This window comes from Serratia sp. PL17, assembly GCF_017832355.1.
GTDB lineage: Bacteria > Pseudomonadota > Gammaproteobacteria > Enterobacterales > Enterobacteriaceae > Serratia.
Window position 1 is genome coordinate 1 of record NZ_JAFIBY010000011.1, and the last position, 57,671, is coordinate 57,671.

At 54.3% G+C, this 57,671-nt stretch carries 54 protein-coding genes and 1 riboswitch (1 of these 55 running past the window's edge); of the genes, 29 read left to right on the forward strand and 25 right to left on the reverse strand.

Annotated features, from left to right (window positions below; translation table 11 throughout):
* Positions 1–139 precede the first annotated feature (139 nt).
* Positions 140–1,003, reverse strand: coding sequence for a glutamate racemase (gene murI, locus JOE25_RS24375; protein ID WP_209639960.1), 864 nt, complete (start codon positions 1,001–1,003; stop codon positions 140–142).
* The gene (gene btuB, locus JOE25_RS24380; protein WP_209639963.1) at positions 948–2,819 is read right to left on the reverse strand and encodes a TonB-dependent vitamin B12 receptor BtuB; all 1,872 of its coding nucleotides are present in this window, start codon (positions 2,817–2,819) and stop codon (positions 948–950) included. Before btuB ends, murI begins: the two co-directional genes overlap by 56 nt.
* A gap of 67 nt (positions 2,820–2,886) precedes the next feature.
* Positions 2,887–3,100, reverse strand: a riboswitch (cobalamin riboswitch).
* Positions 3,101–3,220: 120 nt separating this feature from the next.
* Here btuB and trmA point away from each other — a divergent pair.
* Positions 3,221–4,324 carry a tRNA (uridine(54)-C5)-methyltransferase TrmA gene (gene trmA, locus JOE25_RS24385; RefSeq protein WP_209639966.1) on the forward strand — a complete coding sequence of 368 codons (1,104 nt, stop codon included), beginning with the start codon at positions 3,221–3,223 and terminating at the stop codon, positions 4,322–4,324.
* A 43-nt stretch (positions 4,325–4,367) separates the two neighbouring features.
* Here the strand turns inward: trmA and JOE25_RS24390 are convergent, their stop codons facing one another.
* On the reverse strand, positions 4,368–4,736 hold the full coding sequence (locus JOE25_RS24390; protein ID WP_209639969.1) for a YijD family membrane protein: 369 nt from the start codon (positions 4,734–4,736) through the stop codon (positions 4,368–4,370).
* 13 nt (positions 4,737–4,749) lie between these two features.
* Positions 4,750–5,382 carry an HTH-type transcriptional repressor FabR gene (fabR, locus tag JOE25_RS24395; RefSeq protein ID WP_020837514.1) on the reverse strand — a complete coding sequence of 211 codons (633 nt, stop codon included), beginning with the start codon at positions 5,380–5,382 and terminating at the stop codon, positions 4,750–4,752.
* Between the two features lie 216 nt (positions 5,383–5,598).
* On the opposite strand from fabR, the gene sthA reads away from it, so the two are divergent.
* Positions 5,599–6,996, forward strand: a complete 1,398-nt coding sequence (gene sthA / locus JOE25_RS24400; RefSeq protein WP_209639971.1) for a Si-specific NAD(P)(+) transhydrogenase — start codon at positions 5,599–5,601, stop codon at positions 6,994–6,996.
* On the opposite strand, the gene oxyR is transcribed toward sthA, so the two are convergent.
* A complete protein-coding gene (gene oxyR / locus JOE25_RS24405; protein ID WP_209639974.1) occupies positions 6,979–7,896 on the reverse strand; it encodes a DNA-binding transcriptional regulator OxyR in 918 nt (305 codons plus the stop codon). The genes sthA and oxyR overlap by 18 nt on opposite strands.
* Before the next feature lie 151 nt (positions 7,897–8,047).
* Between oxyR and JOE25_RS24410 the strand changes: the two genes are divergently transcribed.
* The 3 genes from JOE25_RS24410 to JOE25_RS24420 all read left to right on the forward strand — a co-directional run bounded on the left by JOE25_RS24410 (position 8,048) and on the right by JOE25_RS24420 (position 11,043).
* Entirely contained in the window at positions 8,048–8,779 is a 732-nt protein-coding gene (locus JOE25_RS24410; RefSeq protein WP_209639977.1) for a glutathione peroxidase, read from the forward strand.
* Positions 8,780–8,855: 76 nt separating this feature from the next.
* Positions 8,856–10,304, forward strand: a complete 1,449-nt coding sequence (locus JOE25_RS24415; RefSeq protein ID WP_209639980.1) for a dihydrolipoyl dehydrogenase — start codon at positions 8,856–8,858, stop codon at positions 10,302–10,304.
* A 412-nt stretch (positions 10,305–10,716) separates the two neighbouring features.
* The gene (locus tag JOE25_RS24420) at positions 10,717–11,043 is read left to right on the forward strand and encodes a toxin-antitoxin system HicB family antitoxin (RefSeq protein ID WP_209639983.1); all 327 of its coding nucleotides are present in this window, start codon (positions 10,717–10,719) and stop codon (positions 11,041–11,043) included.
* Between the two features lie 35 nt (positions 11,044–11,078).
* On the opposite strand, the gene argH is transcribed toward JOE25_RS24420, so the two are convergent.
* The 4 genes from argH to argC all read right to left on the reverse strand — a co-directional run bounded on the left by argH (position 11,079) and on the right by argC (position 15,699).
* Positions 11,079–12,452 carry an argininosuccinate lyase gene (gene argH / locus JOE25_RS24425; RefSeq protein ID WP_209639986.1) on the reverse strand — a complete coding sequence of 458 codons (1,374 nt, stop codon included), beginning with the start codon at positions 12,450–12,452 and terminating at the stop codon, positions 11,079–11,081.
* Positions 12,453–12,645: 193 nt separating this feature from the next.
* Complete coding sequence (locus JOE25_RS24430; RefSeq protein WP_209639989.1) at positions 12,646–13,866, reverse strand: argininosuccinate synthase; 1,221 nt, start codon at positions 13,864–13,866, stop codon at positions 12,646–12,648.
* A 25-nt stretch (positions 13,867–13,891) separates the two neighbouring features.
* Positions 13,892–14,665 carry an acetylglutamate kinase gene (argB, locus tag JOE25_RS24435; RefSeq protein WP_209639992.1) on the reverse strand — a complete coding sequence of 258 codons (774 nt, stop codon included), beginning with the start codon at positions 14,663–14,665 and terminating at the stop codon, positions 13,892–13,894.
* A gap of 29 nt (positions 14,666–14,694) precedes the next feature.
* The gene (argC, locus tag JOE25_RS24440) at positions 14,695–15,699 is read right to left on the reverse strand and encodes an N-acetyl-gamma-glutamyl-phosphate reductase (RefSeq protein ID WP_209640226.1); all 1,005 of its coding nucleotides are present in this window, start codon (positions 15,697–15,699) and stop codon (positions 14,695–14,697) included.
* A 216-nt stretch (positions 15,700–15,915) separates the two neighbouring features.
* Here argC and argE point away from each other — a divergent pair, with 216 nt between their 5' ends.
* Complete coding sequence (gene argE / locus JOE25_RS24445) at positions 15,916–17,061, forward strand: acetylornithine deacetylase (RefSeq protein WP_209639995.1); 1,146 nt, start codon at positions 15,916–15,918, stop codon at positions 17,059–17,061.
* 379 nt (positions 17,062–17,440) lie between these two features.
* Positions 17,441–20,077 carry a phosphoenolpyruvate carboxylase gene (gene ppc / locus JOE25_RS24450; protein WP_209639998.1) on the forward strand — a complete coding sequence of 879 codons (2,637 nt, stop codon included), beginning with the start codon at positions 17,441–17,443 and terminating at the stop codon, positions 20,075–20,077.
* A 101-nt stretch (positions 20,078–20,178) separates the two neighbouring features.
* On the opposite strand, the gene metF is transcribed toward ppc, so the two are convergent.
* From metF to metB, 3 genes are all read right to left on the reverse strand, one after another.
* On the reverse strand, positions 20,179–21,075 hold the full coding sequence (gene metF / locus JOE25_RS24455; protein WP_209640002.1) for a methylenetetrahydrofolate reductase: 897 nt from the start codon (positions 21,073–21,075) through the stop codon (positions 20,179–20,181).
* Positions 21,076–21,302: 227 nt separating this feature from the next.
* Positions 21,303–23,738, reverse strand: coding sequence for a bifunctional aspartate kinase/homoserine dehydrogenase II (locus JOE25_RS24460; protein ID WP_209640004.1), 2,436 nt, complete (start codon positions 23,736–23,738; stop codon positions 21,303–21,305).
* A 2-nt stretch (positions 23,739–23,740) separates the two neighbouring features.
* Positions 23,741–24,901: a cystathionine gamma-synthase gene (metB, locus tag JOE25_RS24465; RefSeq protein ID WP_209640007.1), complete on the reverse strand. Its 1,161-nt coding sequence runs from the start codon at positions 24,899–24,901 to the stop codon at positions 23,741–23,743.
* 317 nt (positions 24,902–25,218) lie between these two features.
* Between metB and metJ the strand changes: the two genes are divergently transcribed.
* Positions 25,219–25,536: a met regulon transcriptional regulator MetJ gene (gene metJ / locus JOE25_RS24470; RefSeq protein WP_012147461.1), complete on the forward strand. Its 318-nt coding sequence runs from the start codon at positions 25,219–25,221 to the stop codon at positions 25,534–25,536.
* Positions 25,537–25,613: 77 nt separating this feature from the next.
* Here metJ and rpmE read toward each other — a convergent pair whose 3' ends face one another.
* Positions 25,614–25,829, reverse strand: a complete 216-nt coding sequence (gene rpmE, locus JOE25_RS24475; RefSeq protein ID WP_209640010.1) for a 50S ribosomal protein L31 — start codon at positions 25,827–25,829, stop codon at positions 25,614–25,616.
* 197 nt (positions 25,830–26,026) lie between these two features.
* Here rpmE and priA point away from each other — a divergent pair, with 197 nt between their 5' ends.
* The 7 genes from priA to rraA all read left to right on the forward strand — a co-directional run bounded on the left by priA (position 26,027) and on the right by rraA (position 34,102).
* On the forward strand, positions 26,027–28,222 hold the full coding sequence (priA, locus tag JOE25_RS24480) for a primosomal protein N' (RefSeq protein ID WP_209640013.1): 2,196 nt from the start codon (positions 26,027–26,029) through the stop codon (positions 28,220–28,222).
* Positions 28,223–28,511: 289 nt separating this feature from the next.
* Positions 28,512–29,540 carry a DNA-binding transcriptional regulator CytR gene (gene cytR, locus JOE25_RS24485; RefSeq protein WP_209640016.1) on the forward strand — a complete coding sequence of 343 codons (1,029 nt, stop codon included), beginning with the start codon at positions 28,512–28,514 and terminating at the stop codon, positions 29,538–29,540.
* Between the two features lie 65 nt (positions 29,541–29,605).
* On the forward strand, positions 29,606–30,547 hold the full coding sequence (gene ftsN / locus JOE25_RS24490) for a cell division protein FtsN (RefSeq protein WP_209640020.1): 942 nt from the start codon (positions 29,606–29,608) through the stop codon (positions 30,545–30,547).
* A 102-nt stretch (positions 30,548–30,649) separates the two neighbouring features.
* Positions 30,650–31,180, forward strand: a complete 531-nt coding sequence (gene hslV / locus JOE25_RS24495; protein WP_004953184.1) for an ATP-dependent protease subunit HslV — start codon at positions 30,650–30,652, stop codon at positions 31,178–31,180.
* 12 nt (positions 31,181–31,192) lie between these two features.
* Positions 31,193–32,527, forward strand: coding sequence for an HslU--HslV peptidase ATPase subunit (hslU, locus tag JOE25_RS24500; protein WP_209640023.1), 1,335 nt, complete (start codon positions 31,193–31,195; stop codon positions 32,525–32,527).
* A gap of 91 nt (positions 32,528–32,618) precedes the next feature.
* Complete coding sequence (locus tag JOE25_RS24505) at positions 32,619–33,536, forward strand: 1,4-dihydroxy-2-naphthoate polyprenyltransferase (protein ID WP_209640026.1); 918 nt, start codon at positions 32,619–32,621, stop codon at positions 33,534–33,536.
* 80 nt (positions 33,537–33,616) lie between these two features.
* On the forward strand, positions 33,617–34,102 hold the full coding sequence (gene rraA / locus JOE25_RS24510; RefSeq protein WP_020837546.1) for a ribonuclease E activity regulator RraA: 486 nt from the start codon (positions 33,617–33,619) through the stop codon (positions 34,100–34,102).
* A gap of 56 nt (positions 34,103–34,158) precedes the next feature.
* Here rraA and zapB read toward each other — a convergent pair whose 3' ends face one another.
* Entirely contained in the window at positions 34,159–34,398 is a 240-nt protein-coding gene (gene zapB / locus JOE25_RS24515) for a septal ring assembly protein ZapB (protein WP_012147470.1), read from the reverse strand.
* A 539-nt stretch (positions 34,399–34,937) separates the two neighbouring features.
* Between zapB and JOE25_RS24520 the strand changes: the two genes are divergently transcribed.
* The 3 genes from JOE25_RS24520 (at position 34,938) to glpX (ending at position 38,475) form a co-directional block, all read left to right on the forward strand.
* The gene (locus JOE25_RS24520) at positions 34,938–35,783 is read left to right on the forward strand and encodes an MIP/aquaporin family protein (RefSeq protein ID WP_037425575.1); all 846 of its coding nucleotides are present in this window, start codon (positions 34,938–34,940) and stop codon (positions 35,781–35,783) included.
* A gap of 42 nt (positions 35,784–35,825) precedes the next feature.
* Complete coding sequence (glpK, locus tag JOE25_RS24525) at positions 35,826–37,334, forward strand: glycerol kinase GlpK (protein ID WP_209640029.1); 1,509 nt, start codon at positions 35,826–35,828, stop codon at positions 37,332–37,334.
* 130 nt (positions 37,335–37,464) lie between these two features.
* Positions 37,465–38,475 (forward strand): class II fructose-bisphosphatase, encoded by a 1,011-nt coding sequence (gene glpX / locus JOE25_RS24530; RefSeq protein WP_209640032.1) that lies wholly within the window; start codon positions 37,465–37,467, stop codon positions 38,473–38,475.
* A 32-nt stretch (positions 38,476–38,507) separates the two neighbouring features.
* Here the strand turns inward: glpX and emrD are convergent, their stop codons facing one another.
* On the reverse strand, positions 38,508–39,692 hold the full coding sequence (gene emrD / locus JOE25_RS24535) for a multidrug efflux MFS transporter EmrD (protein ID WP_209640034.1): 1,185 nt from the start codon (positions 39,690–39,692) through the stop codon (positions 38,508–38,510).
* A gap of 296 nt (positions 39,693–39,988) precedes the next feature.
* Between emrD and JOE25_RS24540 the strand changes: the two genes are divergently transcribed.
* Positions 39,989–40,612 carry an HTH domain-containing protein gene (locus JOE25_RS24540; RefSeq protein ID WP_209640036.1) on the forward strand — a complete coding sequence of 208 codons (624 nt, stop codon included), beginning with the start codon at positions 39,989–39,991 and terminating at the stop codon, positions 40,610–40,612.
* Positions 40,613–40,615: 3 nt separating this feature from the next.
* A complete protein-coding gene (fpr, locus tag JOE25_RS24545; protein ID WP_209640038.1) occupies positions 40,616–41,362 on the forward strand; it encodes a ferredoxin--NADP(+) reductase in 747 nt (248 codons plus the stop codon).
* Between the two features lie 9 nt (positions 41,363–41,371).
* Here the strand turns inward: fpr and JOE25_RS24550 are convergent, their stop codons facing one another.
* Positions 41,372–41,797, reverse strand: a complete 426-nt coding sequence (locus JOE25_RS24550; RefSeq protein WP_037425588.1) for a DUF805 domain-containing protein — start codon at positions 41,795–41,797, stop codon at positions 41,372–41,374.
* Between the two features lie 200 nt (positions 41,798–41,997).
* Here JOE25_RS24550 and JOE25_RS24555 point away from each other — a divergent pair, with 200 nt between their 5' ends.
* Positions 41,998–42,588 (forward strand): DUF1454 family protein, encoded by a 591-nt coding sequence (locus JOE25_RS24555; protein WP_209640040.1) that lies wholly within the window; start codon positions 41,998–42,000, stop codon positions 42,586–42,588.
* A gap of 127 nt (positions 42,589–42,715) precedes the next feature.
* On the forward strand, positions 42,716–43,483 hold the full coding sequence (gene tpiA, locus JOE25_RS24560) for a triose-phosphate isomerase (RefSeq protein WP_012147479.1): 768 nt from the start codon (positions 42,716–42,718) through the stop codon (positions 43,481–43,483).
* A 67-nt stretch (positions 43,484–43,550) separates the two neighbouring features.
* On the opposite strand, the gene JOE25_RS24565 is transcribed toward tpiA, so the two are convergent.
* From JOE25_RS24565 to cpxP, 4 genes are all read right to left on the reverse strand, one after another.
* Positions 43,551–44,540, reverse strand: coding sequence for a sulfate ABC transporter substrate-binding protein (locus JOE25_RS24565; RefSeq protein ID WP_209640043.1), 990 nt, complete (start codon positions 44,538–44,540; stop codon positions 43,551–43,553).
* Positions 44,541–44,725: 185 nt separating this feature from the next.
* The gene (gene pfkA, locus JOE25_RS24570; protein ID WP_209640046.1) at positions 44,726–45,688 is read right to left on the reverse strand and encodes a 6-phosphofructokinase; all 963 of its coding nucleotides are present in this window, start codon (positions 45,686–45,688) and stop codon (positions 44,726–44,728) included.
* Positions 45,689–45,919: 231 nt separating this feature from the next.
* Positions 45,920–46,822 (reverse strand): CDF family cation-efflux transporter FieF, encoded by a 903-nt coding sequence (gene fieF / locus JOE25_RS24575; RefSeq protein WP_209640049.1) that lies wholly within the window; start codon positions 46,820–46,822, stop codon positions 45,920–45,922.
* 117 nt (positions 46,823–46,939) lie between these two features.
* Entirely contained in the window at positions 46,940–47,434 is a 495-nt protein-coding gene (gene cpxP, locus JOE25_RS24580) for a cell-envelope stress modulator CpxP (RefSeq protein WP_037421671.1), read from the reverse strand.
* Positions 47,435–47,583: 149 nt separating this feature from the next.
* On the opposite strand from cpxP, the gene cpxR reads away from it, so the two are divergent.
* The 5 genes from cpxR to JOE25_RS24605 all read left to right on the forward strand — a co-directional run bounded on the left by cpxR (position 47,584) and on the right by JOE25_RS24605 (position 51,812).
* Positions 47,584–48,282, forward strand: coding sequence for an envelope stress response regulator transcription factor CpxR (gene cpxR, locus JOE25_RS24585; protein ID WP_004953234.1), 699 nt, complete (start codon positions 47,584–47,586; stop codon positions 48,280–48,282).
* A complete protein-coding gene (cpxA, locus tag JOE25_RS24590; RefSeq protein WP_209640053.1) occupies positions 48,279–49,652 on the forward strand; it encodes an envelope stress sensor histidine kinase CpxA in 1,374 nt (457 codons plus the stop codon). The genes cpxR and cpxA overlap by 4 nt, the downstream gene beginning before the upstream one ends.
* 63 nt (positions 49,653–49,715) lie before the next feature.
* The gene (gene trmL, locus JOE25_RS24595; protein ID WP_209640056.1) at positions 49,716–50,189 is read left to right on the forward strand and encodes a tRNA (uridine(34)/cytosine(34)/5-carboxymethylaminomethyluridine(34)-2'-O)-methyltransferase TrmL; all 474 of its coding nucleotides are present in this window, start codon (positions 49,716–49,718) and stop codon (positions 50,187–50,189) included.
* Between the two features lie 62 nt (positions 50,190–50,251).
* Positions 50,252–51,046 carry a CHAD domain-containing protein gene (locus JOE25_RS24600; protein ID WP_209640059.1) on the forward strand — a complete coding sequence of 265 codons (795 nt, stop codon included), beginning with the start codon at positions 50,252–50,254 and terminating at the stop codon, positions 51,044–51,046.
* A 94-nt stretch (positions 51,047–51,140) separates the two neighbouring features.
* Positions 51,141–51,812 (forward strand): DUF3313 domain-containing protein, encoded by a 672-nt coding sequence (locus JOE25_RS24605; protein ID WP_209640062.1) that lies wholly within the window; start codon positions 51,141–51,143, stop codon positions 51,810–51,812.
* A gap of 69 nt (positions 51,813–51,881) precedes the next feature.
* Here the strand turns inward: JOE25_RS24605 and cysE are convergent, their stop codons facing one another.
* The 5 genes from cysE to JOE25_RS24630 all read right to left on the reverse strand — a co-directional run bounded on the left by cysE (position 51,882) and on the right by JOE25_RS24630 (position 55,098).
* Entirely contained in the window at positions 51,882–52,703 is an 822-nt protein-coding gene (gene cysE / locus JOE25_RS24610) for a serine O-acetyltransferase (RefSeq protein WP_209640065.1), read from the reverse strand.
* A 134-nt stretch (positions 52,704–52,837) separates the two neighbouring features.
* A complete protein-coding gene (gene gpsA, locus JOE25_RS24615) occupies positions 52,838–53,857 on the reverse strand; it encodes an NAD(P)H-dependent glycerol-3-phosphate dehydrogenase (RefSeq protein WP_209640068.1) in 1,020 nt (339 codons plus the stop codon).
* On the reverse strand, positions 53,857–54,327 hold the full coding sequence (secB, locus tag JOE25_RS24620; protein WP_004953255.1) for a protein-export chaperone SecB: 471 nt from the start codon (positions 54,325–54,327) through the stop codon (positions 53,857–53,859). Before secB ends, gpsA begins: the two co-directional genes overlap by 1 nt.
* Before the next feature lie 59 nt (positions 54,328–54,386).
* A complete protein-coding gene (gene grxC, locus JOE25_RS24625; protein ID WP_037421687.1) occupies positions 54,387–54,635 on the reverse strand; it encodes a glutaredoxin 3 in 249 nt (82 codons plus the stop codon).
* Between the two features lie 28 nt (positions 54,636–54,663).
* Positions 54,664–55,098 (reverse strand): rhodanese-like domain-containing protein, encoded by a 435-nt coding sequence (locus JOE25_RS24630; protein WP_209640071.1) that lies wholly within the window; start codon positions 55,096–55,098, stop codon positions 54,664–54,666.
* A gap of 300 nt (positions 55,099–55,398) precedes the next feature.
* On the opposite strand from JOE25_RS24630, the gene gpmM reads away from it, so the two are divergent.
* Together gpmM and envC are read left to right on the forward strand one after the other, a co-directional pair.
* On the forward strand, positions 55,399–56,943 hold the full coding sequence (gene gpmM / locus JOE25_RS24635) for a 2,3-bisphosphoglycerate-independent phosphoglycerate mutase (protein WP_209640074.1): 1,545 nt from the start codon (positions 55,399–55,401) through the stop codon (positions 56,941–56,943).
* 9 nt (positions 56,944–56,952) lie between these two features.
* Positions 56,953–57,671, forward strand: the 5' portion of a protein-coding gene (envC, locus tag JOE25_RS24640) for a murein hydrolase activator EnvC (protein ID WP_209640077.1). It continues 616 nt past the right edge of the window; 719 of the gene's 1,335 nt are visible here — the first part of the coding sequence; its start codon is at positions 56,953–56,955; its stop codon lies beyond the right edge, outside the window.

Consider the following 57,671-nt stretch of genomic DNA (forward strand, 5'->3'; position numbering starts at 1 on the left):
TTCCTGGCTGGGCGACTGGTTCTCGTTAGAGGAGTCGTTGTTCCCGGTCAGTGGAGGCGCATTATAGGGAGTTCTCAGAAGGCCGCAACCCCTAATTTCAATATTTTTTCCGACCGTTGAACATTTAACCAAAACGACCTTAAACAGGCAGTTTTTTCAACAATTTAAAGCCATAACCCTGCAGAACGGGCAATAAAGCGTCAGTGTCTTCATTTAACGCCATGCAATACGCCAGGTTCTCTTCTTGCGTCGACACCAAATTTTCCTGCGTCGAAATCAGCCAAGCGGTACGACGGGCAATAGCTGCACCGGAATCAATCAGCCGCGTTCCTTCTGGTAGCACCTGCATTAACTCTTCCGCTAATAGAGGGAAGTGGGTACAACCGAGCACGACAGTATCTGGTGGCTCACGCATACTCAGCCATGGATGAAGAATCTTCTTCAACGTCGGCAGCGGTACAGCTTCGCCATGCAGTTTGGCTTCCGCCAGTTCCACCAGTTCTGATGACCCTAATAGCTCTATCTTGCAATCAGTCGCGAAGCGGGCAATCAACTCATGGGTATAAGTGCGCTGCACGGTGCCGCGGGTAGCCAGCAGGCCAACCACGCCATTGGCGGTTAAGCGAGCAGCGGGTTTGATGGCAGGCACTACGCCGACGACAGGGAAGGTAAAGCGTTCACGCAAGGCTGGCAAAGATACGGTACTGGCAGTGTTGCACGCGATGATGACAATCGCCAGAGGATGCCGTTGCTGCACCGCGCTGACAATTTCCAGCACGCGCTCAACAATAAACTCTTCGGATTTCTCGCCGTAGGGGAATGCCACATTATCGAAGGCATATATATAGTGGAGGTCCGGCAGCAGTTGCCGAACCTCTTGATACACCGATAACCCGCCGACACCGGAATCAAATACCAGCACCGTCGGACGGGCCTTCGCGGTGGTGTTAGAAGGTATAGCTTCCAGTGAGGTAGTATTCTCTTCCTGGAGTAGCGTAGCCATAAGCCGTCTCATAATCTTTATCAAACAGGTTGGCAATTCTACCACGAACTGTCAGATGAGATGTGACCGGATACGAAACTGCGAGATCCCACAGGCTGACACCGCCAAGTTTAACGCTTTGCTCTGGGTAGGTGCTGTAGTCTTTGTCATAACGCTCACCCAAGTATTGATAGGTGACAGCCCAGTCAAAATCATAGACCTGCCAGTCCAACTCATATTTCACCTGCTGTTTGGCGCGGCGCAGCAGCACTTCATTGGTTTTGGCGTTGCGCGGATCGACATAGTCGTAACCAATATGATGGCTTAACGGACCCGTATCGAATGAGGCTGTCGCTTCAATACCTTTAATCGTAGCCTTACCGACATTGTAATAAACGTAATTGGTCTCTCCGGTGGAATCAATCAGGTTATCAATGTCGTTACGGTAGCCGGACACACGCCAGGTCACCGGGCCAGTCAAACCTTCAAAGCCGCCTTCCCACTGTTTACTTTCTTCCGGCTTCAGATTGGTATTATTACCAAAGTTACCGTACAGCTGGCTCATATTAGGGGCTTTGAATGCCGTCCCATAGGAAGCGATAAAACGGTATCCTTCAACAAATTCCCAGGCCGCGCTGGTTTGCCAGGTACCATGCCAACCGAATTCGGAATGATCGTCGCCGCGCACTGCCCCTTCCAGAGTTACCGGGCCAACCAACTGCTGTGCAGTAAGGTAGATACCGGTATTGCGTTGAGTCTTCTCACCGTTAACCGTGGTGGAGTCAGGTTTGATTTGCTGGTGTTGCCAGTCAATCCCCGAACTGACCGTCCCCTGGCCCACCTGGAGAGTATTTCCCCACTGCAGGTTGTACTGCTCGGAGTCCACCAAACTGGCCGAACTGTCATGCATACCCAGACGTGGATCGTAATCATAATCCTTGCTGTGGCTATAACTACCAATCAGCTGTGTCGCGTAAACGCCTTCCTTATAGCGCAGCCCAGTATCCCAGGTTTGGCTATACAGCTTGCGGGTATCGATAAGCGGGCTGGTTGGTGAGGAATAATAAGCGTCGTAAGCCGTACGGTTGTCATAACCAAAACCACGAACAAAACCGCTGATGGCCTCGTTGAACTGATGGTCAACGGCACCGTACAGTGATTTGCTCATAAAGCCATCGCGGTCTTGCTGGCTTTGCATACCCGTACTGCCATAGGCCACGACATCATAACCTTTGGTATAAGTGTAGTTACCGGCGAGGGTTGCAACCGTGCTGTCACCCAGTTGCTGCTGGGTGGACGCGTCATAGGCCTGATAACCGTTTGAACCCATGCCGGCGGAAAGCGTGCTGCCGTTCTTTTCGCGGGTAGTAATAATGTTAACCACACCACCGATGGCATCTGAGCCATAGACTGCTGAGCGTGGGCCACGGATATATTCAACTTTTTGCACCAGAGAGATCGGGATCTGGCTAAGGTCGGAAGAGCCACTGACGCCGGCTTGATTAAGACGGATGCCGTCAATCAGCACCAGAACGTGACTGGAGTTGGTCCCACGGATAAACAGCGAGCTTTTTTGTCCCAGGCCACCATTCTGCCCCACATCGACCCCTGGCAAGCGGCGCATTACGTCGGTCAGGCTTTTTGCCTGCCAACGGTCGATTTCATCGCGGGTGACGACGGAAGTGGGTGCCAACACTGAAGAGACGGGCTGTGGGAAGCGGTTAGCGGAAACCACCAGGTTCTCGCTGTTATTAGCTGTAATGCTGTCTTGCGCCCATCCAGAAAAAGCCGTAACGGAGGAAACCACCGCCAGCAGTGTATTTTTTGTAATTGTCATGAAAAAGCATCCAAACTTAATTGGCGGATGCCGCAGGATCATGGCCGGTATTTCGCGACGACCACGGGCATTGCGACGTAACACCGGCAGGTCTTCGGGCTTGGGAGTTGCAGGTGGCGCTTGAGCTACCTACACCGGGCGATGACTTCCCATCCTGCAATGGACAGTGTCTGCGTAAAACGCTATCGCCGTGACTTCCCCTTACCGCTGCGCGTCAGCTCCGGATTCACACCGGATTCCCTTTTCACTCGCTGCTTGAGGCCGGACGACAATGCTACGATCAATGTAAATAGATGTCTAGACTGCTACCAATGTTACAAATAATAAACACGACAAAACTGGACTTCACGGGCTGATTCCCTACAATCCCCGCTGATCAAATTTGCCTGACGAGAAGAAACATGACGCCCGAGAATTTGCCTATTGAACGTTACGATGACCAACTGGCGGAGAAAACTGCCCGGCTGAAGACGCTGATGTCACCGTTCACGGCACCCGAGCCGGAAGTGTTCCGCTCGCCAGTGAGCCACTACCGTATGCGCGCCGAATTCCGCATCTGGCATGATGAAGACGAGATGTACCACATCATGTTTGACCAGCAGACCAAGCAGCGTATTCGCGTCGAGCAGTTCCCTGCTGCCAGCGAATTAATTAACCGTCTGATGACCGCGCTGATTGCCGCCATCAAACCGGACCCTATTCTGCGCCGCAAACTGTTCCAGATTGACTACCTGTCGACCCGCAGCGGCAAAATCATTGCCTCATTGCTGTATCACCGTAAATTGGACGATGACTGGCAACAGCAAGCGGAAAAGCTGCGTGACAGTCTTCGCGCCCAGGGTTTTGACCTGCAACTGATTGGCCGTGCGTCAAAAATGAAAATCATGCTGGATCAGGATTACGTAGACGAAGTTCTGCCTGTTGCCGGCCGCGACATGATTTACCGCCAGGTGGAAAACAGCTTCACCCAGCCGAATGCTGCGATGAACATACAGATGCTGGAATGGGCGCTGGACGTGACCGCCGGTTCTAAAGGCGATCTGCTGGAGCTGTATTGCGGCAACGGTAACTTCTCATTGGCACTGGCGCGGAACTTTGAACGGGTGCTGGCGACCGAAATTGCCAAACCTTCGGTCGCGGCGGCGCAATACAACATTGCAGCCAATCATATCGATAACGTGCAGATTATCCGCATGGCGGCGGAAGACTTTACCCAAGCCATGAACGGAATTCGCGAATTTAATCGGTTGAAAGGCATCGATTTGAGCAGCTATAACTGCGAAACCATTTTTGTCGATCCACCGCGTAGCGGGCTGGATGACGAAACGGTGAAAATGGTGCAGGCTTATCCGCGTATTTTGTATATCTCATGCAACCCGGAAACGCTGTGCGCTAATCTGGAGACGCTGCAGGAAACGCATAAGGTCAGCCGCCTTGCGCTGTTCGATCAGTTCCCGTACACCCATCATATGGAATGCGGCGTACTGTTGGAAAAACGCGTTTAATCAGACAGGGGCGCCGTGCTTGCTGCGCCCCTGCTTACGCCCATTAAACCGGGGTGTTTTCATCCAGCGTCTTGCGCGCCTTCAGCTTCATACCAATCCAGAACACCAGCGCCACAGAAACAATCGCCGGCAGGAAGTTAGAACCTATCTGCGGGTATTCGGCCCGGACTATCGCACTGTACAACAGCACCCCCAGCAAGAAGGTGGCGGCGGCCAGCTTCGGCATACCGTCCGGCATCGCACGATGCAGATAACGTTGATGCAGGCAATACACCGCCAATACCAAAGCAATGATGGGGAAAATCGAAAACGGCACCACCGAACTGAACAGCGCGGCGAACGAACCGTTAATTGAAAGGCCGGCAATCAACGCCAGCAGTAAGGTGCCATTCTCACGGCCTGGTTTTTCCATCGCTTTCTACCTTTTATACGTGGGATACAGAAGTTTTTTCTTGTTCGCGGCGATACCAATAATAAGCACCTTTGGAAATCATCCGCAGTTGCAACACTAAACGCTCTTCAAGCCGACGACGTTGATCAATGTCGATATCCAGCGCTTCAGCACCGGCGCTAAATACGATGGTCACCATAGCCTCTGCCTGCGCTTCGGTAAAACTCCGCGGCATATGGTTTTCCAACTCGAGGTAATCCGCCAGTTCGGCGATAAAATGTTGGATCTCACGCGCCACTGCCGCACGGAAAGCCGCCGATGTACCGGAGCGCTCACGCAGCAACAAACGGAAGGCGTTGGGGTTATTGCCGATAAACTCCATAAAGGTCGAAACAGAGGTGCGGATCACACTGCCGCCCTTGGCAATACGCTGACGGGCCTGTCGCATCAGTTGACGCAGCATCAACCCGCTCTCATCAACCATGGTTAGCCCAAGCTCATCCACGTCACGAAAGTGGCGGTAGAATGACGTTGGTGCGATACCGGCTTCACGCGAGACTTCACGCAGGCTCAGGCTGGCAAAGCTGCGTTCGGCGCTTAGCTGGCTGAAGGCCGCCTCGATGAGGGAACGACGAGTCCGTTCTTTTTGTTGTGCTCTGACGCCCATATGCATATCCAGATAAGATCCATTTTCTCAGTCTAACGCCGTAGACTCGGCAATATAGCAAATTTTATTGCAACAGCATTTATACAAACGCGCCCTGTCACAGTTTCAGCCTGCACCATTTGTGCTTTGCCTCAAAAAGCCTAATGGTGATTGGGCACTCAGCGCTATGATGTTAAGATACCGTTGTAATTTTGTATAAGAACAGGTCTCTCCCCTATGCAACAGCACTATCAATTTGATGCCATAGTCATTGGCTCGGGCCCAGGTGGTGAAGGTGCCGCTATGGGGTTGGTGAAGCAGGGCGCCCGCGTGGCCGTGATAGAACGGTACAATAACGTAGGCGGTGGATGTACTCATTGGGGTACTATCCCGTCCAAAGCTCTCCGCCACGCCGTTAGCCGCATTATCGAATTCAACCAGAACCCGCTTTACAACAATTCACGCACACTCAGCGCGACATTCCCTGATATTTTACGCCACGCAGATAACGTCATTAACCAGCAAACCCGGATGCGCCAAGGTTTCTATGAGCGTAACCAATGCAAGTTGTTTGCCGGCGATGCGCGTTTTATCGACGCCAATACCGTCAGCGTTAGCTATATGGATGGCACTCAAGACACCATCCGCGCCGATCATATTGTCATCGCCTGCGGTTCACGTCCGTACAACCCGTCGAGCGTGGATTTTAATCATCCACGTATCTATAACAGCGACTCTATTCTCGAACTGAATCACGAACCGCGCCACGTCATCATTTACGGTGCCGGGGTGATCGGTTGTGAGTACGCGTCGATCTTCCGCGGTCTGAACGTGAAGGTAGATCTGATCAACACCCGCGATCGCCTGCTGGCGTTCCTCGATCAGGAAATGTCAGACTCACTGTCCTACCACTTCTGGAACAACGGCGTCGTGATCCGTCACAACGAGGAGTTCGAGAAGATCGAAGGCACTGATGACGGCGTCATTGTTCACCTGAAGTCCGGCAAAAAAGTGAAAGCAGATTGCCTGCTGTACGCCAACGGCCGCACGGGTAATACCGATTCACTGGGCCTGGAAAACGTGGGCCTGGAATCGGACAGCCGTGGCCTGTTGAAAGTAAACAGCATGTACCAAACCGCGTTGCCGCACATTTATGCCGTGGGTGACGTGATTGGCTATCCGAGCCTGGCATCCGCCGCTTACGATCAGGGGCGTATTGCCGCGCAGGCAATTTCTTCCGGTGAAGCCAGCGGGCATCTGATCGAAGATATTCCGACGGGTATCTACACCATTCCGGAAATCAGCTCTGTCGGTAAAACCGAACAGGAACTGACGGCGATGAAAGTGCCGTATGAAGTGGGCCGTGCACAGTTCAAGCACCTGGCACGTGCGCAGATTGCCGGGATGAATGTCGGCAGCCTGAAGATCTTGTTCCATCGCGACACCCTGCAGATCCTCGGGATCCACTGCTTCGGTGAACGTGCGGCAGAGATCATCCACATCGGTCAGGCGATCATGGAACAGAAAGGTGAAGGCAATACTATCGAATATTTCGTTAATACGACCTTCAACTATCCGACCATGGCTGAAGCCTACCGTGTCGCAGCACTGAACGGCTTAAACCGCCTGTTTTAGCGTAGCGCCCAGGTAGTTTTGCATGTGTTCACGGATCGCCTCGGCCAATTGCTCATAACGACTGCGCAATGGGGAGCCGGGGCGGTACACCAATGCAATGGTGCGCTTCGGCTCCGGTTTATAGCAGTCGAGATAGCAAACACCGTCACGCTCACGCTGTGGCGGTACTGCCAGTGAAGGCAACAAGGTAATGCCGCTGCCGGCCGCCACCATATTGCGCAGCGTTTCCAAGCTGGTCGCTCGGAAGTGGGTATCCTCGTCCGCCCCTGCCTGGAAGCAAAAACCCATTGCCTGATCGCGTAAGCAATGGCCATCTTCCAGCATCAATAGCTTTTCCCCCGCCAGATCTGGCATCGCCACACGATCGCGCTGTGACCATGGGTGATCGGAGTAGACTGCCAGCTTCATCGGTTCATCAAACAGCGGCACTTCAATAAAGGCTTCTGTTTCCTTCACCAACGCCAGAATGGCACAGTCCAGTTTACCGCTGTCGAGTTGCGCCAGCAGCTGTTGGGTTTGCGCTTCATGCAGATACATTTCCAGTTTGGGAAAGGTTTTGTGCAGCGTAGGTATAATTTGCGGCAGCAGATAAGGCCCGACGGTCGGGATCAAACCAATGTGTAGCGGCCCGGACATAGCTTCGCCCTGTTGGCTGGCCATCTCTTTCAGAACTTTGACTTCGCGCAGCACGGTACGCGCCTGCTCCACCAGCAACAAGCCCGCTTGGGTGAATAACACCTTACGGCTGGTGCGTTCAAGCAGCATCACACCCAGTTCGTCTTCCAACTTGCGGATCTGCCCACTGAGTGTGGGTTGGCTTACATGGCATGAATCGGCGGCACGGCGGAAATGCCGGTGCTCGGCCAAGGCGACCAGGTACTCTAAATCACGAATATTCATTGTTTCCCTCCAGACCACGATAGCTCATGGCGATAGATAAGATAGCAATGAGCGATTAGATCTATCAAGCCCCGACGTCAATAATGTCACCCAACGAAGCGATACCACGCTAATAGCTAAAAATTATTTTTCCTAATTAAGGGGTTAATTCATGTTTACCAGTCAAGAAGGCAAAAAAGTTCCTCAGGTTACCTTCCATACCCGTCAGGGCGACCAATGGATTGACGTCACCACCGATGACCTGTTCAAAGATAAAACTGTCATCGTCTTTTCGCTGCCGGGTGCATTCACCCCAACCTGCTCTTCCAGCCACTTGCCGCGCTACAACGAGCTGTCCAGCGTATTCAAACAACACGGCGTTGACAGCATCCTGTGCGTCTCGGTAAACGACACCTTTGTGATGAATGCCTGGAAAGCCGATCAACATGCTGAAAACATCACCTTCGTGCCAGACGGCAACGGTGAGTTCACCAAAGGCATGAACATGCTGGTCGAGAAAGCCGATTTGGGCTTTGGCCCACGCTCATGGCGTTATTCGATGCTGGTGCGCAATGGCGTAGTAGAAAAAATGTTCGTCGAACCTAACAAGCCGGGCGACCCGTTTGAAGTGTCCGATGCCGACACCATGCTGAAATATTTGGCACCGGAATTCAAAGTACAAGAGTCGGTCTCCCTGTTTACCAAACCGGGCTGCCCATTCTGCGCCAAGGCCAAACAAATGCTGCAAGAACGTGGCATCCAGTATGAAGAGATCGTACTGGGTCAGGACGCCACCACGGTGAGCCTGCGCGCCGTCACCGGTCGTGCCACCGTACCGCAGGTGTTTATCGGCGGTCGCCATATTGGCGGCAGCGATGACCTGGAAACTTTCCTGTCAGCCTGATTTATAAGTAATAACAAAGCCAACGTGAACTTTGGCGGGCTCCGGCCCGCCCTTTTTTTAGCTTTCAGGAGCGGATATGAAACAGTTGAATGTTGACGTCGCGGTCATCGGCGGCGGTACCGCCGGTCTGGGCGCCTATCGCGCCGCCAAGCTTGCCACCCCAAGCGTGGTGATGATCGAGGGCGGAACTTATGGCACCACCTGCGCACGCGTTGGCTGCATGCCATCCAAATTACTGATTGCTGCCGCTGAGGCAGTGCATCAAATCGAACGTGCTCCGGGCTTTGGCGTTTATCCTGCCGGTAAACCCACCGTTAACGGCCGCGAGGTCATGGACCGCGTTAAACGCGAGCGCGATCGCTTCGTCGGCTTTGTACTGGAGGGTGTAGACGAGATCCCGGCCGTCGACAAAATTCAGGGTTACGCCCGCTTTATCGACGATAACACTCTGCAGGTGGATGAACACACTCGCATCGTAGCCCAACGCATCGTTATCGCCACCGGTTCCCGCCCAAGCTGGCCAGCAGCCTGGAATGATCTGGGTGAGAAGCTGATCGTCAATGACGACGTCTTCAATTGGGATGACCTGCCACAATCTGTGGCCGTGTTCGGGCCAGGCGTAATTGGTTTGGAACTGGGCCAGGCGCTGCATCGGCTCGGAGTAGAAACCAAGGTATTTGGCGTTGGTGGCGCCGTCGGTCCGTTAACTGACAGCACAGTACGCAATTACGCCGCCAACGCCTTGGGTGAAGAGTTCTATCTCGATGCCGACGTGAAAGTGGAGATAATGCAACGCGAAGGCGACAAGGTATTTATCCGCTATCGTGATCTGCAGGGTAACCCGCAGGATATCATGGTGGATTACGTCCTGGCCGCCACCGGTCGCCGACCGAACGTCGATAATCTGGGCCTGGAAAACACTCGCCTGCTACTCGATAGCCGGGGAGTGCCACAGGCCGACCGTCTGACGATGCAAACCAACGTGCCGCATATCTTTATCGCGGGTGACGCCAGCAACCAACTGCCGCTGCTGCACGAAGCCAGCGATCAGGCACGCATTGCCGGAAGCAATTCCGGTAGCTTCCCGGAAGTCACTCCAGGCCTGCGCCGCAGCGCGATCTCGGTGGTATTTTCCGATCCGCAGATCGCCATGGTGGGCTCCACCTTCCGCGAACTTAACGAGAAATTCAGCACCTGCGGCTGTTTTGAAATCGGTGAAGTCTCGTTCGAAAACCAAGGACGTTCACGGGTGATGCTGCGTAACAAGGGCATTCTGCACGTCTACGGCGAACAAGGCACAGGGCGTTTCCTCGGCGCAGAAATGATGGGGCCAGACGTTGAGCATATCGCTCACCTGCTGGCTTGGGCGCACCAACAGCAAATGACCATTAACCAGATGCTGGACATGCCGTTCTATCACCCAGTGATAGAAGAAGGGCTGCGCACCGCACTGCGCGATCTGCAGGCAAAACTCAAGCTGGGCGAGGCCGAGGTGGAGCGCTGCCAACGCTGCCCGGGCGAGTAATCTTTTCCTTCCCCATCAATACCCGCCGGGCCATCGCGCCCGGTTTTATTGTGCACCCTATTCCATTCTATTCCCCACCTACTTGCGACTCCGCACCCGCCCGGTCATTTTTTATACTTAAACATTGAAGTGATATCAATAACAGTACTAAAATGAGATGCAAACATGAAAGGAATCAGGTGTGTCATTGTCGATCTACAACGACGACAAAGCAGCATCAGGTTTACCGAGTTAGTGAAAATATGTACGCACTGGTTTGGTGAACCGCGCTTGGGGAGTGGTAGTCACCGAGTTTACCGCATGCCCTGGCCGGGAGATCCCCGGATCAATATACAACGCGGAAACAGCGGCATGGCAAAGGTGTATCAGGTTAAACAGGTTATTGCCGCATTGACCAGAATGGAGGAAGAGCATGGAAAAGTATGAGCATTACACTTATCGCATCACCTGGTCGGTGGCGGACAACGAGTATGTCGGGCTCTGTACCGAATTTCCGTCCCTGTCATGGCTAGCCACAACCCGCACCGCAGCGCTGGATGGCATTGAGAAGCTGGTTCGCGAGGTGATCAACGACATGCTCACGCAGGGGGAAATACCGCCTCAGCCACTGGCAGAAAAAAACTTCAGCGGCAAGCTGGTACTGCGTATGACATCGGAACAACATCGCCGTCTGGCGATTAGCGCTATAGAAGAAGGCGTCAGCCTGAACCGCTATCTGTGTGCTCGGTTGGCGGAATAATCGATAAGGGCAGCGCTGGGCTGCCCTTTCGCTACTTAAGCCAAACGCTGTTTCGCTGCGGCGATCGCACTGGCGACCTGCTGAGGAGAAACGCCCCCCTTAGCCGAACGTTTGTCCAGACAAGACTGCAGTGCCAGAATCGGGTACACGTCGTCACCAATCACCGCGCTGAATTTCTGCAAATCGGTCAACGGCAGGGCTTCCAGCGCCTTACCCTGACGGATGGCTTCCACTACCGCTTCGCCGACAATATGGTGCGCCTCACGGAACGGCACGCCTTTCGCGACCAGATAATCCGCCAGTTCGGTCGAGTTGGCATAACCCTGTTCCGCCGCTTCTTTACAACGCGGACGCTTCACTTGAATGCCATCCAGCACCAGTGCCGCCATTTGCAGGCAATCCATCCAGGTATCCAACGCGTCGAACAGCCCTTCCTTGTCTTCCTGCATGTCTTTGTTGTACGCCAGTGGCAGGCCTTTCAACGTCATCATCATGCCGGTCAATGCGCCCTGTACACGGCCACATTTACCGCGGATCAGCTCCAGCGCATCCGGGTTTTTCTTTTGCGGCATCAGCGAGGAGCCCGACGTCACACGATCAGACAGATCGACAAAGGCCGCTTCACCACTGTTGAAGAAGATCAGGTCTTCGGCAAAGCGCGACAGGTGCACCATGCTAATGGAGGCATTGGATAACAGTTCCAGCACGTGGTCGCGGTCGGAAACGCTGTCCAGGCTGTTACGGGTTGCCGAGGCAAAACCCAGCCAGCCGGCCAGTTGCTCGCGGTCAATCGGGTAGGCGGTGCCTGCTAATGCGCCACTGCCCAACGGGCTGACGTCCAGACGCTTCAACGTATCCTGCAAGCGGCTTTCGTCACGCGCCAGCATTTCCACATAGGCCAAACACCAATGGGCAAAGGTCACCGGCTGAGCACGCTGCAGGTGGGTATAGCCCGGCATCACGGCATCCTGGTTGGCTTCGGCCGTTTCCACCAGCGCCTGTTGCAACTGCACGATGGCCTGATGCAAATCGCCAATCTGCTCTTTACACCACAGCTTCAGATCGGTCGCGACCTGATCGTTACGGCTACGCCCGGTGTGCAATTTCTTGCCCAGATCGCCGACTTTGTCGATCAGCTTCTGCTCCACCCAGCTGTGAATATCTTCAGCATCGCTGCTGACAATCGCCTGCGGATCGGCCTGCACTTCTGCCAACAGTCCGTTCAATGCCTGCTCAAGCTGTTGCTGCTCGGTTGCCGTCAATACGTTGACGGTAACCAGCGCTTTCGACCAGGCCACGGAGCCCACAATATCCTGTTCCGCCAAGCGATAATCAAAGCGCAGAGAATCGTTTAATTGTTTGAACCGCTGATCTGCCGCCTGAGTGAACCGTCCGCCCCAAAGTGCCATACCTTTACTCCTCTACCCGTCATACTTCGAGCTACAGATGTGTTGGCTGCGCGCGCTCGCCCGAATCACTTACCGATATAAGCTCATCGGGACTCACGCTCTTGTCGCCTTCCTGCAACTCGAATTATTTGGGGTATAAATTTTATACGAAAGGGCGCAGCATGCTGCGCCCTTGCAGAGTCACGCCAATCGATTATTTATTCTTTTTCTCGTTCAGCGCACGAATACGTGAAGAGAGTGAGAACAGACGGATAAAGCCGCCCGCGTGGCTGTGATCGTAAACTTCGTCTTCACCGAAGGTGGCAAACTCTTCCGAGTACAGGCTGTTGGCAGATTTTTTCTGAATCGCCGTCACCTGGCCTTTGTACAGCTGCAGCACAACTTCGCCGTTAACTTCTTCGGCCAGTGCCTCGGCAGAAGCCTGCAGTGAGCGACGCAGTGGGGCAAACCAACGCCCATCGTAAACCACGTAGGACATTTCCAGGCCCAGTTGCTCACGCCATTTGAAGCTATCGCGATCCAGAACCAGTTGCTCGACACCACGCAGTGCAGCAACCATGATGGTGCCGCCCGGGGTTTCGTAGCAGCCACGGGATTTGATACCCACCAGACGGTTCTCTACGATATCGATACGGCCCACGCCATGCTTGGCGCCCAACACGTTCAGGGTTTCCAGACATTTATACGGACTCAATGCTTCGCCATTCACCGCCACCACACAGCCTTTCTCTACGGTGATGGTCACGTGTTCAGGCTGATCCGGCGCTTCCTGCGGGTCTACGGTCCAGACCCAGCAGTCTTTGTTCGGTGCATTCCATGGGCTTTCCAGCACGCCGCCTTCCGTCGAGATATGCCAGGCGTTTTCATCACGGCTGTAAATTTTCTCCAGCGACGCAGTCGTCGGAATATTACGTTCTTTCAGGTAGTCCAACAGCGCTTCACGGGAACGCAGGTTCCACTCACGCCAAGGTGCGACGACTTTCAGGTGTGGCGCCAGCGCGGTGTAAGTCGTTTCGAAACGGACCTGGTCGTTACCTTTGCCGGTTGCACCGTGACACAACGCGTCAGCACCGACTTTCAGCGCCAGCTCAACCTGCGCTTTAGCAATAATCGGGCGTGCCATTGAAGTACCTAGCAGGTAGCTGCCTTCATACAAGGCACCGGTTTGCAGCACAGGGTAAACATAATCACGAATGAATTCTTCACGCAGGTCAACCACGTGACACTCAGAGGCACCGGATTGCAGGGCTTTTTGCTCCACACCTTCCAGATCGCCGCGCTCCTGACCGATATCTGCTACGAACGCGACGACTTCGCAACCGCCGTAGTTCTCTTTCAGCCATGGAATGATGGCTGAAGTATCCAGACCGCCAGAGTACGCCAGAACGATTTTTTTGATGCCTTTGTTTTGCATGGTCTTTTCCTTTTTAATTCTAAATTTAAGCGAGGATCCGGGTGCCAATTGACACGCCGTTAAACAGTGCAGGAAGCTGATCGGCATGGCGCCAACTGGCGATATCTACCGGGCGACCGAGGGTGCGGGCCGCATCGAGCGCCGCATTCACCTTCACCACCATACCATCAGTGATGATGCCCTGGGCAATCAGTTGTTCCGCTTTTTGCGCCGTCATTTCTGCGATGCGTTGCCCTTTACCGTCGAGGATGCCACTGACATCCGACAGCAGGATCAAATCCGCACCCAGCGTCGCGGCTAAAGCCGTCGCCGCCTGATCGGCGTTTACATTCATTAACTGCCCATCGGCAGTAATACCGATGGAGCTGATCACCGGCAAATAACCGGCGCCCAGCAGGGTATTGAGCAGCGCCGGGGAGCCCGGTTGCGCGTTACCAACGTGTCCCAGCGCCGGATCAAGCGGGGTCACGGTGACGCTGCCGCCATCTGCCAGGCTCAGGCCCACGGCATTAATCTGGTGCTTGACCGCCCATGCCAGCAAGGTTTTGTTGGCAGTGCCCGCCAGCGCGCCAGTGATAATGCCGATTTGATCGGCCGGGGTCACACGCAGGCCATTTTTTTTCACCACCGGTAAAGAAAGCTGTTTCATCAGCTCATCCACCACGCAACCGCCGCCGTGGACGATCACCAGCGGGCGCTGATGCTGCTGGCGGTAGCTGTCCAACGCAGTAAACAAACGCTCCAGCGCCTCTTCACTGTCTAATAACACGCCACCTAACTTGATAATTAACGGATTCATCGCTGTTTACATCCCACGCTGGTGATTCATTAAAGTAATGACTGGGTTTCCGGGAACCCAAAACGGATATTCAAGCATTGCACCGCCTGAGCGGCAGCGCCTTTCAACAGGTTGTCTTCCGCCGCCACAGCAATCAGATGCTCGCCTTGCACGGCAAAGCCGATATCACAGAATGGCAGCCCGACCACCGACTTCAGCGCCGGCACGCCCTGGTCGTACAACCGCACCAGCGGTTTATCGTCGTAAGCAGCGTGATACACGGCGGCCACGTCCTGCGCGGTCACACCGGCGTTAAGGCGGCAAGTGATGGTTTCGAGAATACCACGCGGGAAATTACCCAAATGTGGCGTAAAGATGACCGGCACGCCCAAGTGCGCGACGATTTCTGGATGATGACGGTGGTTGAAAATACCGTAGGGCTGCAGGCTCACTTCACAGAAGCTGGTCGTGACGCTGGCCTTTCTGCCGGCACCGCTGACGCCACTGGTCGCGTTGATCACTGGCCACTGCTCAAGGTTCAGCAAACCTTGATCGATCAGCGGCTTCAACGCCAATTGCGCCGCCGTCGGGTAGCAACCCGGTACGGCAATCAGCTGTGCCTGTTTGATTTTTTCGCTCTGCCACTCAGCCAAGCCATAGACAGCCTGGTCCAGCAAATCAGCGTGCTGATGTTCAAAACCGTAATATTGGCTGTAGAACGCGGCATCTTTCACACGGAATGCACCCGACAGATCGAACACCACGCAACCTGCGGCCAGTAAAGCTGGCGCAATATCGTGACTCACCTCGTGTGCCGTGGCCAAAAACACCACGTCGATACATTCAGCGGCTTTGGCAACGTCAACCAGCGGCTGTAATGGCAGATCGACAATCCCTTTTAACTGGGGGTGCAAATCGGAAAGCAATTTTCCTGCATCTGCACTTTGCGCTGAAACCGCTAAAGCGGTTATGTTCATGTGTGGGTGACGATTGAGGTACGCCGTGAGCTCTGCTCCGGCATAACCGCTGGCACCGACAATCAGCGTATTCAACATGGGGCCTTTCACCTTCTTGACGTGCGTAGGGTCGTATTCGACCCAGGTTTCCAGGCTCACCAGCGTTGTTTCGCCGTTCACCCACGAGGTCGAGCGTTGATGTTTTTATAATCATCCGGGAATCGGGTTCCCTTACGCTCCAGCTTACTGTATTTTTATTCACAATAAATGCATGAATATTGATACCAACCTAACCAAAGGCTGTCAACAGTGAAGATGAAATTACCTCCATTTATTGAGCTGTACCGGGCGTTGATCGCCACTCCGTCGATCAGCGCCACTGATGGCGCCCTCGATCAGAGTAATGAAGCATTAATCAACTTGCTGGCCGGATGGTTTGCCGATTTAGGCTTCCGTGTCGACGTGCAGCCAGTGCCGGATAGCCGCAAAAAATTCAATCTGCTGGCGAGCATTGGTGAAGGCAGCGGCGGCCTGCTGCTCGCGGGTCATACCGATACCGTGCCTTACGACGAAGGCCGCTGGACGCGCGATCCCTTCACGTTGACCGAGCATGACAATAAGCTTTACGGGCTGGGCACCGCCGACATGAAAGGCTTCTTTGCCTTTATTCTGGATGCGGTACGTGACATCGACGCCAGCCAGCTGACCAAGCCGTTATACATTCTAGCCACCGCAGATGAAGAAACGACGATGGCCGGAGCACGTTATTTCGCGGCCTCAACCAGCATCCGTCCAGATTTCGCTATTATCGGTGAACCGACCTCGCTGCAACCGGTGCGCGCGCATAAAGGCCATATGGCCAATGCTATCCGTATCGTCGGCCAGTCTGGCCACTCAAGCGATCCCGCACGCGGCGTGAATGCCATCGATCTGATGCATGACACTATTGGCCGCCTGATGGAACTGCGTAAAACACTGCAGGAGCGCTACAACAACCCAGCCTTCGCCGTACCTTATCCAACCATGAACTTCGGTCATATCAGCGGCGGTGACGCAGCCAACCGCATTTGCGCCTGCTGTGAACTGCATCTGGACATCCGCCCATTGCCAGGTATGACGCTCGACAACATCAATGAATTGATGCATCAGACACTGGAGCCGGTGAGCCAGCGTTGGCCGGGGCGCCTAAGCATTGAAGAGCTCCATGCGTCGGTACCGGGTTACGAGTGCCCAACCGACCATCATATGGTGGCGGTGATCGAGAAACTGCTGGGTACCCGCACGCAAGTGGTCAACTATTGCACCGAGGCACCCTTCGTCCAACAGGTCTGCCCGACGCTGGTGCTGGGCCCCGGCTCTATCGACCAAGCGCATCAGCCAGATGAATACATTGATACCGGCTTTATCGAACCCACGCGCAAGCTGCTGGGTCAGCTGGTTGATCACTTCTGCCGCCAATAAACCTTACACAGGCTAGGGTTGATGATTTATCATCGCCCTACCACTTAAGAAGTAGAAAAATAATGAAATAAGCCAGACTGATAACCGGTGCGCCGTAATTAAATTTCAGAAAATGCGCCGATTTTGATGTTTTTTTGCTAAAAATAGTGTCAATTGACGATTGGACAGGAACGTGGCGAGATGAAACAGGCGCTCTTCGCCTGGCACGTGAAATTTACTTACAAGATAAAAATCATCTACCCAATAGATTTCAGGACACAGTCACGCGGCTAACACGTAAATCCCCTGGAGCAACCCAGTGACAGAGATGGGAGCGTGAAGCCAACGCTGCTGCGGCTTGAAAGATGAAGGGTAAATACAGAACTGGGTCAGGGGTTATATGAACGAACAATATTCGGCAATGCGAAGTAATGTCAGTATGCTCGGCAAATTGCTCGGCGATACCATCAAAGAAGCGCTGGGCGAGCATATTCTCGATCGCGTTGAAACTATCCGTAAGCTTTCCAAATCTTCACGTGCAGGTAACGAAGCGCATCGCCAAGAGCTGCTTTCTACCTTACAAAACCTGTCCAACGACGAGTTGCTGCCCGTTGCGCGTGCATTCAGTCAGTTTCTCAATCTGACGAACGTCGCCGAGCAGTACCACAGCATTTCGCCCAATGGCGAGGCGGCCAGCAACCCAGAGGCGTTGGCCCAGTTATTCACTCGTCTGAAAGACAAAAAGCTCAGCACCAAAGAGCTGCAAAATGCGGTATCTCAGCTTTCCATCGAGCTGGTGCTGACCGCGCACCCGACGGAAATTACCCGCCGCACCCTGATCCACAAGCTGGTTGAAGTTAACACTTGCCTCAGCCAACTGGACCATAACGATCTGGCCGATTACGAGCGCAACAAGATCATGCGCCGCCTGCGTCAATTGGTCGCCCAGTCATGGCATACCGACGAGATCCGTAAGCATCGCCCATCACCTATCGATGAAGCGAAATGGGGCTTTGCGGTAGTCGAAAACAGCCTGTGGGAAGGTGTGCCTGCCTTCCTGCGTGAATTCAACGAACAGTTGGAAAACTCCATCGATTACAGCCTGCCGGCAGAAGCCGTACCGGTACGCTTCACCTCCTGGATGGGCGGTGACCGCGATGGCAACCCCAATGTCACTGCCGAAATTACCCGACACGTGCTGCTGCTGAGCCGCTGGAAGGCCTGCGACTTGTTCACCCGCGATATTCAGGTGCTGGTATCTGAGCTGTCGATGACCGAATGTACGCCGGAACTGCGTGCACGTGCCGGTGGTGACGAAGTGCAGGAACCGTACCGCGAGATCATGAAGCAATTGCGCAGCCAGCTGATGAGTTCTCAGGCTTATCTGGAAGGCCGCCTTAAAGGCGAGCGTGTACTGAAACCGCATGACCTGCTGGTCAATAACGAGCAACTGTGGGAACCGCTGTTTGCCTGTTACCAGTCACTGCAGGCTTGTGGTATGAGCATCATCGCCAATGGCCAGCTGCTCGATACCTTACGCCGCGTACGCTGCTTTGGTGTCCCCCTGGTGCGTATCGATGTTCGCCAGGAAAGCACACGCCACACTGAAGCTATCGCCGAACTGACGCGCTATCTCGGCCTGGGTGATTACGAAAGCTGGTCGGAAGCCGATAAACAGGCATTCCTGATCCGCGAACTGAACTCCAAACGCCCGCTGGTACCGCTGAAGTGGGAACCGAGCGCCGACACCCAGGAAGTGCTGGAAACCTGTCGGGTGATCGCCGAAGCCCCCCAAGGATCAATCGCCGCCTACGTGATTTCCATGGCTCGCACCCCCTCTGACGTGCTGGCGGTGCATCTGTTGCTGAAAGAAGCCGGCTGCCCATTCGCGCTGCCAGTCGCACCGCTGTTCGAAACCCTCGACGACCTGAATAACGCCGACGACGTAATGACCCAGTTGCTGAATATTGACTGGTACCGCGGCTTTATCCAGGGCAAACAGATGGTGATGATTGGCTATTCTGATTCGGCGAAAGACGCCGGGGTAATGGCAGCATCGTGGGCGCAGTACCGCGCGCAAGATGCGCTGATCAAAACCTGTGAGAAGGCTGGCGTGGCACTGACGCTGTTCCACGGCCGCGGTGGTTCAATTGGCCGTGGCGGTGCACCGGCGCATGCGGCATTGCTGTCGCAACCGCCGGGCAGCCTGAAAGGCGGCCTGCGCGTCACCGAACAGGGTGAAATGATCCGCTTCAAATTTGGTCTGCCGGAGGTCACCATCAGCAGCCTGGCGCTTTACACTGGCGCAATTTTGGAGGCCAACCTGTTGCCGCCGCCAGAACCGAAGAAAGAGTGGCGCACGTTGATGGATGAGTTGTCAGACACCTCATGCAACATGTACCGCGGCTACGTACGCGAGAATCCGGAGTTTGTGCCATATTTCCGCGCTGCAACGCCGGAATTGGAGTTGGGCAAACTGCCTCTGGGCTCACGTCCGGCCAAGCGCAAGCCAAACGGCGGCGTAGAGAGCCTACGCGCTATCCCGTGGATCTTCGCCTGGACTCAGAACCGGCTGATGCTGCCCGCCTGGCTGGGTGCCGGTGCCGGCTTGCAAGAAGCGGTAAAAGCCGGCAAGCAGGATCAATTGGAAGCGATGTGCCGCGACTGGCCGTTCTTCTCTACCCGCATCGCGATGCTGGAAATGGTTTTCGCCAAAGCAGACCTGTGGTTAGCGGAATACTACGATCAACGTCTGGTCGATAAGTCACTGTGGCCACTTGGCAAACAGTTACGCGACCAATTGGCGAGCGACATCAAAGTGGTGCTGACAATCGCCAATGATGCACACCTGATGGAGGATCTGCCGTGGATCGCCGAATCCATCGCGCTGCGTAACGTGTATACCGATCCGCTGAACGTACTGCAGGCTGAACTGTTACACCGTTCACGCCAGCAAGAACAGCCAGATGCCCGCGTTGAGCAAGCGCTAATGGTCACCATTGCCGGCGTTGCCGCCGGGATGCGTAATACCGGCTAGGTTAAGCGACAAAGTACGGCCCCTGCTTCCAGAGGCCGTTTTTTTCCAATAAAAAGGGCGCTGTCATTGCACAGCGCCCTTTTCTTCATTCATCAATAAAATTAGGCAAGAGCCGCCGGACGCACACCCAGCGTGTGGCAAATGGCATAACTCATCTCGGCGCGGTTCAGCGTATAGAAATGGAAGTCTTTCACCCCTTCGCGGCTGAGGATCTTCACCATGTCCATCGCGATATTGGCACCGACCATTTTGCGGGTTTCGGCATCGTCATCCAGCCCTTCAAACATGCTGGTCATCCAGCTCGGCACCCGCACGTTGGTCATGGTGGCAAAACGCTGTAATTGCTTGAAGTTGGACACCGGCAGAATGCCCGGCACAATTTCCACGTCAATGCCGGTCGCAACGCAACGGTCACGAAACCGCAGGTAGCTTTCCACATCGAAAAAGAACTGGGTAATCGCACGGTTCGCACCAGCATCGATTTTACGCTTCAGGTTAATCAGGTCCGCCTGCGGGCTTTTGGCTTCTGGATGCACTTCAGGATAAGCCGCAACCGAAATGTCGAAATCGCCGACATCTTTAAGCAAAGCCACCAAATCGGTAGCGTACATGTCGGGCTTTCCGCCGCCCGGTGGCAAGTCACCACGCAGCGCCACAATATGGCGAATACCGCTGTTCCAATAGTCGGTCGCAATCTCACGCAGCTGATCTGGGCTGGCGTCGATACAGGTCAGGTGCGGGGCCGCATCCAGGCCAGTACGATCCTTAATCCCTTTGATAATGCTATGGGTACGATCACGCTCACCGGAGTTTGCGCCATAAGTCACAGAGACAAATTTAGGTTTCAGGCTGCTCAGACGATCGATGGACTGCCACAGGGTGTCTTCCATCTCGCTGGTGCGCGGCGGGAAGAACTCGAATGATACGTTAATCTGACCGTTTAACTCCGCCAGACTCTGATTCAGCGCTTCCCGCTGGTTTGCGTGAAAAAAACTCATACCCTGTCCGCCTCTTATCAATCACTGTTCTGCTTTATTTTAATAAGCGTCTATACGTTTAGACGTCTAGATAGAAAATGCCGTATGTTGGCTAAAGAGTCAACAGGAAAATGAGGGAAATAAGGTGATTAATCCTCACCCGTTAAGAGAAAGAATTTCATATTCAAAACAAGGATAATTATGGCAGGAAAAACGAGGGGTGCGGAGGATCCGCACCCACAAGGAAATTAAAGCAGTTGCGCCAAACGGTTAAGGTCTGACTGGATCGCACCGGCGGTGACATCACGACCCGCACCCGGACCGCGGATCACCAGTGGATTGTCTCGGTACCAACGGCTTTCGATGGCAAACACGTTATCACACGGCAACAGCGACGCCAGCGGGTGCTCAGGACGCACTGCTTCCACGCCGACACGAGCCTTGCCATTGGCATCGAAGCGCGCCACGTGTCGCAGCACCAGCCCCATTTCATTGGCGGCCTCAAAACGTTGCAGCATTTGCTGATTCAGCGCATCGCCGTTTTCGAAGAACTGATCGACAGAGCCCTGTTCAGCCCCTGCAGGCACCAGCGATTCGACGCGGACCTGGTTCGGTTCAATATCGTAACCCGCCTCACGCGCCAGGATCACCAACTTACGCATCACGTCCTGACCAGAGAGGTCAACCCGTGGATCCGGTTCTGTCAGCCCCTGCTGCCACGCCTGATCCACCAGCTCGGTGAACGGCACCGTGCCGTCGAACTGCAGGAACAACCAGGAAAGCGTACCCGAGAAGATGCCGCTTATCGCCAGAATGCTGTCACCGCTGTCGCGCAGGTCTCGTACCGTATGATTGACAGGCAGGCCCGCACCAACCGTGGCGTTATACAACCAATGGCGGCCCGTTTTGGCGAAGGCATCGCGAATTTGGCGATAGTTGTCGCTACAGGATGCCCCCGCAAGCTTATTGGCACTGATCACATGGAAACCATAGCTGGCGAAATCCAGATACTGCTCAGCCAGACTTTCACTGGCGGTGACATCAAGCACCACCAAATCGTCAAACGGGTGCGCACGCATCCACAGGAACAGTGACTCTTCGTCCAGTTCTTGCGCTTCGTCTTCAAAGAATGCCAATGCGCGGCTGGCGTCCAGGCCATCGTAGTTCAGCAAGCTGCGGCGACTGTCCACCACGCCAGCCAGGCTGAACTCAAACCCGCTGCGGGCGGAAATATTTTTCTGCTCGCGGGCAAACAGCTCCAGCCAACGTGCACCGATATTGCCTTTGCCGAACAGCACCAGACCAATACGTTTCTCGGCACGGAACAGGCTTTGGTGCAGGCCCTGAATCAGTAACCCGGTAGGCCCCTTGCGCAGCACCGCCACCATACTGATGCCATCTTCGGACTGCCAAATAAACTCTACCGGTTGGTCTTTCAGCTGTTGATAAAAACGATGACTGTGCAGCGGGTTCTTACACACACCGGCCCCCACCAGCGCCACCAGCGCCAACCCTTCACGCAGCTGCAGTTCACCCGGCAGCGCCGTATCCTGCAACGTACGCAGTACGCTGTTCACCACTTCCGAGGTGTAGCATAGCTGTATCAAGTTACGGTCCGGATGAATACCTACCGCCAGCGGTTTGATCTGCGCACGCTTGAGCACCAGATCCAGTTCTTTCTGTGCCAGCTTAAAATCATGTTGGCTGGCAACATTCAGCTCAATCAGGCACACATCATCATGACTGGTGACAATCTTCGCCCCCGTGCCAGAGGCGAGTACACGTTCGATACGCGTTGAGCCTTGTTCCGGCTGATAACTGCAACGCAGTTGAAGATCGATATCGCTACCGGATACCGGCTGCAGGGTGCGGGTGTGCAGCACAGGTGCCGCCAAACGCGCCAGTTCACTGGCTTCGTCCAAACGCAGCAGTGGCAGCAGGCAAGCGTCTTTTACCTTGCGCGGGTCGGCGCTGTAAACCCCTGCCACGTCACTCCAAATGGTCACGCGTTCCGCCCCGGCCAGCGCACCGACCTGGGTTGCAGAATAGTCACTGCCGTTACGCCCCAACAGCACGGTTTCACCGGCGTCGTTGCGTGAAATAAAGCCGGTCACCACCAAACGTTTACCCGGGTGTTGGGCCAACAACTGTTGCAACAACGGATAAGAACGGCCTTCGTCAACTTGCGGCTGAGCGGCGCGTTCCGCACGCAGGAAATCGCGCGCATCCAGCCAGGCCGCCTGCATGTCCAGCTTGTTCAGTACCGCTGCCATCAAGCGTGCAGACCAGATCTCGCCATGGCCAACCACCTCAGCGTAGATGACGTCGTCGAGCTTATCGTCCAGCAAGACTGCCAGACGCTCCAGATCCTGAATAAATTCGGCGATCAATGGCTCAGCGGTTTCCGGCGGTAACAGACCGCTTATTAATTCGCTGTGATAACGGCGTAACGTCTGCTGAACCTGATGTGCAGAAAGGCGATCGCTCTGGCTGAGCTTCAGCCAGCTGATCAGTTGGTTGGTGGTACTGCCGGCCGCCGACACCACCATCATGTCGCCTGGCTGGCTGTATTCGGCCATGATCCCGGCCACCCGCAGATAACACTTCACATCCGCCAGGCTACTGCCGCCAAACTTGTGCAGTTGACGCCCGCTCACCGGCCCTGCTACCGCAATTGCATTCATGCTTACCTCGTTGCCGCCGCCTGGAAGGCTCGTTCCAGATCGGCAATCAAATCTTCACTGTCTTCAATACCCACGGAGATACGCAGCAGGCTTTCGGAAATACCGGCCGCCGCACGGGCTTCCGCCGCCATACCTGCATGGGTCATGGTCGCTGCATGCGAGATCAGGCTTTCTACGCCGCCCAACGATTCTGCCAGAGTAAACAACTCAAGGGCAGACAGAAAACGGCGCAATAGCGCTTCGTCACCGTCCAGTTCAAAGCTGAGCATCGCGCCAAAGCCGCGTTGCTGACGACGTGCAATCTCGTGCCCAGGGTTCTGTGGCAGAGAAGGATGATACAGCTTTTTCACTAAGGGTTGCTGCTGTAAATAACTGACAATCGCTTCGGCGTTTTGTTGCGCTGCCTTAATGCGTGGTGACAGCGTACGCATGCCACGCAGCAGTAAATAGCTGTCGAACGCACCACCCGTCACGCCGATATTATTGGCCCACCAGGCCAGCTCAACCGCCAGATCTTTATCTTTGGCGATGACCGCTCCGGCCACAACGTCAGAATGACCATTGAGATACTTGGTGCAGGAGTGCACCACCAAATCCGCCCCCAGGCTGATAGGCTGCTGCAATGCCGGGCTGAGGAAGGTATTGTCCACCACCGTCAGCGCACCTGCTGCATGGGCAGCGTCACAAATAGCGGCGATATCCACCACCCGCAATAGCGGATTACTTGGGCTTTCAATCAGTACCAACTTGGGCTTTTGCGCCAACGCCTGCTGTAATGCCGTTTCATTCCCCTGATCGACAAACAGCACGCGGTAAGCACCACGCTTACTCAGGCTGTCGAACAGACGATAGCTACCGCCATAACAGTCATGCGGAGCCACCAGAAGATCGCCGGGTTGCAGGAACACGGTCGTCACCAGATGGATCGCCGACATCCCGCTACTGGTCATCACGGCCCCAGCCCCCCCTTCCAACTCGGCCAGTGCACGCTGCACCACATCGCGTGTCGGGTTACCGCGGCGTGAATAGTCATGAGCACGAGGCTGATTGAAGTCAGTAAAATTATAGGTACTGGATAGGTGGATCGGCGGAACAACGCAACCGTACTGTTCGTCATCGTTCAGGCCGCTACGTACGGCAATCGTGGCAGGTTTACGCGTCATAGGGTCTCTCGGCTCTCGGGATTCGGATGAATGAGGCCTAAAGATTAATCGCAGCAACGATAGACGTCAATACATCTGGACATCTAAACTTCTTTGCGTATAGATTGAGCAAAGCCATAATACCCGCTAAAATTATGCCAGTTTGATATGACGATACGATGTTAACCCGGAATGCATAGGCGACACCTATTGATCGTCAGCATTCAGTGACCCTGGTCGCGTAAAATTGACATTTATTTAGTGAGAACAGTGAAGATCGGGCATAATTGGCCGGTTTTTAGAATTTTGTAATTTTTCTGACAAATTTAAGGTGTCCCATGGCTGAGTGGAACGGCGAGTATGTCAGCCCTTACGCTGAACACGGTAAAAAAAGCGAGCAAGTAAAAAAAATCACGGTATCCATTCCGCTGAAGGTTCTGAAAATCCTCACCGATGAACGGACGCGTCGCCAGGTCAATAACCTGCGCCATGCCACCAACAGCGAATTGCTGTGCGAAGCATTTCTGCACGCCTTTACCGGCCAGCCGCTGCCGAACGACGAAGACCTGCGCAAAGAACGCAGCGATGAAATCCCGGAAGCCGCGAAACTGCTGATGCGTGAATTGGGTGTGGATCCCGATACCTGGGAATATTAAGTGCCGGTCTGCGAATGCAGAGGGTAGAAACGAAAAAAGGCGCCGAAGGCGCCTTTTTCATCTGACGATAAGAAATCTTATTTCTTAGCGCCTGGTACGCTGAAACGCTTGTTGAAGCGGTCAACGCGGCCACCGGTAGCAACGTCACGCTGCTTGCCAGTGTAGAACGGGTGGCATTCGCCACAAACGTCCAGGTTCAGATCGTGACCCACGGTAGAGCGGATTTTGATCACGTTACCGCAAGAGCAGTTAGCAGTAACTAATTCGTATTTTGGGTGGATACCTTGTTTCATGGGAAACCTCAGTTAAGGCCGTGTCGCTATCCAGCCCTGTTTCGCCAGACACCACACGTGGTTGATAATAAATTTGGTATCGAATTATACCAAAGGCGGCAAATTATACAGAATTAAAAGTGCCGCGCAATCGGATCCGTACATTTGCCGATGCGCCGTGTAAACTGATGGACTGTTTTTTTACTCTGGATGACCTCATGCCTGTTGTTCACGTTGCTTTGCCGGTACCCCTCGCCCGCACTTTCGACTATCTGCTGCCGCAAGATCTGCAGCCGGTAGTTGGCGCACGCGTGGGCGTTCCCTGGGGCAAACAACGGGCAATAGGTATCGTCACTGGCTGTAGCGAGACCAGCGAATTACCGCTAGATAAACTCAAGCCGATCGACAGCGTGATCGACAATGCGTCCCTGTTCTCAACCAGCCTGTGGCGCATTCTATGCTGGGCCAGTGACTATTATCATTACCCCATCGGCGAAGTGCTGTTTCACGCACTGCCGATCCTGCTGCGCCAGGGAAAGCCCGCCGAAACCGCGCCATTATGGCAGTGGTTTGCCACCGAGCAGGGCCGTGCCACCCTACCGGAAAGCCTCAAACGTGCGCCTAAACAGCAACAGGCCCTCGCCGCGCTGCTGCAGCGTCCTGTCTATCGTCATCAGGTCAGTGAGCTGGAGTTAACCGAAAGCGCGTTGCAAGCGTTACGCGCTAAGGGATTAGTCGACTTACGCGCCCAGACAGTCGCAACTCAGGACTGGCGGCCAGGCTTTGAAGTACTGGGTGAACGGCTGCGGCTCAACACCGAACAGGCCACGGCCGTAGGCGCCATCCGCAGCGAAGACGATCGGTTCGCCACCTGGTTGTTGGCCGGGGTCACGGGTTCCGGCAAGACTGAAGTCTATCTCAGCGTGCTGGAAAACATTCTGGCCAAGGGTAAGCAAGCGCTGGTACTGGTGCCGGAAATCGGCCTGACGCCGCAGACCATTGCCCGCTTTCGCGAGCGCTTTAACGCCCCGGTGGAGGTACTGCACTCCGGCCTCAACGACAGCGAGCGACTGGCGGTATGGCTGCGCGCCCGCAGTGGCGAGGCAGCGATTGTCATCGGCACCCGTTCGGCGCTGTTTACCCCGTTTTCAAACCTGGGCGTGATCATCATCGACGAAGAACACGACAGTTCTTATAAACAGCAGGAAGGGTGGCGTTATCACGCTCGCGACCTGGCGGTATTCCGTGCCCGTGAGGAAAACATCCCCATGGTGATGGGCACCGCCACGCCGGCGCTGGAAACCTTGCACAATGTGCAACTGGGCAAATATCGCCAGCTTAAACTCACCCAGCGCGCCGGAAACGCCAAACCCGCGACGCAGCACCTGATCGATCTGAAAGGGCTACCTCTAAAAGTGGGTCTGTCGCAGCCGTTGCTGAAAAGCATGCAACACCATTTGAAAGCCGGCAATCAGGTGATGCTGTTCCTTAATCGACGCGGCTACGCACCGGCGCTGTTGTGCCATGAATGCGGCTGGATCGCCGAATGCCAACGTTGCGATCATTACTACACCTTTCACCAGAACCAGCGGCAACTGCGCTGCCACCACTGTGACAGCCAACGCCCCGTGCCCCATCAGTGCCCACAGTGCGGATCAACGCATCTGGTGTCAGTCGGTGTCGGCACCGAGCAGTTGGAAAATGAGCTGGCGCCACTGTTCCCAGAAACGCCAATCACCCGTATCGATCGCGATACCACCAGCCGTAAAGGCTCGCTCGAACAGCACCTGGCAGATATCCACCGTGGCGGTTCACGCATTTTGATCGGCACTCAAATGTTGGCAAAAGGCCACCATTTCCCAGATGTAACGTTAGTGGCACTTCTGGACGTTGACGGTGCACTGTTCTCTGCTGACTTCCGGTCCGCCGAGCGCTTTGCCCAGTTGTATACCCAGGTTTCAGGCCGAGCAGGCCGTGCGGGAAAAGCGGGTGAGGTGTTGTTGCAAACACACCACCCGGAACACCCGTTACTGCAAATACTGCTTCAACAGGGCTACGATGCCTTTGCCAAACAGACACTGGCTGAACGCAATAGTGTGTTCCTTCCGCCGTATACCAGTCATATCATCGTGCGCTCGGAAGATCACGATAACCAGCAGGCGCCGCAATTCCTGCAGCAACTGCGTAATCTGTTGGAAGCCAGCCCACTAAAAGATGATTCGCTCTGGGTGATGGGGCCAGTTCCTGCACTGCAATCGAAACGCGGTGGGCGCTTCCGCTGGCAGCTCTTGCTGCAACACCCTTCACGGCGGGTGTTACAACAGTTGATGAAGAGTTCCTTGCCACTGGTCGGCACTCTGCCACAGGCACGTAAGGTGAAATGGACGCTAGACATCGATCCGATAGACAGCTGAACCCAGAAAAGTCTGATTCAGTTCATGCAATGCAAACGTTTACCCTTGAAATTGCGAGCGAACGCTAAAAAACCTTCCTGGGTCACACTTTTTATGCAAATTAGGTAACAAAGGCAGGACATATTCTGTTTAGAATGTCTGTGAAGGCAATTTTGTCACCGATTGCAGCACCGTGACCGAATGTTTAAGCGCGGATGGCGCTAAATCATAACAACACCACCGCACGCCAGAATTTGTGAGCAAACTGAAGCAGTCGCGTTGGCATGGGGCTAACGCAAGGAGAAAGGCGTTGGAACACAAGAAAGAATTATCCATGGCAACCATGAAAGACGTTGCCGAAATGGCGGGCGTTTCAACGGCAACCGTATCGCGTGCGTTGATGAATCCGGAAAAGGTGTCAACGCCGACGCGTCAGAAAGTGGAACAGGCCGTGCTGGCCGTTGGCTATTCTCCCCACGCCCTCTCCCGTAATATCAAACGCAACGAATCCCGCACCATCCTGGTGATCGTCCCCGACATTTGCGATCCGTTTTTTGCCGACGTGATCCAGGGGATCGAGCAAACAGCGGCACAACAGGGCTATCTGGTGCTCATTGGCGACTGTGCGCAGCAAAATCAGCAGGAACGCACCTTTGTTAATCTGATTATTACCAAACAAATCGACGGCATGCTGCTGCTCGGCTCAAACTTACCCTTCGATGCCAGTAAAGAAGAACAACGTAATCTGCCACCGATGGTGATGGCCAACGAGTTTGCTCCGGAACTGGAACTGCCGACGGTACACATCGATAATCTGACGGCCGCCTTCGAAGCCGTACATTATTTACATCAGCTCGGACACAAACAAATCGCCTGTGTCGCCGGGCCTGAACAGATGCCGCTCAGCCATTATCGGTTGCAAGGTTACATTCAGGCGCTACGTCGTAATGGCATTAGCGTCGAAAGCAGCTATATTACCCGGGGTGATTTCACCTACGAAGCTGGCGCTCAGGCGCTGGCGGCGCTGATGGCACAGCCAAAACCACCGACGGCAATTTTCTGCCACAGTGACGTCATGGCGATCGGCGTGTTGTCGCAGGCGAAAAAAATGGGGCTGCGCGTACCGCAAGACCTTTCCATCGTCGGCTTTGATGACATCAAATTGGCGCAATATTGCGATCCACCGTTAACCACAGTGGCTCAACCGCGCTACCAGATTGGCCAGCAAGCAATGCTGTTGCTGTTGGAGCAGTTGCACGGACAGACCGTGGCAAGCGGCTCCCGGCTTTTGGACAGTGAATTGATTATCAGAGGCAGCACCGCTGCCCCTAAACGCTAGTCAAATATTTTAGGGTTCAGTAACATGACGGACTTATCCCCTCATCAGGACACAGCGGAATAATAGTGGCACAAAAAGACTATGTAAGCCGTGGGCGCGCAGCAGGAGCTAAGCGTAAACCCCCCAGCCGTAAAAAACGCAGTTCTCCGAAGGTCTCCAAAACCGTGTTGGCGTTGGCCGTCGCACTGCTGGTGATTTTTATCGGTGGCCTCTATTTCATTACGCACAACAAGCCGGATGACGCGCCGCTGCTGCCTGTGCACAACACGCGTCCGGGTAACGGCCTACCGCCGAAACCGGAAGAGCGTTGGCGCTACATCAAAGAGCTGGAAAATCGTCAGATTGGCGTACAAACCCCGACCGAACCTACGGCCGGCGGCGAAGCCAGTTCCAAAACACAGCTGACGGCTGAACAGCGCCAACTGCTGGATCAGATGCAGGCGGATATGCAACAGCGCCCAACGCAGCTCAATGAAGTGCCGTATAACGATCCTTCACAAGCCGCAGCGCGCAATAATCGTCAGCAGCAAATGCAACAACAGCAGGTACAGCAACAACCCATACAGCAGCAACCACAGGTAACGCAGCCGCGTAATCCGTTCAACAACGGCGCGACGACGCAACCTGTGCAGCAACAGGCCCAGCCGAAACCTAAACCGCAACCGGTCACACAACCGCCGGTGCAGGTTAAGCACCCTGAACCAAAACCGCAGCCGAAACCTGAGACCAAGCCGGAAGTCAGTCAGGAAACGGCCAAGCAGGAAACCAAGCCAGAATCGAAGCAGAAGTGGATGGTGCAGTGCGGTTCATTCCGTGCGACCGATCAGGCAGAGTCTGTGCGTGCACGCCTGGCGTTTGAAGGCATCGAAAGCCGCATTACGGCGGGTGGTGGCTGGAATCGCGTGGTGCTCGGCCCTTACAGCAGCCGGGCTGTTGCGGACAAAACCCTGTCGCGCCTGAAGGGCGTAGGCATGTCAAGTTGCATTCCCCTCTCCGTTGGGGGTTGAAAAGCGTCAATCCCCCCCCATCTATACTCTCAATATGCCTCGTAGTGTCTGCGCAAGCAGATGCTGCGAGGGCTTCTTTCCGTCTTCAACGAGGGTCTGCTCGTGACAACAATTGTAAGCGTACGCCGCAACGGCCAGGTAGTGATCGGTGGCGATGGCCAGGCCACCTTGGGCAATACGGTAATGAAGGGCAACGTCAAGAAAGTACGTCGCCTGTATAACGACAAAGTGATTGCTGGTTTTGCCGGTGGTACAGCGGATGCCTTTACGCTGTTTGAGCTGTTCGAGCGCAAGCTGGAAATGCACCAAGGTCACCTGGTGAAAGCCGCCGTTGAACTGGCGAAAGACTGGCGTACTGACCGCATGCTGCGCAAACTCGAAGCCCTGCTGGCTGTCGCAGATGAACACTCTTCGCTGATCATCACCGGCAACGGTGACGTGATCCAGCCTGAAAACGATTTGATTGCGATTGGCTCCGGCGGCCCGTACGCCCAGGCAGCCGCTCGTGCGATGTTGGAAAATACCGAACTGAGCGCCCGCGAAATTGTTGATAAGTCCCTCAACATCGCCGGTGATATCTGTATTTACACCAACCATTTCCACACCATTGAAGAATTGCCTTCCAAAGCGTAAGGATCGAATACTATGTCTGAAATGACCCCGCGCGAGATCGTCAGCGAACTGGACAGCTACATCATTGGCCAGAACAAAGCCAAGCGTGCCGTTGCCATTGCCCTGCGTAACCGCTGGCGCCGGATGCAGCTTAACGAGATGCTGCGCCATGAAGTCACGCCAAAGAATATTCTTATGATCGGCCCGACCGGTGTCGGTAAAACTGAAATTGCCCGTCGTCTGGCAAAACTGGCTAACGCCCCGTTCATCAAGGTTGAAGCCACCAAGTTCACCGAAGTGGGCTACGTCGGCAAAGAAGTGGATTCGATTATCCGCGATCTGACCGATGCCGCGATCAAAATGGTGCGCTTGCAGTCGATCGATAAGAACCGTACCCGTGCCGAAGAACTGGCGGAAGAACGCATTCTCGACGTGCTGATCCCACCGGCCAAGAACAACTGGGGCCAGGCGGAAGAACATCAAGAGCCGTCTGCTGCTCGCCAGGCATTCCGCAAGAAACTGCGTGAAGGCCAGTTGGACGACAAAGAAATTGAGATCGATCTGGCTGCTGCGCCGATGGGTGTAGAAATCATGGCACCTCCCGGCATGGAAGAGATGACCAACCAGCTGCAATCAATGTTCCAAAACCTCGGTGGTCAAAAACAGAAGCCACGTAAGTTGAAGATCAAAGAAGCCTTCAAGCTGCTGGTAGAAGAAGAAGCCGCCAAACTGGTTAACCCGGAAGAGCTGAAAGAGCAAGCAATTGAAGCGGTTGAGCAACACGGCATCGTGTTCATCGACGAAATCGACAAAATCTGTAAGCGTGGTGGCCAAAGCTCCGGTCCTGACGTGTCTCGTGAAGGCGTGCAGCGTGACCTGCTGCCACTGGTGGAAGGCTGCACTGTCTCTACCAAGCACGGCATGGTGAAAACCGATCACATTCTGTTTATCGCCTCCGGTGCGTTCCAGACCGCCAGCCCATCAGACTTGATTCCGGAACTGCAGGGCCGCCTGCCAATCCGCGTTGAGCTGCAAGCGCTGACCACTGAAGATTTCGAGCGTATCCTGACCGAACCAAGCGCATCGTTGACTGAGCAATACAAAGCGCTGATGGGTACTGAAGGCGTGAATATCGAATTCACCGCTGAAGGCATCCGCCGTATCGCTGAAGCCGCATGGCAGGTTAACGAAACGACCGAAAACATCGGTGCACGTCGCTTACACACCGTGCTTGAGCGTCTGATGGAAGATATTTCCTATGATGCGAGTGAAATTAACGGTCAATCCATTACAATTGATGCGGATTACGTACGTAATCATCTGGATGAACTGGTAGCAGATGAAGATTTGAGTCGTTTTATCCTATAATCGCTCAATCATGTCCAGTCAGTCATCTGTGGGAGGCATTGCCTCCCACAATTATTTCTAACGGACACAGCCACTTACTCTGAAGCGAAAAATGAGCTCATCAACAACCACCTCACCGGCCAGAGCCTGGCTTGAAAGTTTACGGCCACGCACCTTGCCGCTGGCCTTTGCATCTATCGTCGTCGGTTCCGCCATTGCCGCCTGGCAAGGCAGCTTGAAACCTGGCGTCGCACTGCTGGCCTTGTTGACCGCCGGCCTACTGCAAATTCTCTCCAACCTGGCGAACGACTATGGCGATGCGGTAAAAGGCAGCGACAAAGAAGACCGCATCGGGCCGCTACGCGGTATGCAAAAAGGCATGATCACCCAAGCGCAGATGAAACGCGCTCTGGTGGTGACGGTGGTGTTGATCGCCATCGCAGGCTGTTCACTGATCGCCGTCGCCTGTGAACAACCCAGCGACGTCGTGGGCTTCCTGGTACTGGGTGGGCTTTCTATCGTCGCAGCCATTACCTATACCGTCGGTACCAAACCCTATGGCTATCTGGGGCTAGGCGACATCTCGGTGCTGGTATTCTTCGGCTGGCTGAGCGTAGCGGGTACCTACTACCTGCAAACCCACACGTTTGACAGTATTGTGATGCTGCCAGCCACCGCATGCGGCCTGCTGGCAACCGCAGTGCTCAACATCAACAATTTGCGCGATATCGAAAGCGATCGTGCCAACGGTAAAAATACCCTGGCGGTACGCCTTGGGCCACAGAATGCGCGCTATTACCACGTCGCGTTGCTGATCGGGGCCGTAGCCTGCTTCGCGCTGTTCACACTGCTTAATTTGCATGGCCTGTGGGGCTGGCTGTTTGTGCTGGCGATCCCCCTCTTGGTACGCCATGGCCTGCGCGTGCTGCGCGATCCAACACCAGCCGGTATGCGGCCGATGCTGGAACACATGGTCAAGGCAGCTCTTCTGGCCAATGTGCTGTTCGCTATCGGCGTGGTGCTCAGTTAGACATCGAACTGATGATTTTGCCAACAGGGCGAATAAAGGGATATACTGGTTATTCCAGCGGCAAACAGACGTAAAATCCTATGAAATACGATACTTCCGAACTTTGCGACATCTATCATGAAGAGGTGAACGTAGTTGAGCCTCTATTCTCCAATTTTGGCGGGCGTACTTCATTTGGCGGGCAAATCACTACGGTGAAATGCTTTGAGGATAACGGCCTGTTATTCGAGCTACTTGAAGAAAACGGGCGCGGTCGCGTTCTGGTGATTGACGGTGGCGGCTCAGTACGCCGTGCTCTGATCAATGCAGAATTGGCGCGTCTGGCAACCCAGAACGAATGGGAAGGCATCGTGGTATACGGTGCCGTGCGTCAGGTGGACGATTTGGAAGAACTGGATATCGGCATTCAGGCGATGGCAGCCATTCCTGTCGGCGCCGCCAGTGAAAGCATTGGTGAAAGCGACATCCGCGTTAACTTTGGCGGTGTGACGTTCTTCTCCGGTGACCATTTGTACGCCGACAATACCGGTATTATTCTGTCTGAAGACCCGCTCGACATCGAGTAATCTTCAGATATGAAAAAGGGCGCCTAAGGCGCCCTTTTCGATCGTGCAATACGGAATCAGACTTCTTCCATTTTGCCCAACAGCGCGCGCAAGCGATCTTGCCATACGTGCTGCTCTTCTTTCAGTTGCTGGTTTTCACGTACCAGCGATTCGTGGTTGCCAGAGGCAGCCTGAACTTCCTGAGACAGAGTATTGTTTTTGTCTTTCAGCTCTTCAATTTCCATCTGCAGCAGGGTGATGGTATCGATCGCCTGCTGAACTTTTGATTCCAATTTCTCAAATACTTCAAATGACATGCTTCAGTCCCCTCATGATAGCAAGGCGTACATCTATAGGTAACGGCCGCAACTCAGGTTGCAACTGCTGCGAATATGCATCGCGCCAAGTGACACACGCTTTTATTGAAAATAACGCGCCTGTCCCGATAAAACGCTTCTTTCGATAAAAACGATTGTAAGTAGCCTGTCCCCGACTGTCTAGCAACATCCGGCTCATCGCGCAGTCTGTTGCAATTTTCCTGCCTTCGCCATCAGCAAAAACTGAAAATACCCGCAGCCCGCAAAATCGGTTTGTTAACAATCGGTGGCGAAAGCACTGGTCAGATCACACTTTTATGGCGCAGAAAGAACACAGAACGACGCGAATTCGCTCAATTTTATGACGAAGCACACACATTTTGATTTCGCTATTTCTCGTTTATGTTCGTTAACGATAAATTTACATCACGTCCTCAATTAATAATTGGACGAGATGAAAAAACTGTACCCATAGGCCAAATCGATACGCTCGCTGAGCCTATAAACCTATAACCGCCGTTTTGCAGGACAACAACATTATGAGCCAAACCACCAGTCCGACCCTAAAAGGCCAGTGCATCGCTGAGTTCCTCGGCACCGGCCTGTTGATATTCTTTGGCGTAGGCTGCGTTGCCGCGCTGAAACTGGCTGGCGCCAGCTTCGGCCAATGGGAAATCAGTATCATTTGGGGCCTCGGCGTTGCCATGGCTATCTATCTGACCGCTGCCATCTCCGGTGCGCATCTCAACCCGGCAGTCACCATTGCACTGTGGCTGTTCGCCTGCTTTGACGGACGCAAAGTACTTCCTTACATTGTCGCGCAGATCGCCGGAGCCTTCTGCGCAGCAGCCTTGGTCTACGGGTTGTATTACAACCTGTTCTACGACTTTGAAGCAGCCAATCATATGGTTCGCGGCAGTGATGCAAGCCTTGCCCTGGCTGGCATCTTCTCCACTTATCCTAACGCGCACATTTCTGTCGGCCAAGCCTTCCTGGTAGAGACCGTAATTACCGCAATTCTGATGTGCCTGATCTTGGCGCTGACCGACGACGGCAACGGCATTCCGCGTGGCCCACTGGCCCCTCTGTTAATTGGTATTCTGATTGCCGTGATCGGCGCCTCTATGGGACCATTGACCGGCTTTGCTCTGAACCCAGCGCGTGACTTCGGTCCTAAAATGTTCGCTTATCTGGCGGGCTGGGGCAAAGTGGCCTTCACCGGTGCACGTGATATCCCGTACTTCCTGGTGCCAATTTTTGGTCCAATCATCGGGGCCTGCCTGGGTGCCTTCGGCTACCGCATGCTCATTGGCCGCAATCTGCCGTGTGACGTTTGCGTAGAAGAAGAAAAACCCGCCGCCAAGGCTCAGCAGCGTAAAGCGTGATTGGCACAGTTTAAAACGGTTAACAACAGCAGGACTAAAATCATGACTGTAGAAAAAAAATACATTGTCGCGCTCGACCAGGGAACCACCAGTTCACGTGCCGTAGTGCTAGACCACGATGCCAATATTGTTGCGGTATCCCAGCGTGAGTTCACGCAGATTTACCCGAAAGCGGGCTGGGTTGAGCATGACCCGATGGAGATTTGGTCATCGCAGAGCTCAACGCTGGTAGAAGTGCTGGCGAAGGCCGACATCAATTCCGATCAAATCGCCGGTATCGGTATCACCAACCAGCGCGAAACCACCATCGTCTGGGAGAAAGAGACCGGTAAGCCAATTTATAACGCCATCGTCTGGCAATGCCGTCGTACCGCTGACATTTGCGAGAAGCTCAAACGCGATGGCATGGAAGAGTACATCCGTCACAACACCGGCCTGGTGGTTGACCCGTACTTCTCCGGCACCAAAGTTAAATGGATCCTGGATAACGTAGAAGGCGCCCGTGAACGCGCCAAACGCGGCGAGCTGCTGTTCGGTACCGTCGATACCTGGCTAGTGTGGAAAATGACCCAAGGGCGGGTGCATGTGACCGATTACACCAACGCCTCGCGTACCATGATGTTCAATATCCATGAGCTGGACTGGGATGAGCGCATGCTGGAAGCGCTGGATATCCCGCGTGCCATGTTGCCAAAAGTCCGCCCTTCCTCGGAAGTGTACGGCCAGACCAACATCGGGGGTAAAGGCGGTACACGTATTCCAATCGCCGGCATCGCGGGTGACCAACAGGCGGCGCTGTATGGCCAACTGTGCGTGCAACCGGGCATGGCGAAAAACACCTACGGCACCGGTTGCTTCCTGTTGATGAACACCGGCAAAGAAGCAGTACGTTCTAACCACGGCCTGCTGACCACTATCGCTTGCGGTCCACGCGGCGAAGTGAACTACGCGCTGGAAGGGGCAGTATTCATCGGCGGCGCGTCTATTCAATGGTTGCGTGATGAACTGAAATTGATCAGTGATGCAGCCGACTCCGAATACTTTGCCACCAAGGTGAAAGACAGTAATGGCGTGTACGTGGTGCCAGCCTTCACCGGTTTGGGCGCCCCTTATTGGGACCCGTATGCCCGTGGTGCAATCTTCGGTCTGACTCGCGGCGCGAACAGCAACCACATCATCCGTGCAACGTTGGAGTCTATCGCTTACCAAACGCGCGACGTGCTGGATGCCATGCAGGCTGACTCCAACACCCGCCTGCAATCGCTGCGTGTGGACGGTGGCGCCGTTGCTAACAACTTCCTGATGCAGTTCCAGTCTGACATCCTCGGCACCCGTGTAGAGCGTCCTGAAGTGCGTGAGTCGACTGCACTGGGCGCAGCCTTCCTGGCGGGTCTGGCTATCGGCTATTGGAATGACCTGGATGAGGTGAAGAGCAAGGCGGTTATCGAGCGCGAATTCCGTCCGAGCATTGAAACCACCGAACGTAACTTCCGTTACAGCGGCTGGAAAAAAGCGGTTGCCCGTGCACAAGCATGGGAAGAACACGATTAACGCCGCTCTGCGTTGTTAACCCCTATCACGCGCTGCCTTCGGGCGGCGCGTTTTTTTTGCACCGCCCTCCCCGTAGCCCCTGTGATAAACTTTGCCGATATTTTCTTCCTTCTCACAGACAGGTTTTGCCATGAAACGTGAATTAGCCATCGAATTTTCCCGCGTGACCGAAGCCGCCGCGCTGGCGGGCTACAAATGGCTGGGACGCGGCGACAAGAATGCCGCTGACGGCGCGGCGGTCAACGCCATGCGTATTATGCTCAATAAAGTGGATATCGATGGCCGCATCGTGATCGGCGAAGGCGAGATTGATGAAGCACCGATGCTGTATATCGGTGAGCAGGTCGGCAGTGGCCAAGGTGACGCGGTAGACATCGCAGTCGATCCGATCGAAGGCACCCGCATGACCGCCATGGGCCAGTCCAACGCGCTGGCGGTATTGGCGGTAGGCGATCGCGGTACCTTCCTGCACGCGCCGGACATGTACATGGAGAAGCTGGTGGTCGGCCCGGCAGCACGCGGCGCCATCGATCTCACATTGCCGCTGGCAGAGAACCTGCAGAATGTAGCGGCACGATTGGGCAAACCCTTGTCGCAGCTGACAGTGATCGTGCTGGCCAAGCCGCGACACGACGGCGTTATCGGCCACATGCAACAGCTCGGGGTCCGCGTCTTTGCCATCCCTGACGGCGACGTGGCGGCCTCTATCCTGACCTGTATGCCTGACAGCGAAGTCGACGTGATGTATGGCATCGGCGGCGCACCTGAAGGGGTAATTTCCGCAGCGGTCATCCGCGCACTGGACGGTGATATGCAGGCACGGCTGTTACCACGCCACCAGGTGAAGGGGGAAAGTGCCGAGAATCGCCGCATCGGCGAAGAAGAGCTGGCACGCTGCAAAGAGATGGGGATTGAAGCCGGTAAGGTGTTGATGCTCGATGACATGGCGCGCAACGACAACGTCATTTTCTCCGCGACCGGTATCACCAAAGGCGACCTACTGGAAGGGATCAGCCGTCAAGGTAATATGGCCACCACGGAGACGCTGTTAATCCGCGGTAAATCACGCACCATTCGCCGCATTCGTTCAACCCATTATCTGGATCGCAAAGACCCGGCACTGCACGAATTCCTGCTGTAATGAAACAGGGCGCCGATGGCGCCCTGCTCGTTTTATGCGGTATGACCTTGGTGCTGCATTCGGTTCGACAACGGCCACCAGCAAAGCAGAATCAACAGTGCCATGGCAAACATCAGCAAACCGAGGCTGAACTGCCCGGTCTGTGGCAACATGGCAGAAAGCCAGGTCGCCAGGCCAGAACCCATATTTTGCATGCCACCGACCAACGCGCCTGCGGCCCCGGCCAGATAAGGGAAAGGTTCCATCGCACCCGTCGTGGCCAGCGGGAACATCATGCCGGCACCGAAAAAGAACAATGCAGCCGGCACAATCAGCGTCCAGATATTCATCACGCCAAACCACCCGGGGATCCACATCATCAGACCTGCCAACAGGCAACTGATGACGGAGTGCCACACCAGACTGTGGAAGGTCTTGCCGTCTCGACCGGCGTACCAGGCACCAAAAAATGCCGCCGGTATAGGCAGGATAAACAGAATACTGACGGTCAGACCGCTCAAGCCCAACACGCCCCCCATCAGCACGCCACAGCTGGCTTCAAACACGGCAATCCCCGCCAGTGCACCGATCAGCATCACCAAATAACAACTGAACGTGCTATCGCCCAACAACTTGCGGAAACTCGCCAGCATTCGCCGCTTTTCGGTCTGCTGCGGTCGAGTTTCCGGCAGCCAGCGAAACATGGCAAAAGCGACACCGGTACACAGCACCAGCAGGAAGGCATAACAGGCACGCCAACCAAAGACCATCGCCAATGCCCCACCGATGATCGGCGCCAGCAGTGGGCTCACCAGGATACCCATGTTAAGCAGGCTGTTGGCGTATCGCAGTGATGTGCCAGCATACAGGTCACGTGGCATGGTACGTGCCATCACTCCAGCCACGCCGGTACCCATCCCCTGAATAGCACTGGCAGCAACCAGCATCGTCAGGCTGTTGGACAACAATGCGCCCAGGGCACCGATCATGAAAATCATCATCCCAGCCAGGATCACCGGGCGGCGGCCAATACGGTCAGACAGCGGGCCGTAAATCAGTTGCGAGAAGCCATAGGTCATCAGATATGCCGCCATCACGCGCTGTACTGCACCTGAACGCACCGACAGATCTTTGGCAATATCAGCAACAACGGGAACATAAATGGTTTGTGCCATCTGACCGACAGCCACCAACAGGGTAAGCATCACCAGCAGGTGAAAGTTTTCTATTTTTCTCATTATCTTCGTTAACGTATTAACTCGTCACAGCGTCCCGTTCTGGCTCGAAATTCGGCCAGAACGGCGAGCAGCCCTCTATGGCGGCATAAGCTAACAAATTTAATTTTTTTAGCGAGTTTCAGGCAAACATTGATCTTGGTCACAGTGGCAGCAAAGGCAACCAGCCACGTAAATTAAACTGTACGTCTAACGCTTAAGAGTTAACAATGGCAAACTTTCAGTAGTTTACCTTTAGCATTTAATCGATAATTATTTTCATCATCTTGAAATAAAATAACGCCATAGGGATTGGGTTAATGAAGACACCAGAGCTGATTTTATTGCAGTTAAAAACCTTGGGGCCGCATTCCGCCAAAATGTTGGCTGAGCGTCTGGATATCACCCCCATGGGCATCCGTCAGCATCTGCAATCCCTGGAAAAACGTGAGTTGGTTTGCTACGAAGAGGCACGCACTAAAGTGGGTCGCCCTACGCGCTACTGGTCGCTGACCCATCAGGGTCATGCCCAGTTCGCCGATTGCCACAATACATTGGCGGCGGCGCTACTGGATTCTGCGAATCAGCTGTTTGGCGCTGAAGGGGTAGAACAGTTACTCAGTGTACGTGAAGATAAGCTTTATCAACGTTATGCCGAAGAACTGTCCGAGGAGGCTTGCCATCAGGCTAAACTCAACCGGCTCGTGCGCCTGCGGCAACACGATGGTTATATGGCCGAGCTGTTTGAACATCCGCAGGGTATGCTACTGGTAGAAAACCACTGCCCTATTGGCGTAGCAGCCACCGCTTGCAGCAGCCTATGCGACTCGGAACTACAGTTGTTTCACCGCCTGTTTGGTCACAGCTATCGCATAGAGCGTACCGCACATGCCATTTCCGGCTCACGACATTGCGCTTATTTGATTCGACCATTGGAGCTTTAGAGTATGGCTGACTGGGTTAATGGCAAGGTTACGCAAGTCACGCAGTGGACCGACGGGTTGTTCAGTATTACCGTCCACGCCCCCATTGCCCCCTTCATCGCAGGGCAATTTGCCAAATTGGCGCTAGAAATTGACGGCGAGCGCGTGCAACGCGCCTATTCCTATGTCAACGCCCCCAGCGATCCGAACCTGGAGTTTTACCTGGTCACCGTGCCGGAAGGCAAACTGAGCCCACGTCTCAATCAGCTACAGCCGGGGTCGGAAGTGATGGTCACCAAAGACGCTGCCGGATTTTTCGTGCTGGACGAAGTGCCGGAATGCGACACCCTGTGGATGCTGGCAACGGGTACGGCTATCGGCCCATACCTATCCATCCTGCAGGAGGGTAAAGACCTGGAGCGTTTCAAGAATCTGGTACTGGTGCATGCCACCCGCTTTGCACGCGATCTCAGTTACCTGCCGCTGATGCAACAGCTGCAACAGCGCTACAACGGCAAACTGCGCATTCAGACTGTCGTAAGCCGTGAGGAGGTTGCCGGCTCACTGACGGGCCGTGTGCCGGCGTTGATTGAGGATGGCCGATTGGAAGCCGCGGTAGGGTTGACGATCAATGCTGAAACGGACCACGTCATGTTGTGCGGTAACCCGCAAATGGTGCGGGATACCCAGCAGACGCTGAAAGATCAGCGGCAGATGCGCAAGCATCTGCGCCGCAAGCCAGGCCATATCACCAGCGAACATTACTGGTAACCCGTATCCTCAGTCTGCGCTGAACTTCACTGGCTTGGCCGGTGGGCCGAAACGGTTATCCTCGGGCGTGCCGACAAACGCGCCCAAATCGATCATCATCATCACAATGATCAACGTCGGGATAAAACGCCCTACCCCCCACTGCCAAACCGGTGCCAGCATCTGCCAGTTTCCGGCCGCCAGCAACCAGGCGACGATCAGCAACAGCGCCCACCAACCGGCTTTATTACGGTCATGCAGCCGCTTCACCAACACCGCCGCCGTTGGCCATAGCAGCCCGACGATAAAGAAGGCAATGGTCTGGATATCCACGAGCTCACGGCTGGCAAGAGAAAAAGCCACCGCCATCAGCACCAGCCACAGCACCATCCAAATCCAGAAGTCACGCCGCCCAATTCGGCCTTTAAACGAAAAGCACCACTGTTGTATTGTCATTGAATCCTGCGTTGTTAGCCTGCCCATAATCTGCCGTGCAGTGTAACATAGGCGCGGCATGGCGAAGGTTTCCGCCCTGCATTACGCGGAGTAACGCACAGCTTTCCTGCCAGCAAGCGATAATGGCACGGGATCTTTGACAATCCCCCTCGGTTATCGCTTTAATCGGAGCCATCTTTGTTCTTGATGCCGTGTATACCATGTTGAGAAAAACCATCGCCATCGCCTGCCTGTTATTGAGTATCAACAGCGCCTGGGCCGATCCGCCGGATGCCGCCATCAGCGCGTCGCCTACCGCGCCGTACCTGCTCGCCGGGGCGCCGACGTTTGATCTGACGGTGGTGGAATTCCGCGAAAAGTATAATCGCGACAACCCGAAATTACCGATCGGTGAGTTTCGCGCTATCGCAACGGCCGAAGACGACACCCCGCTGCTGACGCGCGCCGCCAGCAAGTTGAACGAAAATCTCTACGCCTCTACCGCACTGGAAAAAGGCACCGGCAAAATCAAAACGCTACAAATTACCCACCTGCCGCTGCAACAGGCCGGCGAAGAAAAAGCCGCTCGCACCATTGCTATTAGCTACATGGCCGCGCTGATGCGCCAGTTTGAAACGGCACTCACGGTGGATCAAAGCTTGGGCAAAGTGGCTACCCTGCTGGAAAAAGGCAAAGGTTCACGCTTTTACCAACAGCAGGTCGGTGCGATCCGTTATGTTGTGTCAGACAACGGCGATAAAGGGGTAACTTTCGCTGTTGAACCGGTTAAGCTGACGTTATCCGAGCCATAACAGCGGGCTATTTAATGACGAAAAGCAAAGCCTTCGTGCTTAATCATCTCTATACTGTTGGGCAGGTAAACTGCCGGTCCGGCAGTGGTTATTTCGACTCTCGCGTTCCCTTGTTGGAGGAAAAAACATGCGTCATCCATTAGTTATGGGTAACTGGAAGCTCAACGGCAGCACTCACATGGTTAACGAACTGATTGCCGCTCTGCGCAATGAACTGAGCAGCGTTGACGGTTGTGGCGTTGCTATCGCACCGCCAGTCATGTACCTGGACCAAGCCAAACACGCGCTGGCTGGTAGCCGCATTGCTCTGGGCGCACAAAACGTTGACGTCAACCTGTCCGGCGCATTCACCGGTGAAGTTTCCGCTGACATGCTGAAAGATATTGGCGCGCAATACATCATCATCGGCCACTCTGAGCGTCGCACTTACCACAAAGAAACCGATGCTGCGATCGCCGAGAAATTTGCCGTACTGAAAACTGCCGGTCTGATCCCTGTACTGTGCATCGGTGAAACTGACGCAGAAAACGAAGCGGGTAAAACCGAAGAAGTTTGCGCACGCCAGATTGACGCCGTGCTGAAAACCCAGGGCGCTGAAGCGTTCAAAGGCGCAGTTATCGCTTACGAACCTATTTGGGCTATCGGTACCGGCAAGTCTGCTACCCCAGCGCAGGCACAAGCCGTACACAAATTTATCCGTGATCACATCGCTAAACAGGACGCTGCCGTCGCTGCAGAAGTGATCATCCAGTACGGTGGTTCCGTGAACGATAAGAATGCCGCCGAGCTGTTCACCCAGCCAGACATCGATGGCGCGCTGGTTGGCGGCGCATCACTGAAAGCCGATGCTTTCGCTGTGATCGTCAAAGCCGCTGCTGCCGCTAAAAAAGCCTGAGTTCACTCGGCTGATAAATGACAAAACCCCGGCTTGCCGGGGTTTTTTTATTGTGGCTCATTCACGCTCAGCGTTTGCTGATCTCATCAAACACGCCACCCGTCGCGAAATGCACCTTCTGCGCCTGTGTCCAACCGCCAAAAGTGTCATCCACGGTGAAAAGCTTCAGTTTCGGGAATTGCTCGGCAAACTTGGCGGCCACTGACGCATCACGTGGGCGATAGTAGTTTTTCGCCGCAATAGTCTGCCCTTCCGGCGTATACAGATACTTCAGATAAGCAGTAGCCACATCGCGAGTACCACGCTTATCAACCACCTTATCTACCACAGAAACGGTTGGCTCGGCCAAAATCGATTCACTCGGGGTGATAATTTCAAATTTGTCTTTACCCAGCTCTTTTTCTGCCAACAACGCTTCATTTTCCCAAGCGATCAGCACATCACCGATTCCGCGTTCCACGAAGGTATTGGTTGAGCCACGCGCACCGGAATCCAGTACTTCAACGTTTTTATACAGGTCCTTAACGAACGCCTGTGCCTTGGCCTGATCGTTATTGTTTTGATGCAACGCATAACCCCAGGCTGCCAGGTAATTCCAGCGCGCCCCGCCGGAGGTTTTCGGGTTCGGTGTAATCACCGACACGCCTGGTTTGATCAAATCCGGCCAGTCATGAATTTGTTTTGGGTTTCCTTTGCGCACCAGAAACACAATGGTCGAGGTATAAGGTGCCGAGTTGTCTGGCAGGCGTTTGATCCACTCTTTATCGATGCGGCCTCGTTCAGCGATAGCATCCACATCGTAGGCCAACGCCAGTGTCACTACGTCGGCCTCAATGCCGTTGATCACCGACGTCGCTTGCTTACCTGAGCCGCCGTGCGACTGCCGCACCGTCACGTTATCCCCAGTCTGCTGCTGCCAATATTTGCCGAATGCGGTGTTATATTCCTGATAAAACTCACGCGTCGGGTCATATGAAACGTTCAGCAATTGGATATCTTTCGCCATGGCACCGGACGCCAGTAACATGATTGTCAGACCTACACCCCATTTACGCATTGACTCGCTCTCCCAGGAAAATAATCGCAACCTCAATCGGTTGATTTAGCATCAGAGCCTGCCAGAAACTTTCCCACCAATTAAAGAATAAAAAATGTTGGGCTATACGATTCTGGAATATAACCGCAAAGACATAAAAAAAGCCTCCGCATGCGGAGGCTTCTATTGCCCGGATTAAGACGGGATCAATACAGTTTTTTCGCTGTTTCCAGCCAGTCGCCCTTGAACGGACGCTTCATATTTTCGATCGCATCGATGATGTCATGGTGCACCATCTTCTCGTTTTGGATACCGACGCAACGCCCGCCGTAGCCCTGCAGCAGCAGTTCGATAGCGTAAGCGCCCATGCGAGAGGCAAGAATACGGTCGTAAGCAACGGGAGAACCACCACGCTGAATATGGCCCAGCACCGTGGCACGGGTTTCACGTTTGGTTTCCTGTTCGATATGACGAGCCAGCTCATCGATATCGCAAATGTGCTCCGTGATCGCCACGATCGCGTGTTTCTTGCCTTTGGCGATCCCGGCCTTGATTTCGCAAACCAGGTCTTCGCGGTTGAATTCGGTTTCAGGCAACACGATAAATTCACAACCACCGGCGATGGCTGCTGCCAGGGTCAGATCGCCGCAGTAGCGGCCCATCACTTCAACGATGGAGATACGCTGATGAGAAGACGAGGTGTCACGCAGGCGGTCAATGGCTTCCACGACGGTTTCAAGCGCGGTGAAGAAACCGATGGTGTAGTCGGTACCGGCCACGTCGTTATCGATGGTGCCTGGCAAGCCGATACAAGGGAACCCTTCTTCCGTCAGGCGTTTGGCCCCCATATAGGAACCGTCACCGCCAATAACCACCAGCGCATCAATGCCGCGGTTTTGCAGGTTTTCAATCGCCTTGGCGCGTACGCTGTCGTCTCTGAATTCTGGGAAACGGGCTGAGCCGAGGAAGGTGCCGCCGCGATTGATCATATCGGACACGCTGTAACGGTCCAATTGTTCCATGCGATCTTCGTACAAGCCAAGGTAGCCATCGTAAATACCAAAAACTTCCAGACCTTCCGAAAGTGCAGCACGCACAACGCCACGGATCGCAGCGTTCATACCCGGCGAATCACCGCCACTCGTCAGTACACCGATTTTCTTGATCATGACTACCTCTGAACTGTAGATGCAATTTCTTAAGAATTCTGTATTCGCCGATTGTCTTGGAACCACTCAGGCTACAGAAAACCAGCTTTACGGCTTTATTGCTGGATATTATAGCAAAAACACCCAGCTGAATTGATTCAAGTCACGCAATATTGCGGTAAAAAACTGTCATGGCACGCTGAGCTAACGCCACTCTTTGCGCGCTATGCAATCTCACCGTCCCTGTACTGATTATAGCTCCCAACGCCCCTGCTGGCCCGCTGGCACCACAGAACAAGGATCCTGGTGGATGAGAATATCCGCCCCTGGGAAACGATGCAGCAACGCCTGTTCTACTTGCTCGGCCAGAATATGCGCCTGCATCAGCGGCAGCCCATCGTCCATCTCCAGGTGCAACTGAATAAAACGTGTCGGGCCGGATTGGCGGGTGCGTAAATCGTGTGCGCCTTTCACCCCTGGCCAAGAGGAAACCACCTCAATAATGGCCTGGCGTTCTTCGTCCGGCAATGCCCTGTCCAGCAGCGATTGCACAGCCTCATTACCCATCCGCAGCGCGCTGTAAAGAATGTAAACGCCAATTCCCAATGCAAACAATGCATCCGCCCGTTGGAAACCATACCAGCTTAGCGCAAGCGCGATAAGAATAGCACCATTCATCATGACATCTGACTGATAATGAAGCATATCTGCTCGCACAGCCTGGCTGCGCGTTTTTCTGACCACCCAACGCTGATAGGTGACCAGCAACAGAGTGCTAAACAACGCAACAACCGTAACCACAATACCTATGCCAGGGTCGCGCAGCGTTTCAGGTGAATAAAGATGCTGGAAGCCCGTCAGAAACAGGAACAGCGCCGAGCCAGAAATAAACATGCTTTGTGCCAGCGCGGCCAATGATTCTGCCTTGCCGTGCCCGAAGGTATGTTCTTCATCGGCCGGCTGCAGCGAATAGCGCACCACCAACAAGTTGGTCAATGACGCGGCAATATCCACCAGCGAGTCCACTAAAGCCGCTAACAGACTCACCGAACCGGTGTGGTACCAGGCAATAATTTTGATCAGCAACAGTATTGAGGCCAACGCGGTGGCAGCTAGCGCGGCAGACTTCACCAAACGCGCATATTGCGGTTCCATAACCCATCCCGGTTGAACGTTGAGAGGGTCAATATAGCGAAATGATGGACAAAAAAAACCCCGCCATCATGGCGGGGGAAGACAGGGATGGTGTCTATGGCAAGGAAAAACAGGGGACTACTCAGTCATACTTAACTTCTGGGCAGAAGTTTGCTGCAAACCAGAAATTTGTTGCTCCATCTGCTGCATACGCTGCTGATGTTTCTGGTCTAAAACACTTTTTTGCTGTGGCGTCAGTAGGTTATACATTTGGTTGCGTACTCTGGCCATTTCGACCTGGCGCTTAACCTGTTGCTGAGCCATCTCTTCCGCCTGGGCATACACGGCGGCTTCATCAAATTTGTCTGCGGTTACCAGTTTATGCATGGCTTCCATTTCAGCTACATTGACACCAGGCAGATCGTGGCGCGCTTGGCGCATTAAATCGCGCATTTGCTGCCGCTGCTGTTCAGTCAGGCTAACACCGTCAAACATGTGGTGCTGGCCAGGCGCTCTGGTCATCGCGTCGTTTCCGGGAGTCGGTACAGTTTCCGATGTAGTGTCAGCAGCGAACGCAGCGGTAGAACCTATTGCCAGCATTGATGCCATAACTAATGCGGTCACCTTACGCATTTTAACTCCTCGTGCTTTCTCACTTTGCGAATCAACGAGGAGCAGTGTACTGCTGCACCTGCAAACATGCGTCAGTGCATGTAAAACTACGTAAAGTCATGGAATGCCAACAGTTGATGACGTATTTTGCGTCAGGAGGAAAAAATACAATGAACAAAATTCTGTTAGTTGACGACGACCGCGAGTTGACCTCGCTGTTAAAAGAACTTCTTGAAATGGAAGGTTTTACTATCGTCGTAGCCTACGATGGTGAACAGGCGTTGTCGCTTCTGGACAGCTCCATTGATCTGCTGTTGCTCGACATCATGATGCCAAAGAAGAACGGTATCGATACGTTAAAAGAGTTGCGTCAGCACCACCAGACACCCGTCATTATGCTGACCGCACGCGGCAGCGAATTGGACCGCGTGTTGGGTCTGGAACTGGGTGCCGATGACTACTTGCCAAAACCGTTTAACGATCGTGAGCTGGTCGCGCGTATTCGTGCGATTCTGCGCCGATCCAACTGGAGCGAACAGCAGCAAAATGTCGATACCGGCGCACCCACGCTGGACGTTGACGGTTTGCAGCTCAACCCAGGCCGCCAGGAAGCCAGCTTTGACGGTCAAACGCTGGATCTTACCGGCACCGAATTTACCCTGTTGTACCTGCTGGCACAGCATCTCGGCCAGGTGGTCTCTCGTGAACTGCTGAGCCAGGAAGTATTGGGCAAACGACTGACGCCTTTCGACCGCGCCATCGACATGCATATCTCCAACTTGCGACGTAAACTCCCGAACCGCAAAGATGGCCATCCGTGGTTCAAAACCTTGCGCGGACGGGGTTATTTAATGGTATCAGCAACATGATCAACAGTTTGACGGCACGCATCTTCGCCATTTTTTGGTTCACATTAGCTCTGGTGCTGATGTTGGTGTTGATGGTGCCCAAGCTCGACTCCCGCCAAATGACCTCGCTGCTGGACAGCGAGCAGCGGCAGGGGCTAATGCTGGAACAACATGTCGAGGCCGAGTTGCAAAACGATCCGGCCAACGATCTGATGTGGTGGCGCCGCTTATTCCGTGCCATTGAAAAATGGGCCCCGCCTGGGCAGCGCCTCATTCTGGTTACCAGCGAAGGCCGGGTGATTGGCAACATGCAGCGCAACGAAATGCAGTTGGTGCGTAATTTTATTGGCCAGTCTGATAATTCCGATCATCCCAAGAAGAAAAAATACGGCCGCGTTGAGCTGGTTGGTCCGTTTTCCGTTCGCGACGGTGAAGACAATTACCAGCTGTACCTGATCCGCCCCGCCAACAGCCCGCAATCCGATTTTATCAACCTGATGTTCGACCGGCCGCTGCTGCTGCTGATCGTCACCATGTTAATCAGCGCCCCACTACTGCTGTGGCTAGCCTGGAGCCTGGCAAAGCCGGCACGTAAACTGAAGAATGCTGCCGATGATGTTGCACGAGGCAACCTGAAACAGCACCCAGAACTGGAGGCCGGACCGCAAGAGTTTCTGGCAACCGGTGCCAGCTTCAACCAAATGGTCAGTGCACTGGAACGGATGATGACCGCGCAGCAACGGCTTATTTCTGACATCTCACATGAGCTGCGCACACCGCTGACCCGCCTACAGTTAGCTACCGCATTGATGCGCCGCCGCCACGGCGAAGGGCATGAGCTGGCACGTATCGAAACCGAAGCACAGCGCCTTGACTCAATGATCAACGATCTGTTGGTGCTGTCGCGCGGGCAACAGAAAAGCGAGCTGGTGCGTGAGCGGTTGCTGGCCAACGAGCTTTGGGCTGACGTACTGGATGATGCTGGTTTTGAAGCTGAACAAATGGGTAAACAGCTGGAGGTCACTTCCCCTCCCGGCCCGTGGACGCTGTTCGGCAATGCGGGTGCGCTCGACAGCGCACTGGAAAACATCGTGCGTAACGCCCTGCGCTACTCAAACACTCACATTGCGGTAGCCTTCAGTGCGGACAACCAGGGCATCACCATTGTGGTTGACGACGATGGTCCTGGTGTCAGTACGGAAGATCGCGAGCAAATATTCCGGCCATTTTATCGTACCGACGAAGCACGCGATCGCGCATCCGGTGGGACAGGATTGGGTTTGGCGATCGTAGAAGCGGCAGTCAATCAGCACCGCGGCTGGGTGAAAGCGGAAGACAGCCCGCTCGGCGGGTTGCGACTGGTGCTGTGGTTACCGCTGCACCAACGCTGATCGACTAAGACAGCTCAGTCAGATTTTGCTATTCTGCGCCCCTCGTCATGAGGGGCTTTTTACATGCTGAACATTGTTTTATTCGAACCTGAGATTCCACCTAACACGGGCAATATTATCCGCCTGTGTGCCAATACCGGCTTTCAACTGCATCTGATAGAGCCGATGGGTTTCCCGTGGGATGATAAACGTCTGCGTCGTGCCGGGCTGGATTACCATGAATTTGCCAACATCCGACGACATGCCGACTACGCCGCTTTTATTGCCAGCGAAAATCCTCAACGGCTGTTTGCCCTGACCACCAAAGGCACCCCGGCGCACAGCGCGGTCAGCTATCAAGCCGGCGACTACCTGCTATTCGGCCCGGAAACCCGTGGATTGCCTGCTGATATCCTGAACGCGCTACCCGCACAACAAAAAATTCGCATTCCCATGCAAGCGCAAAGTCGCAGCATGAATTTGTCTAACGCCGTTGCGGTCGTGGTGTACGAAGCCTGGCGGCAGCTGGACTACGCAGGCGCCGTGATCAAATCTTAACCAATGACAGTGTCTACTTCAGGGAGGATAATCTTTAAAGATGACTTCTCTGGGGGCACAACATGGTGTTGGTCGAGAGTATTATCACGCAAGCGCGCAAGCTCGAGAGCGCGTTGAATCAAGCGCTGCTGCGTTTACCTGACGCAACAGACCATGAGGCTCTGCACGACGTACGTATCAACCTGCGGCGTCTCAGGAGCCTGCTGAGACCATTGCGCGGTACTCCGGGTGTTGCGCAGCTCGACGATGCCGCTGCCAAGCTGGGGAAAATCACCACGCCAATGCGCGATCTGGAAGTGCTGATTACCGAACTGGATCAGCATCAGTTAACGTGGCAGGCCAATACGCGCAAGACCGAACTGCAAAGCCGCAAGCTCGCTTTAACATCGTTACCGCTACTTATCCGCCTCCCCACACTGCTGCATGCCTGGCTAAACATGTTCCTCATAACCAAGCATCGGCATACAAAACACCGTATAGCCCATCAGATAACCCAACAGGTAAAACAAGTGCGCCTGGCGCTTGCCGACTCGTATTACGATCGGCATAGATTACGCCTCTTGGTTAAGCACCTGCGCTATGTCGTGGATGCCTACCCCCAATTTCGCCTCATCACGCCTGACGCTATCGCCCACCTGAAAACGGCGCAAAGCACCCTCGGCCATTGGCACGATCATGTTGTCTGGTACCAGATGGCAGAACATCAGCAAGATCTCTGGCCGCTACTGCCACAATGGCAATCAGCCATTGTGATCGCACAGGAAAATGCAGAGGCAGCATTGCTTTTACTGTCGCAAACACTGAGTACCACAGATAAAAAACACGCCAAATATCACAATCCCAACAAACTGGCCTGAAACATCGCACACACGGCGCTGAAAACATCCACTGCGCCCGAAGATAATGAACTATGTTTTGTAAGGGTTATCGACACTCACCATAGGAAATCGTATGAAAAAACAACGCTTGTGCGTTGCCGCAGCGGTCCTGGCAGCAGGCCTGTTGCTGGCAGGTTGTGCATCAAAAGTAACAACAACAGAGCAGTACTCAGGATTCCTGTCTGATTACAGTAAATTGCAGGAAACCAGCTCACCAAGCGGCCATAAAACGCTACGCTGGATCGATCCTAACTTTAAAGAATCCAACTATCGGGGTGTCTATTTTACCCCCATAGTCTATTACCCCGAGGCGAAACCTAACGCCCGCATCAGCCAACAGACGCTAGACAAAATTAGGCACTACACCGACAAAAGTTTGAGAAAAGCGGTAGCCGAGCGCACCACCATACTCAATAGCCCTGCGGGGCCTCGCGTATTGATCGCCAAAGTGGCGATTACGGCTGTCTCTGCCGAAAATGAAGATATGAAATTCTATGAAGTGGTGCCGGTTGCCGCAGTGGTTGCCAGCACCATGGCCGCAACGGGCCACCGGACGCAAAACACGACGCTGTTCCTCGAAGCTGAGTTGATCGATCAGGATACCGGTAAGACCGTACTGGAAGTCGTACGCAAGAGTTACGGCAGAACTGTCAGCAATGACAGTGCACCCGTGACGGAAGAAGAAGTCAAAGCCGCAATCGATGAAATGGTCGCCGACACGGTCGCGTTCCCGAAACAGGGCTAAGCTTCCTTCGCAGAAATAAAGCACAGGGGGAGCCAAAGCTCCCCCTGTTTGATGTGTTATGCGAAAGGGTTAAATACCGTCGCCGTACTCAAATCCATGGTTGTTACCGTTGAAGTACTGATCCATATCCATGGATGGCGTATCGCTTTCCGGTCGACCGACAAGACGTGCTGGTACACCAGCCGCCGTCGTATGCGGCGGTACCGATTGCAGCACTACCGAGCCAGCGCCAATTTTTGCGCCTTTACCCACTTCGATATTGCCGAGAATTTTAGCGCCGGCGCCAATCATCACACCTTCACGGATCTTCGGATGGCGATCGCCACTGGTTTTCCCGGTACCGCCAAGGGTGACAGACTGCAGAATAGACACGTTATTTTCTACCACGGCCGTTTCACCGATCACAATGCCGGTAGCGTGGTCGAGCATGATGCCGCAGCCAATAGTGGCGGCCGGATGGATATCCACGCCAAAGGCGACCGAAATCTGGTTTTGTAGATAAATAGCCAGCGCCTGTCGCCCTTGCAACCAGAGCCAGTGGCCAATGCGATAGGCTTGCAGTGCATGGAAGCCTTTCAGATACAGCAGAGGGGTAGAATATTTATCGACGGCCGGGTCGCGTAGGCGCACCGCCAGAATATCGCGAGCTGCCGAAGCGATCATTTGCTGATCGGCAAAATAGGCGTCTTCCACCACTTCGCGCACCGCAATGGCCGGCATAATTGGATTCGCCAGCTTATTTGCCAGAATATAGCTGAGTGCGCCCCCCAGATTGTCGTGCTTGAGCAGCGTCGCATGGTAAAAGCTAGCCAGCATCGGTTCACATTCAGCCAGCCCTCTCGCCTCTGATTTGATGCTATTCCAGACCTGCTCTAACTCTTCTGACGACATCGGGTTCCTCTCCGCCTTGCAAAACAGGCCACCGCATCGCATCGCGATCAAGTGGCCCAAAACAATTGCTGGGTCGGCATGCCGCCCAGCATATCGGTTTATACCCGTCAAATGTTAAGCCACAGGGTTATAAATTACCCGCTGTGCTTTTCATCTTTTCTGGTGCGCCCTAACAGGCTCAGAGCGGCTTCCCGGGCATTTTTATGGCAATACAACACCTGGTAAATCTGTTCGGTAATCGGCATTTCCACGCCGTAGCGTTGTGCCAACGCCAATACCTCTTTGGTATTGCGATAGCCTTCGACAACCTGGCCGATGCTGTCCTGCGCTTCTTGCACGCCTTTCCCCTGCCCCAGCATAATACCGAAGCGACGGTTGCGCGATTGATTATCGGTGCAGGTTAACACCAAATCGCCCAGACCAGCCATGCCCATAAAGGTCGAAGGATCAGCCCCCAGAGCCGAGCCGAGGCGGCTCATTTCCGTCAGGCCGCGAGTAATCAATGCAGTACGTGCGTTAGCACCAAAACCGATGCCGTCTGACATGCCGGCGCCGATGGCAATCACGTTCTTCACGGCCCCGCCCAGCTGTACACCGATAAAATCGGGATTGCTGTAAACGCGGAAGCTTTTGCCACAGTGCAGCAACAGTTGCAGATCTTCGGCAAACTGCGCATCTGTGGAGGCCAATGCAATCGCGGTCGGCAAACCCGCAGCCAGTTCTTTGGCGAACGTCGGCCCTGAGACCACCGCCAGCGGGATAGCATCACCTAGCGCTTCACGTGCTACGTCCTGCAACAACCGGCCCGTTTCCGCTTCCAGCCCCTTGGTCGCCCACACGATGCGGGCATCCGGGCGCAGATGGGGTTTTAACTGACGCAGCACATCGCCGAACACATGACTGGGTACCACCACCAGCACATCGCGGCTGGCAGCCAGCGCTTGCGCCAGATCGGCTTCGAGCAATAACGTGTCGGGGAAAGCGACGTCGGGAAGAAATGCCTGGTTGCAGCGATCGCGCTGCATTTTTTGAATCTGCTCGGGGTTATGGCCCCACAGCACCACAGAGTGGCCATTACGCGCCAGCGTAATGGCTAATGCGGTGCCGTACGAGCCGGCACCGATAACGGTCATTGAAGCATTGACGGTGTTCATCAGGCATCCTGATGTGGTGCGGCACCTTCGCCTTCCGCCTGCTGTTGCAGATAGTTCATGAACAGCGCGTCAAAGTTAACCGGTGCCAGGTTCAACTGCGGGAATGTACCGCGAGAAACCAGGCTGGTGATGCACTCACGTGCATACGGGAACAGAATGTTCGGGCAGTATGCACCCAGGCAATGCGCCAGCTGCGTACCATCGATACCCGCTACGGAGAAGATGCCCGCCTGCTGCACTTCACACAGGAACGCAGTTTCTTCACCCAGAGATGCAGTCACGGTTACGCGCAGTACAACTTCATACACTTCGTCAGCCAACTGGCTGGAAGCTGTATCTAGATCCAGTTTAACTTCCGGCTGCCATTCTTGCTGGAAAACCTGCGGAGCGTTTGGCGCTTCGAAGGAGATATCCTTGGTGTAAATGCGCTGAATCTGGAAAGCCATCTCTGTGCTGTTTTGTTCTGACATGTGTGTAATACCCTTGGTTAAACGTCCTTATTGACACTCAGTAACCGGCAGCCGCCCGCTTAAAGCAGCGGATCCAGACCACCACGAGTATCGAGTTCATATAAATCATCGCAGCCGCCGATATGTTGGCCATCGATGAAAATCTGAGGCACGGTGGTGCGCCCACTGCGCGCAATCATCGCTTCGCGTTTTTCATTATCGCCATCAATGGCGATTTCGTTAAACGCAGCGCCCTTACTGTTCAGCAACGCTTTGGCGCGATGGCAGAACGGGCAGGTCGCTTTGGTGTAGATATCAATGTTAGCCATGAATTACCACCTCAAATACGTTAAACAATTACTTACCGCGCACCAGTGGCAGGTTTTCCCCGCTCCAGCCGGCAATGCCGTCTTTCAGCGTAGTGACGTTTTCGAAACCGGCTTTGCTCAGATTTTCTGCAGGTTCGCGGGAGGTAGTGCCATTGGCACAAACCACGATGATTGGCTGAGCCTTGTGTTTTTCCAGCTCGCCCAAGCTGCCGCTTTTGATTTCGCTGGCGGTCAGGTTGATGGCGTTGGCCAGGTGGCCTCTGCGGAAATCATCACGGCTGCGGGTATCTACCACAACGGCATCTTCTTTATTAATCAGGCGAGTGGCTTCACCACGGGTGATCTCTTTCACCTTTGAGAAACGGCTCTTGAACGTCATGACGATCACCGCAACCAGCAGGGCAATCCAGGCCAGGCTCAGTATGGGATGCTTGCTAACGAATTGCATAATTTCTTGCAGCATGGGGTATAACAACTCCCGTCAGTTAAGGGAAAAAATAACTCAAGGTTCCAGAGTATACCTGCCGAGTGCAGCAAATACAGCCAATAAGCAAGCGCTATTGCAGAAACTGCGGGCCACGCTGAGAAATTCTCGGTGTCAGAGCATAAAAGGCCGCCTTGTTCACTGCAACTTTGATCTCTCTGGGCTCTTTTTAAGCGGCCACGTTGTAAAATCAGGCAGTTTTCGAGGGTGAATAGCCATCAACCCGATCGCGGATTGATGGCTATTCACAACTTAGAAGTTCATAACGAGGTTAATGCAATGTCGAGTAACAAAAAGCCGATGGTACTGGTGATTCTGGACGGTTATGGCCACCGCGAGGAGCAACAGGACAACGCCATTCTGAACGCAAAAACACCGGTGATGGATCGTCTGTGGCAACAGCAGCCGCACACACTGATCGCCGCGTCTGGACTGGATGTCGGCCTGCCTGACGGCCAAATGGGCAACTCTGAAGTTGGTCATGTCAACTTGGGCGCCGGGCGCATTGTTTATCAGGACCTGACGCGACTGGACAAGGAAATAAAAGAAGGTGATTTCTTCACCAACGCAACGCTGACGGCCGCGGTCGATAAAGCCGTTCAAGCAGGCAAGGCGGTGCATATCATGGGGCTGTTGTCACCGGGCGGTGTACACAGCCACGAAGACCATATTATGGCGATGATTGAACTGGCCTCACAGCGCGGTGCCAAAGCCGTTTATCTGCACGCTTTTCTGGATGGCCGTGATACCCCGCCACGCAGTGCAGAAACCTCCCTGCAACGCTTTAGCGACGCCTTTGCCAAATTGGGTACCGGGCGCATTGCGTCGCTGATTGGCCGCTATTACGCCATGGACCGTGATAACCGCTGGGACCGCGTGCAACTGGCCTATGACCTGCTGACTCAGGCCAAGGGCGAATACGTTGCCGACAACGCGGTTGCTGCCCTGCAGGCGGCCTATCAGCGCGGTGAAAACGACGAATTCGTGAAGCCGACTGTACTCCAGGCTGCGGGAGAAGCGGCCGCCGAGCTCAATGACGGCGACGCACTGATTTTCATGAACTTCCGCGCCGATCGTGCACGTCAGATCGTTCGCGCCTTCGTCAATACAGATTTCGACGGTTTCCCGCGCGACAACGTCATCAACTTTGGTGATTTCGTCATGCTGACCGAATACGCCGCCGATATCAAAACCCCCTGCGCCTATCCACCGGCATCGCTGAACAACACCTTCGGCGAATGGTTGATGAAGCATGACAAAACGCAACTGCGTATCTCGGAAACCGAAAAATACGCGCACGTGACTTTCTTCTATAACGGTGGCGTTGAAGAACCTTTCGCTGGGGAAGATCGGGTTCTGGTCAATTCACCGAAGGTCGCTACCTATGATTTGCAACCTGAAATGAGTGCCGCAGAGCTGACCGACAAACTGCTGAGCGCCATTGGCAGCGGCAAATACGACGCCATCATCTGTAATTACCCTAATGGTGACATGGTGGGGCACACCGGCGTCTATGACGCGGCAGTGAAGGCGGTAGAAACGCTGGATAACTGCATCGCTCAGGTTGTCGAGGCGGTTAAGGCCGCCGATGGGCAGCTGCTGATCACCGCCGATCACGGCAACGCCGAACAAATGCGCGATCCGGCAACCGGTCAGGCTCATACCGCCCACACCAGCTTGCCCGTGCCGTTGATTTACATCGGCAAGCCTGCCAGCGCAGTCAATGGGGGCAAGCTTTCCGACATCGCACCAACCATGCTGACTCTGATGGGAATGGAAATCCCGCAAGAGATGACTGGTAAGCCGCTGTTCATCGTGGAATAATCCTTCCCTATGAGGGAAAAGGCGTTTTTTGCACTATCAAGGGTAACCCGAAGCGCAAACACAGGCAGCCAATCGCTGCCTGAACGCACTGCGCCAAGGAAGTTAACCACCATGTGCGCCAGCGTATTTTACGCTGGCGTCTTGTTGTTGCCGCTCGCCAGCCAGGCTGCGGAAGACAACAAATCCCAACTCAAAGACATCCAGCAAAGTATCGCCGAGAAAGAAAAGGCGGTTAAGCAGCAGCAACAACAGCGCAGCTCTTTGCAGGATCAACTGAAGCAGCAAGAAAAAACTATCGCACAGGCAAGCCGCCTGTTACGCGACACGCAAGGCACATTGAACCAGTTGGGGAAAGACATCTCCGGTTTGAACGCTTCAATTGCCAAGCTGCAAAAACAGCAATCCACCCAGCAGAATATCCTCGCAAAACAGCTTGATGCTGCCTTCCGACAAGGCCAGCACAGCGCAGTGCAATTGGTTCTTAGTGGTGAAGAGAGCCAGCGCAGCGAGCGTATTTTGGCCTACTTCGGCTACCTGAACGAAGCACGGCAAAAAACGATTGAAGAACTCAAGCAAACCCGTGCCGAACTGGCGAAGCAGAAAACAACGCTAGTGGCCAAGCAAGGCCAGCAAAAATCGCTGTTAGGCGAGCAACAAACACAGCAGCAAAAGCTGGAGCAGGCACGCGGCGCACGTAAGAAAACGCTAACCGCACTCGAAGCCTCGCT

Bases quoted from the DNA above. Each gene is read 5' to 3' on its own strand.
- metJ (WP_012147461.1), top strand. From the start codon at position 25,219: ATGGCTGAGTGGAACGGCGAGTATGTCAGCCCTTACGCTGAACACGGT.
- JOE25_RS24415 (WP_209639980.1), top strand. From the start codon at position 8,856: ATGAAACAGTTGAATGTTGACGTCGCGGTCATCGGCGGCGGTACCGCC.
- fpr (WP_209640038.1), top strand. From the start codon at position 40,616: ATGGCTGACTGGGTTAATGGCAAGGTTACGCAAGTCACGCAGTGGACC.
- JOE25_RS24550 (WP_037425588.1), bottom strand. From the start codon at position 41,797: ATGACAATACAACAGTGGTGCTTTTCGTTTAAAGGCCGAATTGGGCGG.
- JOE25_RS24540 (WP_209640036.1), top strand. From the start codon at position 39,989: ATGAAGACACCAGAGCTGATTTTATTGCAGTTAAAAACCTTGGGGCCG.
- metB (WP_209640007.1), bottom strand. From the start codon at position 24,901: ATGACGCGTAAACCTGCCACGATTGCCGTACGTAGCGGCCTGAACGAT.
- emrD (WP_209640034.1), bottom strand. From the start codon at position 39,692: ATGAGAAAAATAGAAAACTTTCACCTGCTGGTGATGCTTACCCTGTTG.
- JOE25_RS24600 (WP_209640059.1), top strand. From the start codon at position 50,252: ATGGTGTTGGTCGAGAGTATTATCACGCAAGCGCGCAAGCTCGAGAGC.
- JOE25_RS24430 (WP_209639989.1), bottom strand. From the start codon at position 13,866: ATGCAAAACAAAGGCATCAAAAAAATCGTTCTGGCGTACTCTGGCGGT.
- JOE25_RS24565 (WP_209640043.1), bottom strand. From the start codon at position 44,540: ATGCGTAAATGGGGTGTAGGTCTGACAATCATGTTACTGGCGTCCGGT.
- fieF (WP_209640049.1), bottom strand. From the start codon at position 46,822: ATGGAACCGCAATATGCGCGTTTGGTGAAGTCTGCCGCGCTAGCTGCC.
- ppc (WP_209639998.1), top strand. From the start codon at position 17,441: ATGAACGAACAATATTCGGCAATGCGAAGTAATGTCAGTATGCTCGGC.
- rraA (WP_020837546.1), top strand. From the start codon at position 33,617: ATGAAATACGATACTTCCGAACTTTGCGACATCTATCATGAAGAGGTG.
- trmA (WP_209639966.1), top strand. From the start codon at position 3,221: ATGACGCCCGAGAATTTGCCTATTGAACGTTACGATGACCAACTGGCG.
- oxyR (WP_209639974.1), bottom strand. From the start codon at position 7,896: ATGAATATTCGTGATTTAGAGTACCTGGTCGCCTTGGCCGAGCACCGG.
- btuB (WP_209639963.1), bottom strand. From the start codon at position 2,819: ATGACAATTACAAAAAATACACTGCTGGCGGTGGTTTCCTCCGTTACG.
- argH (WP_209639986.1), bottom strand. From the start codon at position 12,452: ATGGCACTTTGGGGCGGACGGTTCACTCAGGCGGCAGATCAGCGGTTC.
- zapB (WP_012147470.1), bottom strand. From the start codon at position 34,398: ATGTCATTTGAAGTATTTGAGAAATTGGAATCAAAAGTTCAGCAGGCG.
- secB (WP_004953255.1), bottom strand. From the start codon at position 54,327: ATGTCAGAACAAAACAGCACAGAGATGGCTTTCCAGATTCAGCGCATT.
- JOE25_RS24460 (WP_209640004.1), bottom strand. From the start codon at position 23,738: ATGAATGCAATTGCGGTAGCAGGGCCGGTGAGCGGGCGTCAACTGCAC.
- tpiA (WP_012147479.1), top strand. From the start codon at position 42,716: ATGCGTCATCCATTAGTTATGGGTAACTGGAAGCTCAACGGCAGCACT.
- glpK (WP_209640029.1), top strand. From the start codon at position 35,826: ATGACTGTAGAAAAAAAATACATTGTCGCGCTCGACCAGGGAACCACC.
- pfkA (WP_209640046.1), bottom strand. From the start codon at position 45,688: ATGATCAAGAAAATCGGTGTACTGACGAGTGGCGGTGATTCGCCGGGT.
- argE (WP_209639995.1), top strand. From the start codon at position 15,916: ATGAAATTACCTCCATTTATTGAGCTGTACCGGGCGTTGATCGCCACT.
- fabR (WP_020837514.1), bottom strand. From the start codon at position 5,382: ATGGGCGTCAGAGCACAACAAAAAGAACGGACTCGTCGTTCCCTCATC.
- JOE25_RS24420 (WP_209639983.1), top strand. From the start codon at position 10,717: ATGGAAAAGTATGAGCATTACACTTATCGCATCACCTGGTCGGTGGCG.
- gpsA (WP_209640068.1), bottom strand. From the start codon at position 53,857: ATGAACACCGTCAATGCTTCAATGACCGTTATCGGTGCCGGCTCGTAC.
- JOE25_RS24605 (WP_209640062.1), top strand. From the start codon at position 51,141: ATGAAAAAACAACGCTTGTGCGTTGCCGCAGCGGTCCTGGCAGCAGGC.
- JOE25_RS24410 (WP_209639977.1), top strand. From the start codon at position 8,048: ATGTTTACCAGTCAAGAAGGCAAAAAAGTTCCTCAGGTTACCTTCCAT.
- JOE25_RS24520 (WP_037425575.1), top strand. From the start codon at position 34,938: ATGAGCCAAACCACCAGTCCGACCCTAAAAGGCCAGTGCATCGCTGAG.
- cpxA (WP_209640053.1), top strand. From the start codon at position 48,279: ATGATCAACAGTTTGACGGCACGCATCTTCGCCATTTTTTGGTTCACA.
- JOE25_RS24555 (WP_209640040.1), top strand. From the start codon at position 41,998: ATGTTGAGAAAAACCATCGCCATCGCCTGCCTGTTATTGAGTATCAAC.
- gpmM (WP_209640074.1), top strand. From the start codon at position 55,399: ATGTCGAGTAACAAAAAGCCGATGGTACTGGTGATTCTGGACGGTTAT.
- grxC (WP_037421687.1), bottom strand. From the start codon at position 54,635: ATGGCTAACATTGATATCTACACCAAAGCGACCTGCCCGTTCTGCCAT.
- cpxP (WP_037421671.1), bottom strand. From the start codon at position 47,434: ATGCGTAAGGTGACCGCATTAGTTATGGCATCAATGCTGGCAATAGGT.
- cysE (WP_209640065.1), bottom strand. From the start codon at position 52,703: ATGTCGTCAGAAGAGTTAGAGCAGGTCTGGAATAGCATCAAATCAGAG.
- JOE25_RS24390 (WP_209639969.1), bottom strand. From the start codon at position 4,736: ATGGAAAAACCAGGCCGTGAGAATGGCACCTTACTGCTGGCGTTGATT.
- glpX (WP_209640032.1), top strand. From the start codon at position 37,465: ATGAAACGTGAATTAGCCATCGAATTTTCCCGCGTGACCGAAGCCGCC.
- argC (WP_209640226.1), bottom strand. From the start codon at position 15,699: ATGTTGAATACGCTGATTGTCGGTGCCAGCGGTTATGCCGGAGCAGAG.
- cpxR (WP_004953234.1), top strand. From the start codon at position 47,584: ATGAACAAAATTCTGTTAGTTGACGACGACCGCGAGTTGACCTCGCTG.
- JOE25_RS24505 (WP_209640026.1), top strand. From the start codon at position 32,619: ATGAGCTCATCAACAACCACCTCACCGGCCAGAGCCTGGCTTGAAAGT.
- rpmE (WP_209640010.1), bottom strand. From the start codon at position 25,829: ATGAAACAAGGTATCCACCCAAAATACGAATTAGTTACTGCTAACTGC.
- JOE25_RS24630 (WP_209640071.1), bottom strand. From the start codon at position 55,098: ATGCTGCAAGAAATTATGCAATTCGTTAGCAAGCATCCCATACTGAGC.
- argB (WP_209639992.1), bottom strand. From the start codon at position 14,665: ATGAATCCGTTAATTATCAAGTTAGGTGGCGTGTTATTAGACAGTGAA.
- hslU (WP_209640023.1), top strand. From the start codon at position 31,193: ATGTCTGAAATGACCCCGCGCGAGATCGTCAGCGAACTGGACAGCTAC.
- sthA (WP_209639971.1), top strand. From the start codon at position 5,599: ATGCAACAGCACTATCAATTTGATGCCATAGTCATTGGCTCGGGCCCA.
- murI (WP_209639960.1), bottom strand. From the start codon at position 1,003: ATGGCTACGCTACTCCAGGAAGAGAATACTACCTCACTGGAAGCTATA.
- trmL (WP_209640056.1), top strand. From the start codon at position 49,716: ATGCTGAACATTGTTTTATTCGAACCTGAGATTCCACCTAACACGGGC.
- priA (WP_209640013.1), top strand. From the start codon at position 26,027: ATGCCTGTTGTTCACGTTGCTTTGCCGGTACCCCTCGCCCGCACTTTC.
- metF (WP_209640002.1), bottom strand. From the start codon at position 21,075: ATGAGTTTTTTTCACGCAAACCAGCGGGAAGCGCTGAATCAGAGTCTG.